The 57,671-nt window shown below is 58.9% G+C and carries 50 protein-coding genes and 1 other RNA gene (2 of these 51 running past the window's edge); 39 read left to right on the top strand and 12 right to left on the bottom strand.

Features of this window, described 5'->3' with window-relative positions:
* The 12 genes from GPL81_RS03040 to GPL81_RS02985 form a co-directional block, all read left to right on the top strand.
* On the top strand, nt 1-399 hold the 3' portion of the coding sequence (locus GPL81_RS03040; protein ID WP_160105143.1) for a type III secretion protein. The gene continues 57 nt to the left of window position 1, outside the view; only the last 399 of its 456 coding nucleotides appear in the window; its start codon lies beyond the left edge, outside the window; the stop codon is at nt 397-399.
* 341 nt (nt 400-740) lie between these two features.
* Nucleotides 741-1,256 (top strand): SpaN/EivJ family type III secretion system needle length determinant, encoded by a 516-nt coding sequence (locus GPL81_RS31320; protein ID WP_246218877.1) that lies wholly within the window; start codon nt 741-743, stop codon nt 1,254-1,256.
* The gene (locus GPL81_RS03030) at nt 1,253-2,170 is read left to right on the top strand and encodes a FliM/FliN family flagellar motor switch protein (RefSeq protein ID WP_160105141.1); all 918 of its coding nucleotides are present in this window, start codon (nt 1,253-1,255) and stop codon (nt 2,168-2,170) included. Before GPL81_RS31320 ends, GPL81_RS03030 begins: the two co-directional genes overlap by 4 nt.
* Entirely contained in the window at nt 2,163-2,822 is a 660-nt protein-coding gene (locus GPL81_RS03025; protein ID WP_160105140.1) for an EscR/YscR/HrcR family type III secretion system export apparatus protein, read from the top strand. Before GPL81_RS03030 ends, GPL81_RS03025 begins: the two co-directional genes overlap by 8 nt.
* A gap of 9 nt (nt 2,823-2,831) precedes the next feature.
* A complete protein-coding gene (locus tag GPL81_RS03020) occupies nt 2,832-3,086 on the top strand; it encodes an EscS/YscS/HrcS family type III secretion system export apparatus protein (RefSeq protein WP_059404610.1) in 255 nt (84 codons plus the stop codon).
* A 4-nt stretch (nt 3,087-3,090) separates the two neighbouring features.
* Complete coding sequence (sctT, locus tag GPL81_RS03015; protein ID WP_160105139.1) at nt 3,091-3,897, top strand: type III secretion system export apparatus subunit SctT; 807 nt, start codon at nt 3,091-3,093, stop codon at nt 3,895-3,897.
* Nucleotides 3,872-4,906, top strand: a complete 1,035-nt coding sequence (locus tag GPL81_RS03010; protein ID WP_160105138.1) for an EscU/YscU/HrcU family type III secretion system export apparatus switch protein — start codon at nt 3,872-3,874, stop codon at nt 4,904-4,906. The genes sctT and GPL81_RS03010 overlap by 26 nt, the downstream gene beginning before the upstream one ends.
* A gap of 237 nt (nt 4,907-5,143) precedes the next feature.
* Complete coding sequence (gene sicA / locus GPL81_RS03005) at nt 5,144-5,626, top strand: type III secretion system translocator chaperone SicA (protein WP_160105137.1); 483 nt, start codon at nt 5,144-5,146, stop codon at nt 5,624-5,626.
* Between the two features lie 2 nt (nt 5,627-5,628).
* The gene (gene sctE / locus GPL81_RS03000) at nt 5,629-7,323 is read left to right on the top strand and encodes a type III secretion system translocon subunit SseC family protein (RefSeq protein ID WP_160105136.1); all 1,695 of its coding nucleotides are present in this window, start codon (nt 5,629-5,631) and stop codon (nt 7,321-7,323) included.
* 24 nt (nt 7,324-7,347) lie between these two features.
* Complete coding sequence (locus GPL81_RS02995; RefSeq protein ID WP_160105135.1) at nt 7,348-8,448, top strand: cell invasion protein; 1,101 nt, start codon at nt 7,348-7,350, stop codon at nt 8,446-8,448.
* Between the two features lie 13 nt (nt 8,449-8,461).
* The gene (locus GPL81_RS02990; RefSeq protein WP_160105134.1) at nt 8,462-9,466 is read left to right on the top strand and encodes an IpaD/SipD/SspD family type III secretion system needle tip protein; all 1,005 of its coding nucleotides are present in this window, start codon (nt 8,462-8,464) and stop codon (nt 9,464-9,466) included.
* A gap of 107 nt (nt 9,467-9,573) precedes the next feature.
* Complete coding sequence (locus GPL81_RS02985; protein ID WP_160105133.1) at nt 9,574-9,840, top strand: phosphopantetheine-binding protein; 267 nt, start codon at nt 9,574-9,576, stop codon at nt 9,838-9,840.
* A 176-nt stretch (nt 9,841-10,016) separates the two neighbouring features.
* Here the strand turns inward: GPL81_RS02985 and GPL81_RS02980 are convergent, their stop codons facing one another.
* A complete protein-coding gene (locus tag GPL81_RS02980; protein WP_160105132.1) occupies nt 10,017-11,240 on the bottom strand; it encodes a hypothetical protein in 1,224 nt (407 codons plus the stop codon).
* Between the two features lie 298 nt (nt 11,241-11,538).
* Between GPL81_RS02980 and GPL81_RS02975 the strand changes: the two genes are divergently transcribed.
* The 11 genes from GPL81_RS02975 (at nt 11,539) to GPL81_RS02925 (ending at nt 20,582) form a co-directional block, all read left to right on the top strand.
* Nucleotides 11,539-13,188 (top strand): winged helix-turn-helix domain-containing protein, encoded by a 1,650-nt coding sequence (locus GPL81_RS02975; protein WP_343038516.1) that lies wholly within the window; start codon nt 11,539-11,541, stop codon nt 13,186-13,188.
* Nucleotides 13,185-13,631: a transglycosylase SLT domain-containing protein gene (locus GPL81_RS02970; protein WP_160105130.1), complete on the top strand. Its 447-nt coding sequence runs from the start codon at nt 13,185-13,187 to the stop codon at nt 13,629-13,631. The genes GPL81_RS02975 and GPL81_RS02970 overlap by 4 nt, the downstream gene beginning before the upstream one ends.
* A gap of 117 nt (nt 13,632-13,748) precedes the next feature.
* On the top strand, nt 13,749-14,921 hold the full coding sequence (locus tag GPL81_RS02965; protein ID WP_160105129.1) for a PrgH/EprH family type III secretion apparatus protein: 1,173 nt from the start codon (nt 13,749-13,751) through the stop codon (nt 14,919-14,921).
* Nucleotides 14,922-14,931: 10 nt separating this feature from the next.
* Nucleotides 14,932-15,201 (top strand): type III secretion system needle filament subunit SctF, encoded by a 270-nt coding sequence (gene sctF, locus GPL81_RS02960; protein ID WP_160105128.1) that lies wholly within the window; start codon nt 14,932-14,934, stop codon nt 15,199-15,201.
* Between the two features lie 59 nt (nt 15,202-15,260).
* Nucleotides 15,261-15,569 (top strand): type III secretion system inner rod subunit SctI, encoded by a 309-nt coding sequence (gene sctI, locus GPL81_RS02955; protein WP_160105127.1) that lies wholly within the window; start codon nt 15,261-15,263, stop codon nt 15,567-15,569.
* Nucleotides 15,566-16,288 carry an EscJ/YscJ/HrcJ family type III secretion inner membrane ring protein gene (locus tag GPL81_RS02950; protein WP_160105126.1) on the top strand — a complete coding sequence of 241 codons (723 nt, stop codon included), beginning with the start codon at nt 15,566-15,568 and terminating at the stop codon, nt 16,286-16,288. The genes sctI and GPL81_RS02950 overlap by 4 nt, the downstream gene beginning before the upstream one ends.
* Nucleotides 16,275-16,841: a secretion system protein gene (locus GPL81_RS02945; protein ID WP_160105125.1), complete on the top strand. Its 567-nt coding sequence runs from the start codon at nt 16,275-16,277 to the stop codon at nt 16,839-16,841. Before GPL81_RS02950 ends, GPL81_RS02945 begins: the two co-directional genes overlap by 14 nt.
* Nucleotides 16,813-17,523: an oxygen-regulated invasion protein OrgB gene (locus GPL81_RS02940; protein WP_160105124.1), complete on the top strand. Its 711-nt coding sequence runs from the start codon at nt 16,813-16,815 to the stop codon at nt 17,521-17,523. The genes GPL81_RS02945 and GPL81_RS02940 overlap by 29 nt, the downstream gene beginning before the upstream one ends.
* Nucleotides 17,513-17,950, top strand: coding sequence for a hypothetical protein (locus GPL81_RS02935; RefSeq protein ID WP_160105123.1), 438 nt, complete (start codon nt 17,513-17,515; stop codon nt 17,948-17,950). Before GPL81_RS02940 ends, GPL81_RS02935 begins: the two co-directional genes overlap by 11 nt.
* Nucleotides 17,951-18,001: 51 nt before the next feature.
* Nucleotides 18,002-19,399, top strand: a complete 1,398-nt coding sequence (locus tag GPL81_RS02930) for a hypothetical protein (RefSeq protein WP_160105122.1) — start codon at nt 18,002-18,004, stop codon at nt 19,397-19,399.
* Nucleotides 19,400-19,562: 163 nt separating this feature from the next.
* On the top strand, nt 19,563-20,582 hold the full coding sequence (locus GPL81_RS02925; RefSeq protein WP_160105121.1) for a quinone-dependent dihydroorotate dehydrogenase: 1,020 nt from the start codon (nt 19,563-19,565) through the stop codon (nt 20,580-20,582).
* A gap of 323 nt (nt 20,583-20,905) precedes the next feature.
* On the opposite strand, the gene rmf is transcribed toward GPL81_RS02925, so the two are convergent.
* Nucleotides 20,906-21,121: a ribosome modulation factor gene (gene rmf, locus GPL81_RS02920; protein ID WP_003223300.1), complete on the bottom strand. Its 216-nt coding sequence runs from the start codon at nt 21,119-21,121 to the stop codon at nt 20,906-20,908.
* A gap of 529 nt (nt 21,122-21,650) precedes the next feature.
* Here rmf and rlmKL point away from each other — a divergent pair.
* Nucleotides 21,651-23,921 (top strand): bifunctional 23S rRNA (guanine(2069)-N(7))-methyltransferase RlmK/23S rRNA (guanine(2445)-N(2))-methyltransferase RlmL, encoded by a 2,271-nt coding sequence (gene rlmKL / locus GPL81_RS02915; RefSeq protein ID WP_160105120.1) that lies wholly within the window; start codon nt 21,651-21,653, stop codon nt 23,919-23,921.
* 209 nt (nt 23,922-24,130) lie between these two features.
* On the top strand, nt 24,131-26,530 hold the full coding sequence (locus tag GPL81_RS02910; RefSeq protein ID WP_160105119.1) for a sensor domain-containing diguanylate cyclase: 2,400 nt from the start codon (nt 24,131-24,133) through the stop codon (nt 26,528-26,530).
* 111 nt (nt 26,531-26,641) lie between these two features.
* Here GPL81_RS02910 and dacB read toward each other — a convergent pair whose 3' ends face one another.
* Entirely contained in the window at nt 26,642-28,102 is a 1,461-nt protein-coding gene (dacB, locus tag GPL81_RS02905; RefSeq protein ID WP_160105118.1) for a D-alanyl-D-alanine carboxypeptidase/D-alanyl-D-alanine endopeptidase, read from the bottom strand.
* 233 nt (nt 28,103-28,335) lie between these two features.
* Between dacB and GPL81_RS02900 the strand changes: the two genes are divergently transcribed.
* Nucleotides 28,336-28,680 carry a YggL family protein gene (locus GPL81_RS02900; RefSeq protein WP_007971486.1) on the top strand — a complete coding sequence of 115 codons (345 nt, stop codon included), beginning with the start codon at nt 28,336-28,338 and terminating at the stop codon, nt 28,678-28,680.
* Nucleotides 28,681-28,811: 131 nt separating this feature from the next.
* On the opposite strand, the gene GPL81_RS02895 is transcribed toward GPL81_RS02900, so the two are convergent.
* A complete protein-coding gene (locus GPL81_RS02895; RefSeq protein ID WP_160105117.1) occupies nt 28,812-30,002 on the bottom strand; it encodes a benzoate/H(+) symporter BenE family transporter in 1,191 nt (396 codons plus the stop codon).
* A 342-nt stretch (nt 30,003-30,344) separates the two neighbouring features.
* On the opposite strand from GPL81_RS02895, the gene GPL81_RS02890 reads away from it, so the two are divergent.
* Complete coding sequence (locus GPL81_RS02890; RefSeq protein WP_096512714.1) at nt 30,345-31,109, top strand: GntR family transcriptional regulator; 765 nt, start codon at nt 30,345-30,347, stop codon at nt 31,107-31,109.
* 180 nt (nt 31,110-31,289) lie between these two features.
* On the opposite strand, the gene guaD is transcribed toward GPL81_RS02890, so the two are convergent.
* The 4 genes from guaD to xdhA form a co-directional block, all read right to left on the bottom strand.
* On the bottom strand, nt 31,290-32,594 hold the full coding sequence (guaD, locus tag GPL81_RS02885) for a guanine deaminase (RefSeq protein ID WP_160105116.1): 1,305 nt from the start codon (nt 32,592-32,594) through the stop codon (nt 31,290-31,292).
* A 23-nt stretch (nt 32,595-32,617) separates the two neighbouring features.
* The gene (xdhC, locus tag GPL81_RS02880) at nt 32,618-33,460 is read right to left on the bottom strand and encodes a xanthine dehydrogenase accessory protein XdhC (RefSeq protein ID WP_121103045.1); all 843 of its coding nucleotides are present in this window, start codon (nt 33,458-33,460) and stop codon (nt 32,618-32,620) included.
* Nucleotides 33,461-33,596: 136 nt separating this feature from the next.
* Complete coding sequence (gene xdhB / locus GPL81_RS02875; protein ID WP_160105115.1) at nt 33,597-35,996, bottom strand: xanthine dehydrogenase molybdopterin binding subunit; 2,400 nt, start codon at nt 35,994-35,996, stop codon at nt 33,597-33,599.
* Entirely contained in the window at nt 35,989-37,443 is a 1,455-nt protein-coding gene (gene xdhA / locus GPL81_RS02870; RefSeq protein ID WP_160105114.1) for a xanthine dehydrogenase small subunit, read from the bottom strand. The genes xdhB and xdhA overlap by 8 nt, the downstream gene beginning before the upstream one ends.
* A gap of 265 nt (nt 37,444-37,708) precedes the next feature.
* On the opposite strand from xdhA, the gene GPL81_RS02865 reads away from it, so the two are divergent.
* The 6 genes from GPL81_RS02865 (at nt 37,709) to ffs (ending at nt 47,097) form a co-directional block, all read left to right on the top strand.
* Nucleotides 37,709-38,368 carry a GntR family transcriptional regulator gene (locus tag GPL81_RS02865; RefSeq protein WP_160105113.1) on the top strand — a complete coding sequence of 220 codons (660 nt, stop codon included), beginning with the start codon at nt 37,709-37,711 and terminating at the stop codon, nt 38,366-38,368.
* A 2-nt stretch (nt 38,369-38,370) separates the two neighbouring features.
* Nucleotides 38,371-41,859 (top strand): chromosome segregation protein SMC, encoded by a 3,489-nt coding sequence (gene smc, locus GPL81_RS02860; protein ID WP_160105112.1) that lies wholly within the window; start codon nt 38,371-38,373, stop codon nt 41,857-41,859.
* Nucleotides 41,860-42,116: 257 nt separating this feature from the next.
* Nucleotides 42,117-42,968, top strand: a complete 852-nt coding sequence (gene zipA / locus GPL81_RS02855; RefSeq protein ID WP_160105111.1) for a cell division protein ZipA — start codon at nt 42,117-42,119, stop codon at nt 42,966-42,968.
* A gap of 138 nt (nt 42,969-43,106) precedes the next feature.
* Nucleotides 43,107-45,464, top strand: coding sequence for an NAD-dependent DNA ligase LigA (gene ligA / locus GPL81_RS02850; protein ID WP_160105110.1), 2,358 nt, complete (start codon nt 43,107-43,109; stop codon nt 45,462-45,464).
* A gap of 224 nt (nt 45,465-45,688) precedes the next feature.
* On the top strand, nt 45,689-46,813 hold the full coding sequence (locus GPL81_RS02845; protein WP_160105109.1) for a zinc-binding metallopeptidase family protein: 1,125 nt from the start codon (nt 45,689-45,691) through the stop codon (nt 46,811-46,813).
* 187 nt (nt 46,814-47,000) lie between these two features.
* Nucleotides 47,001-47,097: signal recognition particle sRNA small type (ffs, locus tag GPL81_RS02840), an RNA gene on the top strand.
* Nucleotides 47,098-47,271: 174 nt separating this feature from the next.
* Here the strand turns inward: ffs and GPL81_RS02835 are convergent.
* Nucleotides 47,272-47,586 carry a helix-turn-helix domain-containing protein gene (locus tag GPL81_RS02835; protein WP_096512704.1) on the bottom strand — a complete coding sequence of 105 codons (315 nt, stop codon included), beginning with the start codon at nt 47,584-47,586 and terminating at the stop codon, nt 47,272-47,274.
* Nucleotides 47,587-47,864: 278 nt separating this feature from the next.
* Between GPL81_RS02835 and GPL81_RS02830 the strand changes: the two genes are divergently transcribed.
* The gene (locus tag GPL81_RS02830) at nt 47,865-49,565 is read left to right on the top strand and encodes a putative bifunctional diguanylate cyclase/phosphodiesterase (RefSeq protein WP_160105108.1); all 1,701 of its coding nucleotides are present in this window, start codon (nt 47,865-47,867) and stop codon (nt 49,563-49,565) included.
* A 63-nt stretch (nt 49,566-49,628) separates the two neighbouring features.
* Here GPL81_RS02830 and GPL81_RS02825 read toward each other — a convergent pair whose 3' ends face one another.
* Nucleotides 49,629-50,369, bottom strand: a complete 741-nt coding sequence (locus tag GPL81_RS02825; RefSeq protein ID WP_160105107.1) for a substrate-binding periplasmic protein — start codon at nt 50,367-50,369, stop codon at nt 49,629-49,631.
* A 134-nt stretch (nt 50,370-50,503) separates the two neighbouring features.
* On the opposite strand from GPL81_RS02825, the gene dnaX reads away from it, so the two are divergent.
* The 5 genes from dnaX (at nt 50,504) to GPL81_RS02800 (ending at nt 56,324) form a co-directional block, all read left to right on the top strand.
* Nucleotides 50,504-52,588 (top strand): DNA polymerase III subunit gamma/tau, encoded by a 2,085-nt coding sequence (gene dnaX, locus GPL81_RS02820; protein WP_160105106.1) that lies wholly within the window; start codon nt 50,504-50,506, stop codon nt 52,586-52,588.
* A gap of 64 nt (nt 52,589-52,652) precedes the next feature.
* Nucleotides 52,653-52,991, top strand: coding sequence for a YbaB/EbfC family nucleoid-associated protein (locus GPL81_RS02815; RefSeq protein WP_096512700.1), 339 nt, complete (start codon nt 52,653-52,655; stop codon nt 52,989-52,991).
* Nucleotides 52,992-53,255: 264 nt separating this feature from the next.
* The gene (locus GPL81_RS02810; protein ID WP_160105105.1) at nt 53,256-54,290 is read left to right on the top strand and encodes an NADP-dependent oxidoreductase; all 1,035 of its coding nucleotides are present in this window, start codon (nt 53,256-53,258) and stop codon (nt 54,288-54,290) included.
* Between the two features lie 74 nt (nt 54,291-54,364).
* Entirely contained in the window at nt 54,365-54,967 is a 603-nt protein-coding gene (recR, locus tag GPL81_RS02805) for a recombination mediator RecR (RefSeq protein ID WP_160105104.1), read from the top strand.
* 208 nt (nt 54,968-55,175) lie between these two features.
* Nucleotides 55,176-56,324, top strand: coding sequence for an acyl-CoA dehydrogenase family protein (locus GPL81_RS02800; protein ID WP_160105103.1), 1,149 nt, complete (start codon nt 55,176-55,178; stop codon nt 56,322-56,324).
* A gap of 135 nt (nt 56,325-56,459) precedes the next feature.
* On the opposite strand, the gene GPL81_RS02795 is transcribed toward GPL81_RS02800, so the two are convergent.
* Nucleotides 56,460-57,008 carry an adenine phosphoribosyltransferase gene (locus tag GPL81_RS02795; protein WP_096512696.1) on the bottom strand — a complete coding sequence of 183 codons (549 nt, stop codon included), beginning with the start codon at nt 57,006-57,008 and terminating at the stop codon, nt 56,460-56,462.
* Between the two features lie 80 nt (nt 57,009-57,088).
* Nucleotides 57,089-57,671 carry the 3' portion of a fumarate/nitrate reduction transcriptional regulator Fnr gene (gene fnr / locus GPL81_RS02790; protein WP_096512695.1) on the bottom strand. 152 nt of this gene lie beyond the right edge of the window, so the window shows 583 of its 735 coding nt (coding positions 153-735); its start codon lies beyond the right edge, outside the window; the stop codon is at nt 57,089-57,091.

Below are 57,671 nucleotides of genomic sequence, written 5' to 3'. Positions count from 1 at the left end.
CGGGGCGAACAGGCCGTGCTGCGTACACAGCAGCAACTGCAACCGCTGTTGCAGGAACGGGCCGGATTCGAGGGGCAAGAAACAGCGCTGCAAAACCTGTTGGCCAGCCATCGCGCCAATGACTGCGTGCTGGATCACGGGCAACTGCTGGCGCTGTTGCGGCGGCAGGCGGTCATCCGTCGGCAGATCGATCTGTTGCGGGTCGAGCGTGATCGCGTCGACCAGCAGTTGCGACAGATCGAAAAAACGTTGCAAGAGCAGCGCGAGCAACTGCGTTTTCTGCAGTGCAAACATGACAAGTACGAGCAGTCTGTCCAGCAGTTGTTGCGTGCGCAACGGCTTGAACAGGTGCGTCGGGAAGAACGAGAGGTCGAAGAGATGAGCGGAGTTCGGCGATGAAAGAGGTATCTGTCATTTCACCTTTGCCGGTTCAGGCTCCGGACACCGTGTCCGAAGGTTCCCCGGATGAGCTGCGAGATACGTTTGTACCGGCGCAAGAGGATGAGCTGCCGCAAGGTGTGCTGGAGCTTGTGGCGAGTTTGATCCTGCGTCATCGGCCCGCGATGGGTTCCCCCCGGAGAACAGCCCATGTTGAACCCGAGGGAGTACAGGCTCCGACTCCGGTGACGATGTCTCATCCAAAACAGGACCCATTGCCCGGCAAGCCGATACACCGTCCGTTACCACAACCCATGGTTCCTGTTGCTGCCTTCATCGACAGGGTGACAGCGCCAACACCCATGAACCGGCTCCCTTCGATTGCAGATGAACCGGTGTTGTTTGAACGCCCAACGGTCGAACCACGGCAGGCCGTGCATGTCACCAATTCCAGTGCGCCGCAGGCATCCAACGTCGATGAGCCATTGCCCGAAGCCTTATTGAGCCTTCAAACACCGCGCCATGCGCCGGTGATTGCACAACCTGCTGCTCCTCTGTCTACACCGCAGCTACCGCCACCGGCGCTCGACGTAACGCTTGAAAACCTGCCGGGCCCGGACCGGGGCTTGCTGCAGGTGCCGTTCAACAAAGGCGCCGCCAACGGGCAAGTGACGATCAGTCGAGTGCCTGACGAGCTCAATCGAAACCTGCAACTCAGCCCTAGCAATGCTTTGGTATTCGAGCAACTGAAAGAACCTTTCGAGTCGGCCCGAGAGCCTGCCTGGCGACTGACTGACAGTGGCGGTGAACAGCAGCGTCAGGGCTCCCATCAGTCGCCGGATGACGAACAGGCGGAGCAATCCGAGCATCCGGCATGAGCACGCTGAAGTTGCGCCGGCTCAATGTTCAAGCACACGTCGGTGCGCAATGGGTTAAACGCTGGCAGCGCGCTGGCATTGATGCCGGCATGGGCAGTCCGCGAAGACGACCCGGCTACTTGCGTTTTCACGCACGAGGCGATGGCGCGGACTGGCAAGGGTTGATTGTCGCCCGCGACTGGTTGCATCTCTCGATTGCACAGTTGCAGTCGTTACTGGCGGTCGAGTGCCCGGTGGCCAGCATCGCCGGGTTGTTTCGGGCAGTGCCACGGCCCTTGCCGCTGGAGGTAGAGGCGTTGCACTACCGGGCGCTTACCGACGTCGAGCTCGTCGATCCGAAGGAATTGCCCGCCCACGACGTGCCGTGGCTCGACACGCCAGGGGGGCGAGTGTGGTTGACGCAGTTGCCCCCGGCACGCGCCGCTCACATAACCCTCGGTCCCGAGTGCTGGCTGAGCGATTTGCCGCTACGCCTGGAGCTAATGCTGGGCGTCAGTCACCTGAACCCTGCAAGTCTGATTCGGCTGAAAGAGGGCGATGTCCTGCGGATCATTCAACGCACTCACCAGTGTTGGCTGGCGGATCGATGCCTCGGCGTTTTCACGTTTCACGAAAAGGGAATACACATGCAATCGACCATGGTCGAAGCCAATCAACAGGACACGCCGGATCCCGGGATTGACCTTGGTTCTTTATCGGTGCGCCTGGAGTTCGTACTCGCCAGCCAGCAAATCGATCTGGCCTCGTTATCGCAGATCATCGAAGGGCAACTGATCCCGCTGGCTGACGATGCCGCCCATCACATCGAGATTCGCGCCAATGGCAAGTGTGTTGCCCGTGGAGAACTGGTGCAACTGGACGAGCAATTGGGCGTCGAGTTGCTAGAGGTCTACCGGAACATCCGCAATGAATGACGTCTCGCTGATCGCGCTGCTGGCGTTCGCGTCCTTGCTGCCGTTTTTGGTGGCGGCAGGCACCTGCTACATCAAGTTTTCCATTGTCTTCGTCATCGTGCGCAATGCCTTGGGGTTGCAGCAGGTGCCGTCGAACATGGCGCTGAATGCGATCGCCTTGATGCTGGCGATTTTCGTGATGACGCCGGTGATGAAACAGGGTTATGGCTATTACAAGTCTGAAGCGGTCGCCTTCACCGATATCGAGTCGGTAGTGAATTTCGCCGAGAACGGATTGGGCGGCTACAAGGACTATCTGCGCAAGTACACCGACCCTGAACTGGCGCTGTTTTTCGAGCATGCCCAAACGGTTCAGGATGAGTCCGAAGTCGGCCTGCCTGCCGATGAAGAACTCACGCCCTCGTTGTTTTCACTGCTGCCGGCCTATGCCCTGAGCGAAATCAAAAGCGCCTTCAAGATCGGCTTCTATCTGTATTTGCCCTTCGTGATCGTCGACCTGGTGATCTCCAGCATCCTGCTGGCGCTGGGCATGATGATGATGAGCCCGGTGATCATCTCCGTACCGATCAAGCTGGTGTTGTTCGTCGCGCTGGACGGCTGGGCGCTGCTGTCGACCGGGCTGGTCAAGCAATACCTGACCTTGCTGGCGTAGGGGGCGGTCATGAACGATCTGGTCTATGCCGGTAACAAAACCCTGTACCTGATTCTGCTGATGGTGGCCTGGCCGATCATTGTCGCCACGGTGGTCGGCCTGGTGGTCGGGTTGATCCAGACCGTGACCCAGTTGCAGGAGCAGACGCTGCCGTTCGGTTTCAAACTACTGTCGGTGGCGGCGTGCCTGTTTCTGCTATCGGGTTGGTATGGCGAAACCCTGCTCGATTTCAGTCGTGAAGTCATGCGCCTGGCGTTGAGTTAGGCCGATGTCGGTCACGTTGTTTTTCGATCTATACGCGTTGTTCGCCGCCGCGATCCTGGGCGTTGCACGGCTGGCGCCGATTTTTTTCATGCTGCCGTTTCTCAACAGCGGCGTGCTGACCGGTGCCGGGCGTCAAGCGGTCATCGTGCTGGTGGCGCTGGGGTTCTGGAGTTACATCGGTGTGCCGTTGCCGGCTCTCGACGGGTTGGCGTTCTTTGGCCTGCTGCTGCGCGAAGCCGGTATTGGCGTATTGCTGGGAGGCCTGCTGTGCTGGCCGTTCTGGGTGCTACACGCCATGGGCAACCTGATCGATAACCAGCGCGGGGCGATGCTCAGCAGCACGGTAGACCCGGCCAACGGCGTCGACACTTCAGAGCTGGCGAACTTTCTCCAGCTTTTCGCCGCCGCGGTGTATCTCGAAGGCGGCGGCATGTTGTTGATGCTCGAAACCGTCGGCCACAGTTACCGGATCTGTGCACCGGCGAACGGCTGCGAGGTGCATTTGCAACCGATCTTGAGTTTGTTGGATGCACTGGTGAGTAAGACACTCGTCATCAGCGCACCGGTGGTGGCCACGCTGTTGGTCAGCGAAGCGCTGCTGGGTTTGCTCTCGCGATACGCACCGCAGATGAATGCGTTTTCGGTATCGCTGACGGTCAAGAGCCTGGTGGCATTGGTGGTGTTGATGCTGTATTTCGGCGTGCATCTGCCGGACGAAGTCCTGCGCATGGGGATGAAGTCCCAGGCGTTGGAGCATTATCTGGGTGCCGATGGGGAGACGGTCGATGTCGTCCAGCGCCTCGAAGACTGAGAAACCCACAGCCAAGCGCCTGCGCGATGCTGCCCGCAAAGGGCAGACCTTCAAGGCCAAGGATCTGGTCATCACTTGCCTGACCCTGTGCGGTATCACCTACATGGTGTTCAACAGTTCGCTGATTGAAATCATGGAAGTCTATCGACGCATCATTGCCAGCGACTTCGATGCCGACCTGCAAAAGTACTCGGCGATGTTGGTGGTGGCGGGGCTTAAGGCACTGCTGCCGCTGTTGTTGGTGTGCGTCTTGACCAGCGCGTTGCCGGCGTTGCTGCAAAGCGGTTTTGCCCTGGCCAGCGAAGCTTTGAAGCTGAACCTCGGGGCGTTGAACCCGATCAATGGCTTCAAAAAACTGTTCAGCCTGCGCACGGTCAAGGACACCGTCAAAGCGTTGCTGTACCTGGGCAGTTTTGCCCTGGCGCTGTGGATCGTCTGGGTCACGCAGCGGCAATTGCTGTTTGCCCAACTGTTCGCCCAGGCACCGGATCTGTTTGCGATCTGGGGCCATTTGCTGCTGGTGCTGGTGTTGGCGTTTCTGCTCTGTGTCCTGTTGATCGTCGTGCTCGATGCGCTCAGCGAATACGCGTTGTTCATGAAAGATCAAATGATGGACAAGGATTCGGTCAAGCGCGAACACAAGGAGCAGGACGGGAACCCGGAAATCAAAAGCCGCCGCCGTGACTTGCACATGGAGCTGCTGTCGGAGCAGGTTAAATCCGACGTGCGCAGCTCGCGGATGATCATCGCCAATCCGACCCACATCGCTATCGGTGTGTATTTCCGCCCGGAAATTACCGTGCTGCCATTTATCTCCCTGATGGAAACCAACCAGCGCGCCCTGGCGGTTCGAGCCTATGCCAGAGAGGTCGGTGTACCGGTGATCAACGACATCGCCCTGGCCCGACGGATCTTCAAGACTCACCAGCGCTACAGCTTCCTCCAGATGCAGGAAGTCGAAGAAGTGCTGCGTCTGTTGATCTGGCTCGAACAGGTCGAACAAGCCTGATCCCAACCCTTGTCCTTGTAGGAGCGAGCCTGCTGGCGATGGTCGAGAAGGCGCCGCGTTCATTCAGGCAACCCGCGTCATCGTTAACGTCCATCGAGAGCAGGCTCGCTCCTACAGAAAGGACAGGGGCGTTATCCATTCCGGCGTTGGCATGAGCGCAATTTGGCAGCGCCCTCGCCAGCGCTTTGGCTCAATGCACACGTCAGCAGCGCTGGCGTTTTTTCAGGAGTGTGGCTGATGAGTCGCAACAACAAAGAAGACGAGCAGGTCGCCCTTGACGTCGTGGATGCGGTGCTCGCAGGAGCACCATTGAAAGATGTGAAAGGCATCAGCGATGAGCAGATGAACAGCTTGTATGCCTTCGCTTACCAGTTTTATGAACAGGGTCGGCTCGACGATGCCGAGAAGTTCTTTCACTTCCTGTGCATCTACGACTTTTACAACAGCCATTACTGGATGGGGTTGGCGGCGGTTCAGCAGCTCAAGCAGAACCACCAGAAGGCAATCGACCTGTATGCCATCGCCTTTACCCAAGGCAAGAACGACTGGCGGCCGATGTTTTACAGCGGTCAGTGTCAGCTCGCGCTGGGCAAGATCGCCAAGGCGCGGCTGTGTTTCGAGTATGTGCTTGAGCACGCTTCGGAAGAGGATCTGCGCAAGCAGGCTCATGTGTATCTCGACACCTTGAGTCAAATTGAAAAGGACTGTTCGGAGGACTGAAGATGACTGAAATCACAAACATGCCGCGTCCGATTTTTCGGGGAGGGCTCGACCGCTCCGAGGCTTTTGAAAAATATGGCAAGGCCGCCACCCAGGCCGCCAGAACGGCGGGCTTTCAGAAAGCCGGCCAGGAGGCGCTGGCGGGACTAATGTCGGTGAGTTACGAAAACGGTGAACAGCGTAAGCCAGCCGCAGGCTTGGGACGGCCGCAACTGCATCCGCCACCTGCTGATGGAAATAAACAGGAAGTCAACGGAGATCGGTTCACGCTGTTAATGGCATTGATCAGCGAAATGCTCGGCGAGGTCGATAACAACAAACTTAAAAATCGCCTGGCGATGCTGCAAAGCATGGCCAGCGCCAGGCAGCAAGGCCATGAAAAGCTGGCAGCTGAATATTCCGCCGCCGTCGAAGCACTGGCGGCAGCCGAAGAGGCCGTCGATGGCAGCCAGGAAAGACTCGAGAAATTGCGCGAGCGGGTTCAGCATTTTCAGGGGCTGCTGAAGGAAAGCGAGGCCCGTCTGGCCGGGCTTGATCCCGATTCACCAGAGTATGCGAGCGAGTTGGCGCGTCGTGACCAGCTCAAGGGGGAGTTGGCGGACCACACCCAGGCGTTTCAAAAAGCCACCGATGCGCACCTGAAACTGGTTGAAGTCGCCAATGCCTGTGCCAAAACCCTGGCCGTGGTGGCTGCGAAAGTGCAAGAGGCTGGTCTCGGCGGTTCCTCCATCAAGGAGTCCAATGAAAAGGCACTGAGCAGCAGCGCGCTGGCGCTGCTGAACCGATTGAAGATCATTGAACTGTTGGGCGACGCTGCGCAGAACAAGGAAGAACTCAATCAGGAGCTGTTCCTGGAGCTGCAGGCCAAGCTTCAGGAGCACATGAAACTTGAGTCGGAAAAATATCTGGAAGAAGTTCGCAAGGCCGAGGCTTTGCAGAAAACCATGGGTTGCATCGGTAAGATCATTAGCGCGGCGGTGCTCGTTTTCGCGGTTGTTTCCCTCAATCCGGTTCTGATTGGGGTCTCGGTGGGGCTCATGATTATCGGCCCGGACATCATGGCTGAAGTCATGAAACCCTTGATGGCAGTGATGCAGGAAGCCATCAAGCTGTTCTCCGATGTGTTCACCAAACTTTTTGGAGAGGATGTCGGGCAAATCCTGGGCATGATCACCGGGGTGTTGGCCACTGTCGCTGCCGTCGCCGCCGTGGCCATCGTCGGGGCTCAGTTGATCGGGTCAATCATCAGTGCCATTGCAACCAGACTGACTTCGATGTTGACGCAAATCGCGCCGCAAACGATGCAAACGCTCAATCAACTGGCGACATCGGTTGGCAACACGCTGACCCGGGCATTGGCGCAGGTACGCAGCTTCCTTTCCAACGGCGCCGATCCGGTTTCCCTGGCCCGTTTTACAGCCAGAGTCGAAACAGCTCAGACCCTCACCGAATTCAGTGGCGTAGCGGTGCAGGGCGGATTGCAGATAGCAAGCGGCACCCATCTGGCCCAGGCTGCCGAACACCTGGCGGACGTGCGAGTGCGCATGGCGATCAGCGAAGAAATCACTTCCTACCTCACTCGACTGGTGGAGGACTATGGCAGTGCGATGCAGAACAGAACCCGCCAGATCGAACAGGTGATGGCCGATCTGCAGCGCAGTCATTCCGTGAGCCTGTATATGGCTCGGCATGTTTGAACTTTTCGATAAAAGGAATTTGTGATGACCACGATTCACACGGCTGTCAGGGCCGCGCCTGCGGTATTGACTCATGATCCGGTCAGCGACATCGGCCTGAGCGAATTGATTGCTCAGGAGCAATTTTCAAAGGATCACAAAAGCAAGCTGGCGTCAGATTCGGCATCAATTGACCGGATCGTCGAAAAGCAGATACTGCGAAACGGTCAAACCAAAACGCCTACCGCTGCAGAGCTTGAAGGCGCAATCAACGCCTACCAACCCACCGAGTCCGACTGGCAAGACTTCGTTGCAGGCATGAGCTTGATTGATGATGAAGTCAGAAACGATCTGATTTTCGACCCCGGTGCTTGGGAGAAGCACGCGAACGTACTGGTTGCCGCCATCATCGCGCTGAACATCGCAAGGGTAGCCAACGCGCAACTGCGAGGGCATTTCAGTGTCATGGCCGCCGACGCCGCCAAGGCCCAGGGGGCTGCCATCGTCGAGTCGGGCAAGGCTGCGTTGAATAGCGCAATCACTACGGCGATAGGCTCCGGTGCAATCGCCGGCTTCGCTATGTTCCATACCTTGCAGGGGCAAGGAATGAAACATGCGGACATCAACCTGCATAAACGCAATTCCCTCGATGCCAGCAACCTCGAACGCGATCTCAAGCATGATCGCAACCGCGATGACTGGAACCCGCAAACCACCTACAAGATCAAGACCTTCGACGATTTCGGCCGCACCACGTCAGTGGATTTCAAACCCAAGGGCGCCACATTGACACCTCAGGAACAGGCCTGGTTCGACGGAGAAATCCTTAAGGCGCAGAAGGTCGGACAAACCTCCGATTGGCTGAGTCAGATGGGTGGCAAGGGCATTGAAAAGAAACTGGAAATCGGTCGGGCGCTCAATGCCATGTCGATGAGCATGAGCCAGGTGGTGTCGAACATAGTGCGCATGGCTGAGCACGCTGCACGGGAAAAAGAGGTGTTGCAGCAAAGCGCGCAGAGCTCCCAGAAGAGTTTGAGCGACGAGGTCGGGCAGAAAGATTCGGCAGATGCCGCGTTGTTGCAAAAGCTGATGGAGATGGTGATGCAGCTGTTTCAATCGCGTATTGAAGTCATTGGACGAGTCTGAATAGGGGAACAACATGAAAGTTAATGATTCCGTCCTTCCAACCGTTAGACCATTGGCAGACTTCAACGTTGTCGCTGATGCACCACCGCCCCCTGAAAAGGTGCCTGAGGTGCATGCCGCGTTTTCTCTGTCGCAATTGCTCGACCATTCGGTGAAAACGCTGGGTCACCACGTCGAAAACCTGCTTAAGTCTTCTCCGAATACGTCCGGGATAAGGTCGCAGATGTGGGCCCGGCAATTGGGGCAATTTGGCTCGGTGGCCACTTATTGCCTGCAAACACTACCTATGGAACAGCGTCAGAAACTGTTCGACGAACAGAAACGGATCGAGCGCAGCTTGAGCGCGATGAGCGTTCCGGCCGAGATCGCGGACGATTTAGACGCTGGTGTGAAATCGTCGAATGACTTCTTCGACAAGCTGCTCGAACTCATCGACCTGATCAAGAACGGCTACCTGGCCGGTTATGAACATATCATCGCGGCTTACTCGGAGTTTTTTAAGGACTTCAACGCGGAAATAACCGCGAAGATGAAGGACTGGATCGAAGGCGCCGATGAGGGAAAAGAGGTCAAGCTAAATGCCGGTGCATTGAGAAGGGCATTGGAAACGCTTCTTCAGAAATACAGTCACCCCAACCCTGCCTCGGTGTTGTTCCCGAAGCCGGGTCAGGGAGGCGCGAGCCGGGAAGAAGCGGAAAAATGGCGGGAAGCACTGGGCCTGCCCGCCAGTTGCCTGAAACAAAATGCCGACGGCACATGGTGCGTAGTCATCGATACCGGGCCGCTTTCGAAAATGGCGGAAGGCCTGCCGCTCTTTGGCACTGTGACCTGGGATACCGCCAAATTCCAGGCTTGGCAAACGGGTTTCAATGCCCAGGAGGAACGCATGAAGAACATGTTGCAGTCCTTCACGCAGAAGTATTCAAATGCAAATTCCTATCATGACAATTTCAACAAGACGTTGTCTTCGCATCTGAGTCAGTTTGCAGACATGCTTAAAGCGATGTTGAATTTTTGATATGGATGTAAAAACTTAAAGCAAGTAAATTTCATACATAAGGCAGGCCTATCGCTGATTCGTTTGAGTCGGAGTTACGCCTGCGTTTTACTGCATGGGGAATGTTAATGTCGAAGAAAATGGTGGCTGAGCTTGAAGTTGAATGCCAAGTAATAAAGGTGTTGTCAGATTATTTTCCGGCAGTTCGCTGGAAAATTGAGCTCGGATCGCGATTGGTGGAGGATTTGTGTGTGGATTCCATAAGTCTAGTTGAAATCGTGATGTCGCTGAATGATTCGTTCGGTATTGAACTGCCAGAGGTTGGAGTGGAGGAGTGGAGGAGTGTATTGGATATTTACGTTTCGGTGAAAGAGAGCGTTTCGCACATTGGATGAAAATTTAATTATTCATTTTTGTGCTGTGCAGGCTAGCTCGTTTTTCGTATCTGTTGTGTTCAGTGGGGCGGGCGAAGGCGTATAAGCTTTTACCAGGTGTGTTGTTGTGGAGTTATTTTTGTTTTCTGATGCAGATGACCTCCCGGTATGGGTGGTCATCTTTAAAGGATGGCTGATTAGGTTAGTGTAATTATTGGATTTGGGCGGTCATTCAGTTGTCTTGCCAGATCGGTGTCTACAATTTCAACACTCAACAGTTTGTCGAAGAGATCAAGCTGGTTGTTGGAGATCAACGCGTCCAAGGAGTCATAGTCAACTTCTGAAAGTTTGGCATCAATGAATTTTACGGTTTGTTCGGAAAATTCGCTGTGGATAATCCCGTTAATGGACTCCAACTGATACATGGCAAGCGCTGGAAGCAAGGAAGTTTCTACATAGTTGGGCTCGTGATAATCGTTAAGATGGTTCTCTTCCCTGGGGGTTAATGGCAGGTTAAGTCTGCGGGCTTCGGTCAGTTGAGTATTGAGTTCGGATTTTAGGTCGAGAATTTGAAGGAAGGTAATTTGGCTCTGCAAAATGTTCTCGAACTCTGCTTTGCTTTCTATTTTTATTTGAGGGATCTCTTTTATTTCATCATTTTTTTCGAAGGCGTAGGATTTGTCCGTTACTGATTTAGCAGTATGTGCAAGCGTCGTGGTTGTCCCCATCACTGAAGCGTGTGTTTCGACACTATGAGCAAGATTAATCGGGAAATGATTGGTTCCACCTTCGGCATAGAGTTCTTTGCTGACCGGTGTCATGGTGGCTTTAGATATGAAAGCAGTATGACGGCTGTCTTTGCTGCTTTGATTTTTTGATGCACTCAATTCATATTTGGAGTACTCGTGGTCTTTCGCATGGGGCTGATCGAGGCTGCCTTCTTCATAATTGACATTCAAATATCCGCCGGAGAGTACCTGGGAGGCCAGCGTCCATCTATGGTAGTGGGGACTATCCTCGCCACCCAAACCTCTGTCTTTTACACTAAAAGTATGCAGGCGCAAGTTCCAGCCTTGATCATTATTTGACATTAGATAAAGTTTCGTGAATAGAGGCGAGTTTGCCGAGCTTTTTTGGCATTGCTCGAACAAGGCAGGGTCTGATTTTATGTGTTTAAGTATCGAAATTATTTCTTTTTTTGTAATGCTATCAATGTCGCCAGTAATGCCTGGCTTGTGTTGGAAGCCAATTTCATTTTCTTGATTGAATACGGCGTACCGGTGACTGATTTCATTAAAGATGCGGGTATATGTTTGTTCGTTGCTTGTGTGTTCGGTGTGGTTTTCAGTCGGTGGTAGGGGGGCACCCGTTGGAGATAGTGAAGTGGTAAAAAAGTGAGGGGCTGACTGGCTGATTTGCATATTTATTACGCTATTGATTAATGAGATATTAATATTCTGTTTTTGGTGTTTTTTGGCGCTATTAAATAACGCTCCTCGATGATTTGTTTGGTGGTAAATATTGTTTTTGCTTATTTTTAATGTCTCGGAAAGTTTTGGATTTATGTAGTGAGATCCTACAATTTTTGTCGTATATTCTTACGAATATAAAGTTAATCTCCTACGGAATCCCCCCGCTCAACTTCCTATAGTCACGCCGCTTGTCATCTTGAGCCTGCCACCCACAGCCTCAATTGCGCTTCAGTAACTTTCTATAGAGATGTCTCAGAGTATGGACAGTGCAACTGATCAAATGCCGGCCACGTCATTCGTTTTTGACCACTGGCTACTGCAAAGCGATGGAACGCTGATGCGAGATGGACATGGAGTTCATGTCCCGCCCAAAGAATTGAACGTGTTGCGCCTGTTGCTGAAATCGGCAGGAACGGTGGTTAGCAAGGATCATTTGCTGGACCGGGTATGGCCCGAGACGGATGCGGCCGAGGAGTCGTTGACCCGTTGTATTTATGCCTTGCGCAAGCTGCTCAAGGAGAACAAGGATTTCATTGCGACGGTGTACGGCCAGGGTTATCGATTCACCTGTCCGGTTGTCGAACTCGACGTACCGAACCAGGTGAGGACAGTAGCGCCCTCGCTGGCTGTTCTGCCGTTTCGCGATCTGGGCGAGACTGCTGCGCTGGATCTGCAGGATGTGTTGATACGCCAATTGACCACGGCATTCGGCGAAGCGTTGCACATTATCCCCTCTGGATTGATGGCGGGTTGCGGACAACCGGTCCATCTGCGGTCGCTGGCGGGGCAGATGTCGGTGGACTACTGCTTGAGCGGGCGCTTTACGGGCACGCGTGAGCAATGTCGCTGGTCGGTGGAATTGATCCGTGGCAGTGATCACGCGCTGATGTATGGACAGACGCTGGATGCCACTGACCTTACAGAGGCGCTGGGCGCTTTGACTTGTATGGTTGCGCAGCGTGTTCCCAGGCTGCGTCCAGTCGGTGATGCCTGTGGGTCATATCCGGCCGCGGTGGCTTACCTCAATGGTTTGTGCCGCCTGCATCAGCACACTCCGCAGGGCCTGCGCGATGCCTTGGTGCAGTTTCGACAATGCCTCAAGCAAGATGCCGGATATGCACCGGCCTGGTGCGGGATGGCGGATGCCTGGCTGGGGCAGGCGATGATCGGCTTGTGTTATCAGGGGCGTGCGATTGAAGAGGCACAGACGGCAATATCCAATGCACTGACACTCGATTCCTCCAATCCTCTGGCACTGACTCGCCTCACTCTGCTCACCAGTCTGCGCGGTTGCGAGCAGGCAGCCCAGGTGCTGTTCCGCCGCTGTCTGCTGACTGCCGATCAGGCTGACGTACATTACTTTCATGCATGGCATCACTGGTTCTGGCGGCGCAATGAGCAGGCGGCACAGAGTATCGACAAGTGTCTGCAACATGATCCGGATTGTGTACGGGCGCAGGTCTTGCGCGTGCGTATCGCGCTTTCGCAAAGCCCCACAGAGGCAGTGCTCGTGGCTCGTCGGGTCTTGCAGCAAGGCGGTATGGGCAATCCTCTGTTGGTGATACTGCATGCCGTGGTATTGGCGTATTTCGGTCAACACACGGCGGCCTGGCATGAGCTTGAGCGAGCCGGTCTGGTTGAAAGCGCTCTCGGTGAGCAAGGGTTGGCTGCCTGGAATGTGCTATTCGGGGGCAACCCACTGATCGCCCGCAGTCAGTATGCAAACTGGTTGCGCCTGATGAAGTCTCCAGTCATTGGCAAAGGGCAGGGGGGAGCAGTCGTTGCGCCGCTCTGGCAATCGTTACAGCGTTCGACAGGTATTCGGCATCAGACGCCGATGCTGGGTTTTCCATTGCAGGACCCGCTGACGCTCGATGATGGACGGCGCCTGGCATGAATCCGCGCAAGGTCAAATGGCTGATCGTGCTGGTGTGTCTTGGCGCGGGTCAGGCGCAAGCCTGGTGCTGGAGTCGGGCAGGGGAGCTACATGCCATCGAGCCTGAATTGCTTCGGGCTATTGCCGATGTCGAATCGGGATTGCGGCCGGATGCAATCAACCAAAACAAGGACGGCACGCGAGATATCGGGTTGATGCAGATCAACAGCAGCCATCTGCCCCGATTAAGTGCCCAGGGTATTACCGAGCAGCGCCTGCTGGCAGAGCCTTGCCTGTCGGTTGAAGTCGGCGCGTCGGTGCTCGCGGATTTCATCGCTCGTTACGGCTACAACTGGACGGCGGTGGGCGCCTACAACGCCGGCAACTCACCTCATAGGCAAGCCGCGCGTCTTCGCTATGCACGCAAGGTCTGGCAGCGCTATCAAGTGGCCACGGCGCCATGAGCAGGCCGGCTGAAGATTCTGATCCTCTGCAAGGTGCTATCCGCAGAATTCGATCAGGAATCCCGCAGCCGGTCTTTCTAACATGGCCGCTCATTTCACAGCTCTGGAGCTTGAACGGTGACAGTTCTGACGGCCCCCACCTTGCAATCGTGCGTGCTACGGATACTCAATGGTCCGTTGCAAGGTTGTGAATTCCCCCTCGGCGAAACCACCACCCTGTTCGTGGTAGGGGCTGTTGATCTGCTGGGGGAGGGGGGCCTGACGGCCAGCGTCCCGGCGGATGCCATTTTTGTTCCTCTGGATGAGGGTGGCTGCAATTTTGAGGTGTTGGCCGATCAAGTCACGTCGGACGGCGTGCCGTTGCGAGTACTCAATGAGTCAGCCGAAATACGCGTCTACGCCTTTCAGACCCGGGAGCAGATCGGCGGCCTGTACATCGCCTTGCGTCGTGAAGACCAATCCTGGGCCCCCGAACTTCTGCGACAGCCCTGCAACGCTTCACCCGATGCAACCGCTGTTGTATGGAGGCGTGCGCCTTCGACCCGATGGGTCGCCTGCGGTCTGGCACTGGCTGCGCTGGTCGTGGCGGTTGGCATCCGGGCGGTGCCGGAACCGACACCGGAAACCGATATCCGCGCGTTGATCGCGGGCGTCAGTGCAGAGGTCGAGGTGCTGCGTGGTCGTGACCATCGGGTTTACGTATTTGTGTCTTCCGAGCGTGATGCCGGCTGGAGTCGACAGGTGCTGATGCGCGACAACACGCTGAACGGCAAGGTGCTGGTGATGGACCAGGAGCGTCGCCGTCTGGAGCAGTTGCTGATCGACCATGATCCGCAATTGGCCTGGCATTCCCTCGATCTCAAGGACCCGTCAGTACCGCGACTGCTGCTCAGCGCCCAGCGCAATCTGCTGACGCCACAGAAACAGACAAGGTTGCTGGAAATGCTGTTGGCGGCCGCTCCCTATGCCCGGGATATCGCGGTGCAATTACAAGATGACCACCTTCTGGCCAGCCTGGCTGAGGAGGGCTTGCAACGCCTTTCACTGAGCTTCAACCGGGTCGGGCAAGGAGACGGTGTCACGTTCGCGGTGACGGGCAATTTGCAGGATTCCGAACTGGCCGCCGCTCGCCAATTCGTCGACAGCTTTTACCGGCAGTGGGGTGATCGCTACGTGCATTTCACTGTCGAGCTCAAGGACGACGCGCTCAAGGACAAGTCGTTTCAAACCGGCCCGCAGGGCTACGTCAAGATGACCTCGTCATCCTGGCATTTTCCGACACAACACTGAAAGGTGACACATGGCTGATCCTGGTATTCCCGTCTTTCCAATCCAATTCCCGGATGATTTCCTCGGGCGTCAAGCCGAAGGGTTTGAGAACGGTGCAAAAACACTTAAGGAGGCGCTGGATGCAGCACTCGACGCACTGAAGGGCGATGCTTCCGACCCGGCAAAACTGGCGGCATACCAGACCGCATTTTCCTCCTACACAGTATTCCGTAACGCCCAGACCAACACGATCAAGGGCTTCAAGGATATCGACATGGCAATCATCCAAGCCGCTCGCTGAGGATTACGTTTCAACTGGCCATCGGTTCCTGACCATGGCCCTTTTCTTGAGTGCATCGCATGTTTATCGAAAACATCTCACTGGCTGATATTGAGCCGACAGCCTTCGCGCAATTGCGCGGCCCGCAGGAAGGTCCGATCGTTTCCCTTGAGTCGCGGTTGATCGATGCGTTTGCCGGTTCCGCGGTGAACAGCGAGCAGGACGTTGCAGCGATCAATCAGCTGATGCAACGCCCGGACATCACCAACCCCGAAGTACTGAGCCAATTGCAGGAGCGGACAGGGCAATACAACGTCGATATCAATTTGCTCAACGTGCTGGTGCGCAAAGCGGTGGGCACGGCCGAAACCTTGTTGCGTGCGTCATGAAGCCAGCGGTGTTGTTGATGCTGTTGTGCCTGGTGTTGTCCGGATGTCGCCAACCGAATCTGCTTGAAGGGCTGGACCAGCAACAGGCCAATGAAGTCCTTTCAGTGTTGCAGCGAAATAACATCGCGGCAGTGAAAGTCGACGCCGGCAAAACCGGCTATGCGGTGAAAGTCGATCAGGTCGATTTTTCCGCGGCCGTCGATTTGCTCAACCTCTATTCGCTGCCTTCCCGGCCTCGCCTGCAGGTGGCAGAGATGTTTCCCGCCGATTCTCTGGTGGCTTCGCCCCGCGCTGAAAAGGCCCGGCTCTACTCGGCGCTGGAGCAGCGCATCGAACAGTCACTGGGTGTGCTCGAAGGCGTGGTTTCAGCACGGGTACATGTCAGTTACGACCTGGATGCCGGTGAAGGCGGGCGCAAGTCGCCGCCCATTCACCTCTCGGCGGTGGCGATCCATGAGCGAGATGTCGAGCCGCAGTTGCTGATCACCGACATCAAGCGTTTTCTCAAGAACAGCTTTGCGGCAGTCGAGTACGAGAACATCTCGGTGGTGTTGTCGAAACGTTCGCCGACACAGCATGTCGCACCCTCCGTGGCTGCCACGCAGGGGCAATCGCATTGGATGGGGTTGTTGGCTGTAATGACCGGATTGCTGTTGGTCGGTGGTGCAGCCTGGGCATACCGCCGTTCGAACGCAGGGCAGCGCGATGTCTCACGCTGAATATTTACAGAGGATTCTCGCTGAGCCACTGAGTTATCTGCACCCGCAGCGCCTGACGGTACCGGCAGGTTTCGATGGGCCTGAAGCAAGGAACCTGCTCAATCGGATAGTGCTGGAAGGTATGGCGTTACAAGGTTCATGGCCTTCGACGCCGATGACCGTCGTGGCGAAACAATGGGTGTGCCACTGGCGGCAATTGCCCCATATCGCCAGGTTGATGGGTATTCATCGCCTGATGCCCGATCTGGCGCGAGGTGCGGCGCTACTCTGCCTGCCATTACCGGTTCGCCGGTTCGCCGGTTGCAGTGTGGGAGCCAGGCGCAGTCTGTCGATTGAATCCTTGCCTGTTTCACTGGAGCAGGTCGAAGCCGCCGGTCTCAATGCGCTATGGAGCTGGCACGAGCAAGTGCCTCCCATGTTGCTCGAACGCCTGATCCTGCAATTTTCCGAACCGGTGGTGCGCTTGCACAGGCAATGGCCGGTCACCGAACCCGATACAGCCCTTTACTTTCTGGCGGTGCAGCATGCTCGACGCTATCCGAACCCTGACTGAACTCCCCGAGTCGAGTGATGTGCATTTGTCCTGTGAGGACATGGCCGCCACGCGTCGACGCAGAAGCTTGCAGCAACAGGCCCGGCGCTGGGCTCGTGATTGTGTCGAGCAAGCTCGGCGTGATGCCACGGCGGTTCATGCCCAGGCTTTTCAGGAAGGCTACGCCGAGGGCATCTTGCGCGCGACCGGGCATTTGGCGAGCGGCTTGTTGGAGTCGCAGGCGCTCGGGTTGCAATTGCGCAAAGACCTGGCGCAGGCCGCCCACGGTTTGCTCGCACAAGCCTTGAGTCGTCCCGAATGGCTGGACGACATGCTGGAGCGCTGGCTGGCCGAGCAGCAGGGCGACTCGGGTACGGTGCTGCAAGTGCTGTTGCCAGCGCATTGTCGATTGCGTGGCGATGAACTGCGCGAACAATTGCGCAGGGTGTGGCCCGGCGAACTGGTTATCGACTATCACCCTCAGGAGCGCTATGTGGTGCGGCTCGCTGATCAGCTACTCGAATTCGATGTTGAAACGACCCGGCAACGAGTGGAGCCGCGGTTGTTGGCGTGTGTCGCAAATCTGCCGGAGTCGGTTCGTTCACTGGACCAGACCTCTATGCAGGCGCTCACGGACCTGTGTTCGACCTTCGTCGAGCGTTCGGGCGGCGCCACACAAATCGAGGTCCGTCATGAAGATTGAAGCCTTGAACAATTTTACCGCGCCTGAACGCAGTGGAGACCCATCGGTAGAGCCGCTGGAGTCGCGCCTGCTGGCGGTTAGCCGGGACCTGCCCGCTAGCAAGCGCCCGGACCCTGACTTCGAGCGCTTGTATCAACAACTGTTGGCAATGGAAGGGCAAGGTGAGAAGGCCATTTATGAGTTCCTCCGCGCGTTGCGGGGTGCCGATGGAGAATCCCCCGCCTATCCATCTGCCAAGGCGTTGATGGCGGTCACGCTACAGGTTCTGGTCCGGCTGAAAGACGAGGGTCTGGAAAAGTCGCGGATCTATAAGGAAGTCAGCGGCGCCAATGGTCTGGCGTTCAGCGTGGACCTCTTCGTCAAGGGCTTCATGCGGGAAGTGTTTCAGCCGATGGGGGATGAGGCGTGGGAGAAGAGTGAGTGGTGAGGCGGGCGAATGGTTTTGAAATCCGTTTATTAACAGACAGGGAAGATAACGATGCCGGGCGCGATTAGTAATTCGATGGGTAATTTGCGTGTTTCTTCAGACAGCGGCGTTTCATCTTCCATTGGACAGACGTCTGGCTCCTTATTTGAAGCGCTTGATCTAGCTGTGACGGATTCTCAACGAGACAATCTGGTTACGGTGGGGGTGTTGGGTTCGCCCAGGGCAATCAAAGCAGGGTGGGAGAAATTTGATCGCTCGATATCACTCCAATTGAAGCACTGCGTTGAGGAGTTAGGCGAGACAGACCTGAAAATGCGAGAGCAGATACAACACTTTGTTGAAAGTGGGCAGCAGCCCGATGCCACCTCCAATGATGATTTTGTCATTCGACTTGATGAGTTAAATGAATCGGATACCCAACAAACGCCGGTAAGTCGAATGCACTCGGTTATTGATGCGGCCTGTTGGGTGCTCGATAAAGCCAAGGACCACGGGGGCAATGTGGCCAACGTCGCGGCACGCACAGGGACGATTGTTACCGTGACCTCGTTGTTGCGCGATGCGGTGGCTTTTCTGGTGGCGAAAATGATCAGTGAAGACGAGCCGCCTGAGGCCGTCCGGGAAGGGCTCACTATCGCCTTAACCATGATTGGGCCTGCGCTGATCCTGATCGGAGCCTTACGCGATGAGTGTTCAGCAACAGCCACTCTGAAGTCACGGCTCGGACGAGTCCTGATGTCCTCCATTTTCATGGGGAGTTTTATTGCGGCTCAACTGACGGGCGCAACCTCTTCCATGTTGACCGCTGCAGCCAGGGTCACCGTTTACACTTTGAGCCGGGATATCATCAATGCGTTCGTTCCTTTGAACGACAACGCTGGTGCGCCAAGCAACACGGCAGTCGCAGTAAGCATGGCAGGCTATGGAGCAATGCAATTTGCATTGGCAGAGCTGGCGGACCGGATGCCGCTCCACGGTGCGGCGCGGCACGCGGCTGCATTGGATTACAGTTTTTTCGCGGATCTGCTGCACAGTGTTACTAATGGATTCGGAGCGGTTGCGGACGATTACCTCTTGCCGCTGTGCAAACATTGGTTTCCGATATCACGTTCGGTGGGTATTGAATCTCAGGTTAACGACCCGGAGTCATTACGTAAAAATGTGCTGGAAGTCACTGCCGGGCTACGGCTCGCCAATAGGCATCAGATCGGCAATTCATTTTTTTCTGTTACCGCAGCTCGAACAACAGCCTTTATGGCGATCATTGCTGTCGCGTTTGCAGCAGACTCCCTTTTAGCTGATTCCGAACTTGGGGAAGATACTCAAAGCCGTGTATTGAGAGTCATTGAAGCAGGAATGCTCATGCTGATTTACTTTCCATTCATCTTCATGTGCTCTCAACGGACTGTCGAGACACCTGTGCAATTGAGTGAAAACATCACCCCATAAACTCAATGATGTGCAGGTCAAGTGTTTTTCCGGAGGTCTATTCGACCTCCGGATGGCAGCGCTTCCCGCCCACTGGCACCCCATTCATGCAGTCTCTCGCGTGCAGCCCTCCACCCCGGCTATAATCCCCGCCACTTTTCGCCGCCCCGAGTCCAAGCCGCCCATGTACACCCTGGCCCGTCAGCTGTTGTTCAAACTTACCCCGGAAACCTCCCACGATCTGTCCCTGGACCTGATCGGCGCAGGGGGGCGTCTTGGGCTCAACGGTTTGCTGTGCAAGGCCCCGGCGAAGATGCCGGTCAGTGTCATGGGGCTCGACTTCCCGAACCCGGTGGGGCTGGCGGCGGGCCTGGACAAGAATGGCGCGGCCATCGACGGTTTTGCGCAGCTGGGCTTCGGTTTCGTCGAGATCGGCACCATTACCCCCCGTCCGCAACCGGGCAACCCGAAGCCACGGTTGTTCCGCCTGCCGGAAGCCGAGGCGATCATCAACCGCATGGGTTTCAACAACCTCGGTGTCGATCACCTGCTGGCCCGCGTGGCGGCCGCCAAGTACAAGGGCGTGCTCGGCATCAACATCGGCAAGAACTTCGATACCCCGGTCGAGCGTGCGGTCGACGACTACCTGATTTGCCTGGACAAGGTCTACGCCCACGCCAGCTATGTGACGGTCAACGTCAGCTCGCCGAACACCCCCGGCCTGCGCAGCCTGCAATTCGGTGATTCGCTCAAGCAGTTGCTGGCTGATCTGGCCGAGCGTCGTGCGGAACTGGCCTTGCGTCATGGCAAGCATGTACCGCTGGCAATCAAGATCGCCCCGGACATGAGCGACGAAGAAACCACGCAGGTTGCGCAAGCCTTGATCGAAACAGGCATGGACGCGGTCATCGCGACCAACACCACGCTGAGCCGCGTGGGCGTTGAAGGCATGGAGCATGGCGACGAGGCGGGCGGTCTGTCGGGCGCACCGGTTCGTGACAAGAGCACCCACACCGTGAAAGTGCTGGCGGCGGAGCTGGGCGGTCGCTTGCCGATCATCGCGGCGGGCGGCATCACCGAAGGCAAGCACGCGGCCGAGAAAATCACCGCGGGCGCGAGCCTGGTGCAGATCTACTCGGGCTTTATCTATAAAGGCCCGGCACTGATTCGTGAATCCGTAGACGCTATCGCTGCCTTGCGCTAAGGCAAGGGGCCTTTGTGGTGATGGGATTTATCTGTGGCGAGGGGATTTAACGAACCGTCGCACCGCCCCGTTCGGCGGCGAAGCCGTCGTAAATCCGGTGTCCGCGTTCTACCTGATTCACCGTGTTGTTTGTTTTTGGGGCCGCTTTGCGGCCCAACGGGGATAAATCCTCTCGCCACAAAGTCCATCCCTGACAGATTTTTTCCGGGCATAAAAAAGGGCTCCTTTAAAGGAGCCCCTGGGCCGGAGCCCGCCGTCCGGATGGGACGTGCGTGGTTAATTCGTTACGTAATCAGATTGTGTGTCGGAGTGTGTGCCCTGTGTTAGCCGACGGCGTGAAGTTCGTTGAGTCTGTGGATTCCCGCAGTGCCGGTCATACCGTCCCAGTTGTCGCCGCGTCCTTCTCGCCAGCCGTTGATCCAGGCTTGACGTACCGACGGTAGAGTAAATGGGCAAAGCTCACGGGATTTGCCACCAACGCCATATTGATATCCGCGCAAAAATGCTCTTTCCAACGGATCACGCTTAAGTCTTCTCATAGGGTGTAGCCCTCACTTGTTGACTGTTTTTATCGCGTCGACCTCTATTGAGGTCAGGCAGAAAAACTCTGCCGTTGGGGCTCGCTGCCGGCGTGGCGAGCCAAGGTGTTGACGTCATTGCGGCGCCAACCTGTATTGAGTTCTAACCAATGCGTCACATCGAGGGAATGATCGTTTTGTCATAAGGACGTAACTATTAATGTGCTATGGCCATAAGCAACACGATGTTTGTGCCGTATTTATTAGTCAAAGCCCTGTATGATCGGCCCCCCGCAGGATGAAGGGGTTAATCCTTTGGTGAGAATGCCTCGCGTTGCAGTGTGGCATTATTCGACGAAGGGTCGACTTATGACATTTTGTTGCATCAACTTTTTTATCTGTCCTTGCATCTAAGCTCATTTAACCCGAGCAGCAGGGGTGGAACGGCACACCTTCGTGCCACGCGGGCGCTCTTCGAGAAAAGCGCCTGATTGAAAACCGGGCCGGCAATGCGTTGCCGGTTCACTCAGCCAAAGGCGCAGAAATTCTCATGTCCGATCGTTTCGAACTCTTCCTCACTTGCCCAAAAGGCCTTGAAGGCCTGCTCATCGAGGAAGCCGTCGGGCTTGGCCTTGAGGAAGCACGTGAGCACACCTCTGCCGTGCGCGGCATGGCCACCATGGAAACCGCCTATCGCCTGTGCCTGTGGTCGCGCCTGGCCAACCGGGTGCTGCTGGTACTCAAGCGTTTCCCGATGAAAGATGCCGAAGATCTCTATCACGGCGTGCTCGACATCGAGTGGCAAGACCACATGCTGAATGATGGCACCCTGGCCGTCGAATTCAGCGGCCACGGCTCGGGCATCGACAACACCCACTTCGGCGCCCTGAAGGTCAAGGACGCCATCGTCGACAAGCTGCGCACCCCGCAGGGCGACCGTCCGTCCATCGACAAACTCAACCCGGACCTGCGCATCCACCTGCGCCTGGACCGTGGCGAAGCCATTCTTTCCCTCGACCTCTCGGGCCACAGCCTGCACCAGCGTGGTTATCGCTTGCAGCAAGGCGCGGCGCCGCTGAAGGAAAACCTCGCAGCGGCGATCCTGATCCGTTCCGGCTGGCCACGCATTGCGGCCGAAGGCGGCGCGCTGGCGGACCCGATGTGCGGTGTCGGTACATTCCTCGTCGAAGCGGCAATGATCGCCGCCGACATTGCGCCGAACCTGCGTCGCGAGCAATGGGGCTTCACCGCCTGGCTCGGCCACGTGCCGGCGCTGTGGAAAAAACTCCATGAAGAAGCGTCCGAACGCGCGGCAGCCGGCCTCGCCAAACCACCGCTGTGGATTCGCGGTTACGAAGCTGATCCGCGCCTGATTCAACCAGGCCGCAACAACGTCGAGCGTGCTGGCCTGAGCGAGTGGATCAAGATCTACCAGGGTGAAGTCGCGACCTTCGAGCCGCGTCCGGACCAGAACCAGAAGGGCCTGGTGATCTGCAACCCACCGTACGGCGAGCGTCTGGGTGACGAGGCGAGCCTGCTCTATCTCTACCAGAACCTTGGCGAGCGCCTGCGTCAGGCCTGCCTGAACTGGGAGGCGGCGGTATTCACCGGCGCGCCGGACCTGGGCAAGCGCATGGGCATCCGCAGCCACAAGCAGTATTCATTCTGGAACGGCGCCTTGCCGTGCAAGCTGTTGCTGATCAAGGTGCTGCCGGATCAATTCGTCACCGGCGAACGTCGTACGCCGGAGCAGCGCCAGGCCGAGCGTGAGCAGGCGGCTTACGATCAGGCCCCAAGCGAGCCGCAAGAGCGTCAGTACAACAAAAACGGTAACCCGATCAAACCGGCCCCGGCACCCGCGCCGGTGGTCGAACTGCCGCGCCTGAGCGAAGGCGGGCAGATGTTTGCCAACCGTCTGCAAAAAAATCTCAAGGCGCTGGGCAAATGGGTCAAGCGCGAAGGCATCGATTGCTACCGCGTCTACGATGCAGATATGCCCGAGTACTCCATGGCTATCGATCTGTATCAGGATTGGGTCCATGTCCAGGAATATGCCGCGCCAAAATCCATCGACCCGGCAAAAGCTTCTGCACGTATGTTTGATGCCCTGGCCGCGATTCCGCAGGCGTTGAACATCGACAAGAGCCGTGTGGTGGTCAAGCGTCGCGAGCGCCAGAGCGGCACCAAGCAGTACGAACGCCAGGCAGCGCAAGGCAAGTTCGTCGAAGTGAATGAAGGCGGCGTGAAGCTGTTGGTGAACCTCACTGATTACCTCGACACCGGCCTGTTCCTCGATCACCGGCCGATGCGTATGCGCATTCAGAAAGAAGCGGCGGGCAAGCGCTTCCTCAATCTGTTCTGCTATACCGCCACCGCCAGTGTTCACGCGGCCAAGGGTGGTGCGCGCAGCACCACCAGTGTCGACCTGTCGAAAACCTATCTGGATTGGGCGCGGCGCAACCTGTCGCTGAACGGTTTCTCCGACAAGAACCGCCTGGAGCAGGGCGATGTGATGGCGTGGCTTGAAGCCAGTCGTGACGAGTACGACCTGATCTTCATCGACCCGCCGACCTTCTCCAACTCCAAGCGCATGGAAGGCATCTTCGACGTGCAGCGTGACCAGGTGCAATTGATCGACCTGGCCATGGCGCGGCTGGCAGCCGGCGGGGTGTTGTACTTCTCCAACAACTTCCGCAAGTTCGAACTGGAGGCCAATCTTAGCGAGCGTTATGCCATCGAAGAGATTACCGCCCAGACCATCGATCCGGATTTTGCCCGTAATGCCAAGATCCACCGCGCCTGGAAAATCACGGCTCGTTGATGGTGGATCCTCTCCCGTAGGAGCGAGCTCTGCTCGCGATGTTCGACAACGATAACGCGTATCTTCTGGATGTACGCGGTGCCGCTGAGTCCATCGCGAGCAAGCTCGCTCCTGCAGGGTTTTCAGTGCTGGTCAAATTAGTGGCTAATAGCTATAACTCAACTCATGGCCAAAGGGCTTTCCCGCACCTGGCGTTTTGAGTTGCGTTTATGTCGTTGCACGCCGTGCGCCCAAAGATCCTGGGTTTTATCAGCGAAGACGTTTCGGCCTGGCTGGTCGCGCTTCTGGTATTGCTCGTCGGCGGGATTCTCACGGGATTGCTGGCCTGGTCGACGCTCAACCTGTTTCATCATCAATTGCGGCAACGTTTCCAACTGCTGGCCAGTGAACGCTACAGCCGTATCGAAGAACGTTTCGAAGACCAGGAGCAGCGCCTCGATGGCCTGCGCCGGTTCTTTGCCAATTCCGATTCGGTGACCCGAGAGGAATTCAACGGGTATACCCAACCTCTGCTGCACCGGACCCAGGCGTACTCGTACGCCGAACGGGTCAGGGGAGATCAGCGGGCGGCTTTCGAGCGCCGCGTGCGGGACGAGGGCCTGAGTGGTTTTACCCTGCGCGAACTCAATGCCGACGGCCAGCTGCAATTGGCCGCCGAACGGGATGAGTACGTGGTCGTGCTGTACAGCCAGACGCAAAGCAAACTTGGCTCGCCGCTGGGCTACGACCTGCTGGCTCAGCCGATGCGACGCGCCACCCTCGAGCGGGCCGACCAGCATGGGCGCATGGCGGTGTCGCAACCGATGTACCTGGTCAGCATCGAACCGGCCTATGCGCGGGGCGTGCTGCTGGTCGCGCCGGTCATGCTGCGCAATGACCCGGATGGCGCAACCGGCAAGCCATTTGGATATGTCATGGCGGTGATCAGCATGCGCCAACTGTTGGCCGACGACTTGCCGGAGGCGGGCCGTGATTATCTCGCGGTGCGCATTCTCGACTTATCCACCGAGGAACAACACGAAGTACTGTTCCAATCACCGAACCCTCCCGCCGTCAGTGAGTTGTCCGCGACCCGACTGTTGCGCCTGGCCGATCACGAATATCAAGTCGATATCCAGCCCAGCGAGGCGTTCCTGCAGGCCAACCATTCGTCGGTGACCACCCTGGTGGTGCTCGGAAGTTTGCTCAGCGTACTGCTCAGCGCCTTGCTCTACGTGCTGGTCAGCCAACGGCAACGGGCGCTGAAAATGGTCGAGCAGCGGACCCAGGAACTGCGCGCCCGCGAACAGGAACTGCGCGGCACCCACGGTCAGTTACGCGGAGTGCTGAATGCCGCCACCCAGGTGGCGATCATCGCCACGGACCTACGCGGAGTGATCACCACCTTCAATGCCGGTGCCGAGCAAATGCTCGGCTACACCGCCGCCGAAGTGGTGGGGCACATGACCCTGGAAAACCTGCACTTGCCCCGGGAGCTCGCCGCACGTTCCGCCGAATTGAGCGCGCGATTCGGCAAGCCGGTGCCGGCCTGCCACGCGATGCTGGTCGAAGGCAGCATCGAGGGTGGACACGAAGCGAGGGAGTGGACGCTGGTGCGGGGCGATGGCAGCCATTTAACGGTCAACATGCTGGCCACGCCGGTGCTCGACGAGCAAGGCTTGTGGGTCGGGCATCTGGCAGTGTGCATCGACATCACCGAACGCAAACGGGTGCATGAGGCGCTGGCTGCGCGGGACCTGCTGTTGAAGAAACTCAGCGCCCACCTGCCCGGCGGGATTTACCAGTTCAAAATGGAGTTCGACGGTCGCTTCAGCGTCATCTATGCCAGCGACGGTATTCGCGAGATCTACGAACTCGACCCGGACGTGCTACTGCTCAATGCCGAAGCGATCTTCACGCGGATTCATCCGCAGGACACGACGCGCGTGCGCGCGTCGATCCGGGCCTCGGCGGAAACCCTCAGCCCCTGGCGCGAGGAGTACCGCGTGCAATTGCCCCAGCGTGGTCTGCGCTGGGTCCGCGGCGAGGCAACGCCGGAGGAGCTTCCCGGTGGCGGCGTACTGTGGCATGGCTACATCTCGGACATTTCCGATTTGAAGCGGGTGGAGGAAGAACTGCGCGCGCTGTCGGTAACCGATTCCCTGACCGGTATCCACAATCGCCGCTACTTCCAGGAGCGCCTGACCAGCGAGATGGCCCGTGTGGAGCGTGGCGGCGGCGAGCTGTCGGTGATCATGCTCGACATCGACCACTTCAAACGCATCAATGACCAACACGGCCATGCCGTGGGCGATCGGGTGTTGCAGGCGGTGTGTGAGCGTATTGGTCAACGGTTGCGGCGCACGGATGTGTTCTGCCGCCTGGGGGGCGAAGAGTTCATGGTGTTGTGCCCGGACATCGGCGGCGAACAGGCCCATGTGCTGGCGCTGGAGCTGTGGCAAAGCTTGCGCGGTGCACCGATCGGCGAAGTGGGGGTCGTCACGGCCAGCTTCGGGATTGCCAGTTGGCGGGTCGGCGAGGGCGCGGATGCGCTGCTACTGCGGGCGGATTCGGGGGTTTATGCGGCGAAACAGGCGGGAAGGGATCGGGTACAGGGGGAGATGAGCTGAACCGGGTTGCACCCGAAACCTGTAGGAGCCGGCTTGCTGGCGAAGGCGTCGCCATTGTCGCTGCATGACTCACGGCCGCCTTCGCTGGCAAGCCAGCTCCTACAGAGATAGTTACAGCACCGATGCGGTCTGTGGCAGTTTCGGTTGGCGGTACAGGTCCAGCAGTACCTGATCGAGCACCGACGATGCGCCGAACGGTGCCTTGTCGTTGAGGATCGCCACCACTGCCCAGGTGTTGCCGTTGATATCGCGGCTGAAGCCGGCAATCGCGCGCACGGTGTTCAGGGTGCCGGTCTTGACGTGGGCTTCGCCGCGCATCGCGGTGGTCTTCAGCCGTTTGCGCATAGTGCCGTCGGTGCCGGCAATCGGCATCGAGCTGATGTACTCGGCGGCATAAGGGCTGTGCCAGGCGGCTTGCAGCATCGAGGCCATTTCCCGGGCACTGACGCGTTCGGCGCGGGAGAGGCCGGAACCGTTCTCCATCACCAGGTGCGGCGCGGTGATGCCTTTCTTCGCCAGCCACTGGCGCACCACGCGCTGTGCCGCTTTGGCATCGTCGGCGTCGGCGTCGGTGCGGAATTTCTGGCCGAGGCTCAGGAACAGCTGCTGGGCCATGGTGTTGTTACTGTATTTGTTGATGTCGCGGATGATCTCCGCCAGGTCCGGTGAGAACGCCCGCGCCAGCACCTTGGCATCTTTCGGGGTCGGCGCCAGAACATCCTTGCCCTGAATGCTGCCGCCCAGCTCCTTCCAGATCGCACGGACGGCGCCGGCGGTGTAGGTCGCATGGTCAAGCAGCGATAGGTAAGTCTGCGAGCTGCAGCCTTCGCCCAACTGACCGCCGACCGTGACGGTCACGCTGCCATCGGCCTGGGGTACGGGGTTGTAGCGAACGCCACCGGTGCATTGCTTGGAATTGATGGCCTTGACCTGGTTATCGATGCGGATGCTGGCGATTGGCGGCTCCACCGAAACCAGCACTTTGCCCGAGTCATTGCGCGCGACAAACCGCAGGGCCTTGAGATTGACCAGCAGCGCATCGGGCTTGACCAGGAACGGTTTGTTCTCGTCGTTACCGTCGTCATTGAACTCGGGCAACTGCGGTTGCACGAAGAAGTTCTTATCCAGTACCAGGTCGCCGGTGACTTGGGTCACGCCGTTGGCACGCAGGTCGCGCATCAGCAGCCAGAGTTTCTCCATGTTCAGCTTCGGATCGCCGCCGCCCTTGAGGAAAAGGTTGCCGTTGAGGATGCCGCCGCTGAGGGTGCCGTCGGTGTAGAACTCGGTTTTCCATTGGTGGTTGGGGCCGAGCATTTCCAGGGCCGCGTAAGTGGTGACCAGTTTCATGGTCGAAGCCGGGTTGACCGAGACATCAGCGTTGAAAACGGTGGCGGTGCCGGGGCCCGTGAGTGGAATCATCACCAGCGACAGGGCGTTGTCCTGCAACTTGCTGGCCTTGAGGGCTTTTTCGACGCTGGGCGACAAGGCGGTGTTGATCGGATCAGCGGAAACGGGGAGGGCCAGCGGGAAGAGAAGGCTGGCGAGCAGCAGTGGACGCAACGATTTGATCATGTGAAATAAGACCCTGCAGTCGAGGGGGAAAAGACGAGGGCACGAAAATGAAAACCCTCAGCGGTCACAAAAGTGTCGGCATTATGCCCCAAGGTGTCGTGGCTTGGGCCGTGCCTTGGTCTTGTTATCGGCAATTTTTTTACCGGCGGTAGGGCGCGCACCGTTCAGAGGCGGGCAATCGGCGGCTTAAACTGCTAAAGTGCCGGCCGTTATTACTTAAGAGGATTGTTCCAATGGCGACTAACCGTTCCCAGCGTCTGCGCAAAAAACTGTGCGTCGATGAATTTCAAGAGCTGGGTTTCGAATTGAACCTGGATTTCAAAGAAGATTTGGCTGATGAAGCCATTGATGCTTTCCTCGACGCGTTCCTTAAAGAAGCCATGGAAGCCAACGGCCTGGGCTATGTCGGCGGTGACGACTACGGTCTGGTTTGCCTGCAGAAGCGTGGCTCGGTCAGCGCTGAACAGCGCGCTGCCGTTGAAGCCTGGCTCAAGGGCCGCACCGAGCTGACCAGCGTTGAAGTCAGCCCGTTGCTGGACGTCTGGTACCCGGAAAAGCCGATCAATCCGGTAGCTTGATGTCATGAAGAACGGCGACCCAAGGGTCGCCGTTTTTTTATGCCTGCTTTTTGTGGGAGCAAAGCTTGCTCGCGATGGCGATTTCTAGGACGCCATCGCGAGCAAGCTTTGCTCCCACAGATAGTGGTGTTTCAGGCCCTACGCCAGTTCAGGATCACCAGCGTCAACACGCCTGCGACAATCCCCCAGAACGCCGAACCGATGGAAAACAGTGTCAGCCCCGATGCCGTGACCATAAAGGTGATCAGCGCCGCTTCACGTTCCTTCACTTCGCTCATGGCGATGCTCAAGCCATTGATGATCGAGCCGAACAACGCCAGTGCGGCAATCGACAGCACCAGCTCCTTGGGCAGCGCGGCAAACAGCGCCGCCAGCGTCGCCCCGAACACACCGGCGATCCCGTAGAAAATCCCGCACCAGACCGCTGCCGTATAGCGTTTGTTGCGATCCTCATGGGCGTGCGGCCCGGTGCAGATCGCCGCGCTGATGGCGGCAAGGTTGATCCCGTGGGAACCGAACGGCGCCAGCAGCAACGAAGCCATACCGGTGGTAGTGATCAGCGGCGAGGCCGGCACGCTGTAGCCGTCGGCGCGCAACACGGCGATGCCCGGCATGTTTTGCGACGTCATTGCGACCACGAACAGCGGGATGCCGATGCTGATCGTTGCAGCGAGGGAGAAGTGCGGGGTGGTCCAGACCGGCGTGGCCACTTCCAGATGAAAACCGCTGAAATCCAGCAGCCCCATGAACCCCGACAACGCAGTGCCGATCAACAACGCGGCCAATACCGCATAGCGTGGTGACAGGCGCTTGATCACCAGGTAGGTGAAAAACATGCCCAGCACCAACGCGGTCCGATGCTGGGCGGCGACGAAGATTTCGCTGCCGATCTTGAACAGAATCCCTGCCAGCAACGCCGCCGCCAGGGACGCGGGGATTTTTTTTACCAGCCGCTCGAAGCTGCCGGTCAGCCCACAAATCGTCACTAGCACCGCGCAGGTAATATAGGCGCCAATGGCTTCGCCATAGCTCACGCCGCCCAGGCTGGTGATCAACAACGCGGCGCCCGGGGTCGACCAGGCGATGGTGATGGGGGTGCGATAGCGCAACGACAGGCCGATCGAACACACCGCCATGCCAATGGAAATCGCCCAGATCCACGACGAAATCTGTCCACTGGTCAGGCCCGCCGCTTGTCCGGCCTGGAACATCAGCACCAGGGAGCTGGTGTAGCCGGTCATCATGGCGATGAAACCGGCGACGATGGCCGACGGCGAGGTGTCGGCCAATGGGCGGAGCTGGGTGTGCGTGGCGTCGTTCATGACGGCGAGTTCCTGGTTCTGATGATAAGTCCGCAGCACCGCCGAACCTTGTAGGAGCAAAGCTTGCTCGCGATAGCGGAGTGTCGGTCACATCTATGCTGGATGTGTCGCCGCCATCGCGAGCAAGCTTTGCTCCTACAGGGATCGAGTTGCGGGTTTAAGCCTAAACTCAAATGTAAGCAGGCATTGCCATACAGCAGAAGCGACAAACAGCCGTACAGTCGTGTTGCCACTAACCATTGTGTACAATCGCAGTGTTTTTTACGCGATACTTGCCAGCGACCCACTGTGCCGTATTACAGTCACGGTCAATTCGCCGCAGTTCTCCCGACTCGAGTGCCCATGAACGAACAGTTGCAACCCCTCAAAAAACAACCGCGAGCAGGCAAAGCCGGCCGCAGCGGTACCCAGGACGATATTGTCTACGCGCATATCTTCGAGGCCATCCTCGAACAGCGTCTGGCGCCCGGCACCAAGTTGAGTGAAGAAGCGCTGGGGGAAATTTTCGGGGTCAGCCGCACCATCATTCGCCGTGCGCTGTCGCGCCTGGCCCATGAAGGCGTGGTGCTGCTGCGGCCGAATCGCGGCGCCGTGGTCGCCAGTCCCAGCGTCGAAGAGGCGCGCCAGGTGTTCATGGCCCGGCGTCTGGTCGAGCGGGCGATCACTGAGCTGGCGGTGCAACACGCCACTGCCGAGCAGATTGCCGAGTTGCGACAAATGGTCAACGACGAGCGCGACAGCTTCTCCCGTGGCGATCGTGGTGCCGGCATCCGCCTGTCGGGCGAATTCCACCTGAAACTGGCCGAAGCCGCGAAAAACGCGCCATTGATCAGTTTCCAGCGCAGCCTGGTGTCCCAAACGTCGCTGATCATCGCCCAGTACGAAAGCGGCAACCGTTCCCACTGCTCCTACGACGAGCACACTCAACTGATCGATGCGATCGAAGCGCGCAACGCTGAGCTGGCGGTGGACCTGATGATGCATCACATGGATCACATCGACAGCAAACTCAACCTCGACGAAGAAAGTGCGTCGGATGATTTGCATGCGGTGTTCTCGCATTTGTTGCAGACCAAGAAGCCTGGGCGTTCGCCAGCGAAAATCTGATACACCGCGGCGCCCTTATCGCTGGCAAGCCAGCTCCCACAGGATATGCAGTGGAGCGCAAATTGTGTGAACTCCGCAAACCATTGTGGGAGCTGGCTTGCCAGCGATGACGGCGGAACAGACAATAAAAATCCCCCGGGGCTGAACACCACCGGGGGATTTTTTTATGCCTGTAAAAGCTTACCGCTGATGCACCAGATTCCCCGCCGCATAGGTCTGCAGCACTGTCCGGTCATCCCCCAGCGTCATCAACACAAACAACGTTTCGGCAATGTTGTTGGCCTGCTTCAGGCGATAGCCCAGCAACGGCGTGGCGTTGTAGTCCAGCACCAGGAAGTCGGCGTCGGTGCCCGGTTGCAGGTTGCCGATCTTGTCTTCCAGTCGCAACGCGCGGGCGCCGCCGAGGGTGGCCAGGTACAGCGACTTGAACGGGCTCAGGCGCGCACCTTGCAGCTGCATGACCTTGTACGCCTCGTTGAGGGTTTGCAGCAGCGAGAAACTGGTGCCGCCGCCGATGTCAGTACCCAGCCCCACATTCAGTTTGTGCTTTTCGGCCATCGGCAGGTTGAACAGGCCGCTGCCAAGGAAGAAGTTCGAGGTCGGGCAGAACGAGATCGCGGAGCCGGTTTCGGCCAGGCGCGCGCATTCGGCATCACACAGGTGCACGCCGTGGGCGAACACCGAGCGCTCGCCGAGCAACTGGTAGTGATCGTAGACGTCGAGGTAGCCTTTGCGCTCCGGGAACAGTTCCTTGACCCACTCGATTTCCTTGAGGTTTTCGCTGATGTGGGTCTGCATGTACAGATCCGGGTATTCAGTCAGCAACTGCCCGGCAAGGGTCAATTGTTCCGGGGTGCTGGTAGGCGCGAATCGCGGCGTGACCGCATAGTGCAAGCGACCCTTGCCGTGCCAGCGTTCAATCAGTGCCTTGCTTTCCACGTAGCTGGATTCGGCGGTGTCGGTCAGGTAGTCCGGAGCGTTGCGGTCCATCATCACCTTGCCGGCGATCATCCGCAGATCCAACTGTTGGGCGGCCTCGAAGAACGAGTTCACCGACTGCGGGTGCACGCTGCCGAACACCAGTGCGGTGGTGGTGCCGTTGCGCAGCAGTTCCTTGATGAAAATGTCCGCGACTTCGTCGGCATGGGCTTTATCGGCGAACTGGCTTTCGCACGGGAAAGTGTAAGTGTTGAGCCAGTCCAGCAATTGCTCGCCGTAGGCACCGACCATGCCGGTTTGCGGCAGATGGATGTGGGTGTCGATGAAGCCAGCAGTGATCAGCGCGTCCTGATACTGGGTGATTTCGAGGTCCGCCGGCAGGGTCGGCAGCAGTTCGCTGGCATGACCCAGGGCACTGATTTTGCCGTTATCGACCACCAGCAGGCCGTCTTCGAAATACTCGTAGGAGGCTTCGATACCCACTTCGGCAGGGTCGGCGATGCTGTGCAGGATGGCGGCGCGGTAGGCTTTACGAGTCAAAGGCATGGGATTCCCGGTTCTCAGTCTTATCAATTGGACGCTTGGCTGCGGCGTGAAGCGGGCAGCAGTTTGGCAATCGAGCCGGCGCTGGCGGTGTGCTGGCCGAAATTCGCGTTATAGGTGGCGATGATCTCGCCGGCGATGGAGATGGCGATTTCCACAGGCAACTTGCCTTTGACTTCGCCGATCCCCATCGGGCAGCGCATGCGTTGCACGACGCTATTGTCGAAACCGCGGTCGCGCAGGCGATGTTCGAACTTGACCCGCTTGGTCTTCGAACCGATCAGGCCGAAGTAGGCGAAGTCGTTGCGCTTGAGGATCGCGGCGGTGAGTTCGAGGTCGAGCTGATGGTTGTGGGTCATGACGATGCAGTAGCTGCCAGCGGGCAGGTCGTCGATTTCATCCACCGGTTCTTCGCTGACGATCTTGCGCACGCCGTGGGGGATCTGTTCGGGGAACTCTTCTTCCCGCGAATCGATCCAGCGTACCCGGCAGGGCAGGCTCGCGAGCAGTGGCACCAGTGCCCGGCCGACATGGCCGGCGCCGAACACGGCAATTTGCGCCTGGACCTGACCCATCGGTTCGAACAGCAATACTGTTGCGCCACCGCAGCACTGGCCGAGGCTGGCGCCAAGGCTGAAGCGCTCCAGATGGGTGTCTTGCTTGCCGCTGGCGAGCATCTCGCGGGCGATCTGCATGGCTTTGTATTCCAGATGCCCGCCACCGATGGTGTCGAAGGTCTGACGGGCACTGATAACCATTTTCGAGCCGGCATTGCGTGGCGTCGAGCCGAGCTCTTCGATGATGGTCACCAGCACGCAGGGCTCTCCCTGGTTTTGCAGGTCGGCGAGGGCGTCGATCCAGTTGTACATATCTCACCTCAACATCTCTGTTGTCTGTTCGGGCCTCATCGCTGGCAAGCCAGCTCCCACATTGGATCTGTACAGGTCCATAGATCCGTACATAAACCTGTGGGAGCTGGCTTGCCAGCGATGGCAGCACCTCGGTCTAGAGCGAAGCCAACTCGGTTTCGGTCTCAACGGTTTTCACCGCCTTCAACTGCCGCATCTGCTCACAGCCCCACAACACCCGCTCCGGTGTCGCCGGCGCATCGATTTTCGGTTGATGCCTGTAATCACCCAGGCTCGCCACCGCGTCCTTGATCGCGCACCACGAGGCGATGCCGAGCATGAACGGCGGCTCGCCCACGGCCTTGGAGTGGAACACCGTGTCTTCGGGGTTCTTGCGGTTCTCCACCAGCTTCACCCGCAGGTCCAGCGGCATGTCCGCCACGGCCGGGATCTTGTAGCTGGCCGGGCCGTTGGTCATCAGCTTGCCCTTGTTGTTCCACACCAGCTCTTCCATGGTCAGCCAGCCCATGCCCTGGATGAAACCACCCTCGACCTGACCGATGTCGATAGCCGGATTAAGCGAGGCGCCGACGTCGTGGAGGATGTCGGTGCGCAGCATTTTGTATTCGCCGGTCAGTGTATCGACGAGCACTTCGCAGCATGCCGCGCCGAAGGCGAAGTAGTAGAACGGACGACCACGGGACTGGCTGCGGTCGTAGTAGATTTTCGGGGTCTTGTAGAAGCCGGTGCTCGACAGCGACACCTGGGCGAAATACGCCTGCTGGATCAGCGCTTCGAACGTCAGGATGTGATCGCGAACCCGTACGTGACCGTTGTGGAATTCCACATCTTCTTCGCTGACCTTGTATTGCCGCGCAGCGAATTCGATCAGGCGTTTCTTGATAGTTTCAGCAGCGTTCTGCGCGGCTTTACCGTTCAAGTCAGCGCCGCTGGAGGCCGCGGTCGGCGAGGTGTTCGGCACTTTGTCGGTATTGGTCGCGGTGATCTGCACGCGGTCCATTTCCACCTGGAACACTTCGGCCACGACCTGCGCGACCTTGGTATTCAGGCCCTGGCCCATTTCGGTGCCGCCGTGGTTCAGGTGGATGCTGCCGTCGGTGTAGACGTGCACCAAGGCGCCTGCCTGGTTGAGGAAGCTGGCAGTGAAGGAAATGCCGAATTTCACCGGGGTCAGCGCCAGGCCTTTTTTCAGGATCGGGCTGTTGGCGTTGTATCGGCGAATCGCTTCGCGGCGCTCGGCGTACTGGCAGCTTTCTTCCAGTTCGGCGGTCATTTCCTCGAGCATGTTGTGCTCGACGGTCTGGTAATAGTGGGTGACGTTGCGCTCGGTCTTGCCATAGTAGTTGGCCTTGCGCACGGCCAGCGGATCAAGGGCCAAATGGCGGGCAATAGCGTCCATCACTTCTTCGATGGCGACCATGCCTTGCGGGCCGCCGAAACCACGGTAGGCGGTGTTCGACGCCGTGTTGGTCTTGCAGCGGTGACCGTTGATGGTCGCGTCGCCCAGATAGTATGAGTTGTCCGAGTGGAACATCGCCCGGTCGACAATCGAGTTTGACAAATCCGGCGAGCAGCCGCAGTTACCCGCCAGTTCCAGCTGGATGCCGTGCAGGCGCCCGCTGTCGTCAAAGCCCACGTCGTATTCGACATAGAAGGGGTGGCGCTTGCCGGTCATCAACATGTCTTCGACCCGTGGCAGACGCATCTTGGTCGGTTGACCGGTCAGGTGCGCGATCACCGCGCACAGGCAGGCCGGGCTCGCCGCCTGGGTTTCCTTGCCGCCGAAACCACCGCCCATGCGACGCATGTCGACGACGATCTTGTTCATCGACACGTCCAGCACTTCGGCCACCAGTTTCTGTACTTCGGTGGGGTTCTGCGTGGAGCAGTAGACGATCATGCCGCCGTCTTCGGTGGGCATGACCGAAGAGATCTGGGTTTCGAGGTAGAAGTGTTCCTGGCCGCCGATGTGCAACGTGCCCTGGATACGATTTTTCGCGGTCGCCAACGCGCCCGCCGAATCACCGCGTTGATGGGTGTGGCTGTCCAGCACGAAATGCTTGTTGCGAAAGGCCTCGACCACGTCCAGCACCGGTTCGAGGTCTTCGTATTCGATCACCGCGGCCATGGCGGCCTTGCGCGCGGTCTCCAGGTCATGGGCGGCAACGGCCATGACTACCTGGCCGACGAACTGCACCGTGTCGATGGCCAGCAACGGGTCACCGGGCATCAACGGGCCAATGTCTTTCAGGCCAGGAACATCCTCGTGGGTAATGGCGATGCGTACACCTTCGAAGGCGTAGCACGGCGAAGTGTCGATGCTGATGACTTTGGCGTGGGCGCGGTCCGACAGCCGTGCGTAGACGTGCAGCTGATTGGGGAATTCCAGGCGGTCGTCGATGTACTGCGCTTCACCGGACACATGCTTGGCGGCGCTGTCGTGCTTGACGCTGCGGCCGACACCGGTGGTCAGGTCCTTGGCGAACAGTTCAGCCAGTTCGGCCTGGGTCTTCTCTACGGCGTGATGGTTAGACATAAGCGGTCACCCGAGTCTCGATGTGCGGTGTTTGCAGTTCGATGAAGTATTTGCGCAGCAGGTTCTGCGCGCTGAGCAGGCGATATTCCTTGCTGGCGCGGAAGTCCGACAGCGGAGTGAAATCCTCAGCCAGTGCAGCACAGGCGCGTTCGAGGGTGGCGCTGTTGAAGGGTGCATTGCGCAGCACGGTTTCGCAGGCATTGGCGCGTTTCGGGATCGCCGCCATGCCACCGAAAGCCACGCGGGCGTCGGCAATTACGCCGTTTTCAAGGCGAATATTGAACGCGGCGCAAACGGCCGAGATGTCATCGTCCAGGCGCTTGGACACCTTGTAGGCGCGGAACAGTTGTTCGGCGCTGGCGCGGGGCACGATGATCTTCTCGATGAACTCGCTCTCCTGACGCGCAGTGACGCGGTAGTCGATGAAGTAATCCTCCAGCGCCATGGTGCGGCGGGTTTCGCCCTTGCACAGGACGATCTGCGCGCCCAATGCGATCAATAGAGGAGGCGAGTCACCGATGGGCGAAGCGTTGCCGATGTTGCCGCCCAGGGTGCCCTGGTTGCGAATCTGCAGGGACGCGAAACGCTGCAGCAGTTCGCCGAAGTCCGGGTATTCGGCTTTCAAGGCGTCGTAGCAGTCGGAGAGGGCGGTGGCAGCACCGATTTCCAGGCGGTCGTCGAAGCGTTCGATGCGCTTCATCTCGGCGACATTGCCGACATAGATCATCACCGGCAGGGTTCGGTGGAACTGCGTCACTTCCAGCGCCAGGTCCGTGCCGCCGGCCAGCAGGCGGGCTTGTGGATAAGCGTCGTAGAGGTCGGCCAGATCGGCGACAGTCAGCGGTACCAGGCAGCGTTTGTCGCCACTGTTGAGTTCGCCGATGTCGGTGGGCGCGATGGCCTTGAGGCGAGCGATGGTTTCGGTTTCACGGGCATCGAACTGGTCTGGTTGCTTGCCGCAGCAGGACTGCTCGGCCGCTTCCAGGATCGGCCGATAGCCGGTGCAGCGGCAGAGGTTACCGGCCAGGGCTTCGTGGGCCTTGTGATGATCGGGCGCCTCACTGTTCTTTTGCAGGGCGAACAGCGACATGACGAAGCCGGGGGTGCAGAAGCCGCATTGTGAGCCATGGCACTCGACCATGGCTTTCTGCACGCTATGCAGTTCGCCTTTGTGCTTGAGGTCTTCAACGCTGATCAGTTGTTTGCCGTGCAGAGACGAAACAAAGGTCAGGCAGGAATTGAGGCTGCGATAGCGAATGTGTTCGCGGCCCGCGTCATCCACCTGCAACTCGCCAACCACCACGGTGCACGCGCCACAGTCACCGCTGGCGCAGCCTTCTTTGGTGCCGGGCTTGCCTACATGGTCGCGCAGATAATTGAGCACGGTCAGGTTCGGGTCCAGGGCATGCTCGCTACGGAGTTCCTGGTTTAGTAAAAACTGGATCACGGAAGGCCTCGCAGACTCATTATTGTTGTTAACCGATGTGACCGAATTTAGCAGGTCTGACTTTTCGGTCAATGATTTTCTGACTTAAAGGTCAGGAAAGTGCATTTCGTCGATCAACGACTCGTTCCTACAGTATTGACCCTCGCGGGATAGGCTGCTTTTTGCTTGAATCGTGCCAAATTCCGCCGGTTGGGCCCTGCGCCATGACGTATCAATTGCGCTACACTGCGCCGCTTGTGCAGATCGAAGAGTTTGAAGGACAACCATGACGTTCAAGGCGCCGGACAGCCTCGCCGAGCAAATCGCTCACCACCTCGCCGAACGCATCATTCGCGGTGAAATGAAGCCCGGGGAGCGCATCCAGGAGCAGAAGGTCACGCAGGCCCTCGACGTCAGCCGTGGCTCGGTCCGCGAGGCCTTGCTGATTCTCGAGCGTCGCCACCTGATCGCGATCCTGCCGCGCCGTGGCGCCCATGTGACCGAGCTCACCGCGCACAAGGTGCAGAGCCTGTGCACGCTGATGGGCGAGATGTACATCCTGCTGGCCAACGCCGTGGCCACTGGCTGGCAAGTCCAGGCCGACCTGGCGCCGTTCGTGCAGATCCAGCAGCGCCTGGCCGCCAGCTACGAACGCCAGGACATCCATACCTTCGTCGACGACAGTTTCAATGTGATGCGCGCTACGTATCCATTCGCCAACAATCCTTATCTGCAGGAAACCGTCGAGAATCTGCAGCCGGCCATGAGCCGGGCCTACTTCCTTGCCCTGGATCAGCGCAAGGCTTCGATGAGCGAGTACCTGGAGCTGTTCGAACGCCTGCTCGCCGCCGTGATCGCCCGTGACTTTCCACAGATTCGCCAAGTGCTGACGGCTTATGGCCAGCGCAGTTGCGATCTGGTGATTTCCGCCCTGACGGACGCCTAAGCGTGCGGCTCAAGTGCATCAAGCTGGCAGGGTTCAAATCCTTCGTTGATCCGACCACGGTGAACTTCCCCAGTAACATGGCGGCGGTGGTGGGGCCCAATGGTTGCGGCAAGTCGAACATCATCGACGCCGTGCGTTGGGTGATGGGCGAGAGCTCGGCCAAGAACTTGCGCGGCGAGTCGATGACCGACGTCATCTTCAATGGCTCGACCAGCCGCAAACCCGTCAGCCAGGCGAGCATCGAACTGGTGTTCGATAACTCCGACGGCACATTGCTCGGTGAATACGCGGCCTATGCGGAAATTTCCATTCGCCGCAAAGTGACCCGCGACAGCCAGACCACCTATTACCTCAACGGCACCAAGTGCCGTCGCCGTGATATCACCGACATTTTCCTCGGCACTGGCCTGGGCCCGCGCAGCTACTCGATCATTGAACAGGGAATGATCTCCAAGCTGATCGAGTCCAAGCCTGAAGACCTGCGCAACTTCATCGAAGAAGCGGCGGGCATCTCCAAATACAAGGAGCGCCGACGCGAAACCGAAAACCGCATCCGCCGCACTCACGAAAACCTCGCGCGCCTGACCGACCTGCGCGAAGAGCTCGAACGTCAGCTCGAGCGCTTGCACCGCCAGGCCGAGGCTGCCAAGAAGTATCAGGAGCTCAAGGCCGAAGAACGTCAGCTCAAGGCACAACTGTCGGCCCTGCGTTGGCAGGATCTGAACGATCAGGTCGGCCAGCGTGAGTCGATCATCGGCACCCAGGAAGTCAGTTTCGAGGCGCTGGTGGCCGAGCAGCGCAACGCCGACGCCAGCATCGAACGCTTGCGTGACGGGCACCACGACCTCTCCGAGCGCTTCAATCTGGTGCAGGGTCGCTTCTATTCGGTCGGTGGCGACATCGCCCGGGTCGAGCAAAGTATCCAGCATGGTCAGCAACGCCTGCGTCAGCTGCAGGATGACTTGAAGGAAGCCGAGCGCGCACGCCTGGAAACCGAGTCGCACCTGGGCCATGACCGCACCTTGATGCTGACCCTCGGCGAAGAGCTGGACATGCTCACCCCCGAGCAGGAAGTCACCAGCGCCGCCGCCGAAGAGGCCGCCGCCGCGCTGGAAGAATCCGAAACCACCATGCATGGCTGGCAGGAGCAGTGGGACACGTTCAACCTGACCGCCGCCGAGCCGCGACGCCAGTCCGAAGTTCAACAGTCGCGAATCCAGCAGCTGGAAACCAGCCTGGAGCGCCTGGCCGATCGCCAGAAGCGCTTGAGCGAAGAGCGCGCCTTGCTGTCGGCGGACCCGGAAGACCTGGCGATCATGGAACTCAGTGAGCAACTCGCTGAGTCCGAGGCGACCCTGGAGGATTTGCAGACCAGTGAAGAAGCTCAGGTCGAAAAGCTTGAGCAACTGCGCCAGCAATTGCAGCAGGCACTATCCGCGCAGCAGCAGGCCCAGGGCGAACTGCAACGGCTCAATGGCCGCTTGGCCTCGCTGGAAGCCTTGCAGCAAGCCGCGCTCGATCCGGGCACCGGTACTGCCGAATGGCTGCGCGAACAGCATCTGGCCGATCGCCCGCGCCTGGCCGAGGGCCTGAAAGTTGAAGCCGGTTGGGAACTGGCGGTGGAAACCGTGCTGGGTGCGGATCTGCAAGCCGTGCTGGTGGACGATTTCAGCGATTTCGATCTGTCCGGGTTTGCCCAGGGCGACCTGCGCTTGCTCAGCCCGGCCAGTGATGGCGTGCGTGTGCCGGGCAGCTTGCTCGACAAGGTCGAGGCGCACGTCGATCTGTCGCCGTGGCTGGGCCAGGTCAAACCGGTCGAAAGCCTTGAGCAGGCTCTGAGCTTGCGCAGTCAGCTGGCCGCCGGGCAGAGTCTGATCAGCCGCGACGGTTACTGGGTCGGTCGACATTTTCTACGGGTGCGCCGAGCCAGCGAAGCGGAAAGTGGCATGCTGGCCCGCGGTCAGGAAATCCAGCAACTGGGCCTTGATCGCGAAGCGCTTGAAGCCACCGTCGAAACCCTGGAAAGCCAACTACAAAATCTGCGGGCGCAACAGCGTCAACAGGAAAATGGCCGCGAACATTTGCGTCGCTTGTTGCAAGACGAAGCCCGTCAGCAAGGCGAATTGAAAGCCCAGTTGTCGGCCGGCAAAGCCAAGGCTGAGCAGTTGACCTTGCGTCGCACCCGCCTCGACGAAGAGATCGCCGAGTTGGCCGAACAGCGCGCGCTGGAGCACGAAAGCATCGGCGAAGCGCGCCTGCAACTGCAGGAAGCCCTCGACAGCATGGCGCTCGACACCGAGCAGCGCGAATTGCTGCTGGCCCAACGCGACAGCTTGCGTGAGCGGCTTGACCGGGTGCGCCAGGAAGCGCGGCAGCACAAGGATCATGCCCATCAACTGGCGGTGCGCCTGGGTTCGCTCAAGGCGCAGCACGATTCGACGCGCCAGGCGCTGGAGCGTCTGGAAATGCAGTCCGAACGTCTCACCGAAAAGCGTGAGCAATTGAGCCTCAATCTGGAGGAGGGTGAAGCGCCGCTGGAAGAGCTGCGGCTGAAACTCGAAGAGTTGCTCGACAAGCGCATGACCGTCGACGAAGAACTCAAGACCGCGCAAATCGCCCTGGAAGATGCCGACCGCGAATTGCGCGACGCCGAGAAACGCCGCAGCCAGGCCGAGCAGCAATCGCAGTTGATCCGCAGCCAGCTCGAACAGCAGCGCATGGAATGGCAGGCACTGACCGTACGGCGCAAGGCCTTGCAGGACCAGTTGATCGAAGACGGTTACGACCTGCATGGCGTGCTCGCCACACTGACCGCCGAGGCCAGCGAAAAAGCCGCCGAGGAAGAACTTGAGCGCATCGCCGCGCGTATACAACGCCTGGGTGCGATCAACCTCGCAGCCATCGACGAATACCAGCAACAATCCGAGCGTAAACGTTATCTGGATGCGCAGGACGCCGATCTGGTGGAAGCGCTCGAGACGCTGGAAAACGTGATTCGCAAGATCGACAAGGAAACCCGCAACCGCTTCAAGGATACCTTTGATCAGATCAATGGCGGTTTACAGGCCCTTTTCCCAAAAGTTTTCGGTGGAGGTCGCGCGTATTTGGAACTGACGGGCGAAGATCTACTCGATACAGGGGTGACGATCATGGCGCAGCCGCCCGGAAAGAAGAACAGCACCATCCATTTGCTCTCCGGCGGCGAAAAAGCCCTGACGGCATTGGCCTTGGTTTTTGCGATCTTCAAGTTGAACCCGGCGCCGTTCTGCATGCTCGATGAGGTTGACGCGCCATTGGACGACGCTAACGTGGGACGCTATGCACGACTGGTCAAAGAGATGTCGCAGACGGTGCAGTTCATCTATATCACCCACAACAAGATCGCCATGGAAATGGCCGAGCAACTGATGGGGGTGACGATGCACGAGCCGGGGTGCTCACGTCTGGTGGCAGTGGATGTCGAGGAGGCGATGGCGATGGTGGAGGCCTGAGTAGTCTCTGTAGGATAGGTACTACTGGCTTATAGGACTTTTTTACTTGTCCTGAGTTGCTGGCCAATCGACATATTCGCTGAAGCCTATGTGACAGACGGTGTAAAGTTACCTTTGGTCGTGCTAGTTTAATGTCAATTTTTCGTATACGTGGGCAAAACGCCTGTCAGAACATAGAGTTGGCGCCACGTTTTAAAGGTGTTTACAGGTTGTAAACCCCTTATTTTTCAGCATTTTTTATAGAGGCACGGGATTACATGGAAATCGGTCTGCGCGAGTGGCTGATCGTCATCGGCATTATTGTCATTGCCGGTATTCTTTTCGATGGCTGGCGCCGTATGCGCGGCGGCAAGGGAAAACTGAAATTCCGTCTTGACCGAAGTCTGTCCAACCTGCCGGACGAGGACACCAGCGCCGAGCTGTTGGGCCCGTCCCGCGTGCTGGACGACCATAAGGAGCCGCATCTGGACGAGCAGGACCTGCCGTCGGTGAGCATGCCGGCGCGCGAACCCCGTGAGTCGGGTTCCAAGCGTGGCAAGCGTGGTGGCGAACCGACCCAGGGCGATATGAATCTCAGTCTCGACCTGGACGGCGGCCCGAGCTTCAACAGCCGCGACGACGACTTTGTCGAAGACACCAAGGCTTCGGCTGCGGTCAGCGAAAAAGATCAGCCGCAAGCCGAAGAAGTGCTGGTGATCAGCGTGATTTGCCGCGACGCCGCCGGCTTCAAAGGCCCGGCGTTGTTGCAGAACATTCTGGAAAGCGGTCTGCGTTTTGGCGAAATGGACATCTTCCATCGTCACGAAAGCATGGCCGGCAATGGCGAAGTTCTGTTCTCCATGGCCAATGCGGTCAAGCCAGGCGTTTTCGATCTGGATGACATCGACCACTTCAGTACCCCGGCGGTGAGCTTCTTCCTGGGGTTGCCAGGCCCGCGTCATCCGAAGCAAGCCTTCGACGTGATGGTGGCTGCAGCGCGCAAACTGTCCCAGGAGCTGAATGGCGAATTGAAAGACGATCAGCGCAGCGTGCTGACCGCCCAGACGATCGAACACTACCGTCAGCGCATCGTTGAATTCGAGCGTCGCGCCCTGACCCAGAAACGTTGATTTGTAGGAGCACGGCTTGCCGGCGATGGCGTCCGTGAGATCGCCATCGCGAGCAAGCTTTGCTCCTACAATTAGCTTTTCGCCGCATCAATAGATTGAGCAGCCTCGGCTGCTCTTTTGCTTTATGAGAGAACACCGATGACTGCCGCCAAAAACCGCATTCTAGAGCTGCGTGCCGAGCTGGATCTGCACAATTACCGCTATCACGTGCTGGACGAGCCGAGCATTCCGGACGCCGAGTACGATCGGTTGTTCAACGAGCTCAAGGCGCTTGAAGCCGCCAATCCCGAACTGATCACCAGCGACTCGCCCACCCAGCGAGTGGGCAGCGCGGCGTTGTCGGCATTCACTCAGGTGCGCCACGAAGTGCCGATGCTCAGTCTCGGCAATGCCTTCGAAGAAACCGACATGCGCGAGTTTGATCGTCGGGTGACCGAGGGGCTGGACTTGCCGGCCGGTGATCTGTTCGGTGGTGGCGCTGCGGTGGAATACAGCTGCGAGCCCAAGCTTGATGGTCTGGCGGTCAGTCTGTTGTATCAGGATGGCGTTCTGGTGCGCGGCGCCACGCGCGGCGACGGCACCACCGGCGAAGACATCAGTGTCAATGTGCGCACCGTGCGTAACATCCCGCTCAAACTGCACGGCACCGGTTGGCCAGCGACCCTGGAAGTGCGCGGCGAAGTGTTCATGTCCAAGGCCGGATTCGAGCGGCTCAATGCCACGCAACTGGAGGTCGGCGGCAAGACGTTCGCCAACCCGCGCAATGCGGCGGCGGGTAGCTTGCGGCAACTGGATTCGAAGATCACCGCCAACCGGCCATTGGAATTCTGCTGCTACGGCATCGGTCAGGTGTCCGCGGATATTGCCGACACGCACATTGGCAATCTGCAGCAGCTCAAGGCCTGGGGCATGCCGATCAGTCATGAGCTGAAACTGGCGCACGGTATCGATGAGTGCCTGGATTACTTCCGCGACATTGGCGAGCGGCGCAATGCGTTGCCCTATGAAATCGATGGCGTGGTGTTTAAGGTCAACAGCATTGCCTCTCAGCGCGAGCTGGGTTTCCGTGCCCGCGAGCCGCGCTGGGCCATCGCCCACAAATTTCCGGCCATGGAAGAACTCACCGAGTTGCTCGATGTGGAGTTCCAGGTTGGCCGCACCGGCGCCGTCACGCCAGTGGCGCGCCTGAAACCGGTCAAGGTGGCGGGTGTCACCGTGGCGAATGCGACGCTGCACAACATGGATGAAGTGGCGCGACTGGGGCTGATGATCGGCGACACAGTGATCATCCGCCGCGCCGGCGATGTGATTCCACAAGTGGTGCAAGTGGTCACCGAGCGGCGTCCGGACAACGCGCGGCCGGTGCAGATCCCGGAGCAGTGCCCGGTCTGCGGTTCCCATGTCGAGCGCACGCAACTGGTCAAGCGCAGCAAGGGGCGCGAGACCGTCAGCGAAGGTGCGGTGTATCGCTGTGTCGGTCGACTGGCCTGCGGCGCGCAACTCAAGCAGGCGATCATTCACTTCGTTTCCCGTCGGGCGATGGACATCGAAGGCCTGGGCGACAAGAGCGTCGAACAATTGGTGGATGAAGGTCTGGTGAGTTCGCCCGCGGATCTCTACGCCTTGAAGTTCGAGGACATTGTCGACCTCGAAGGCTTTGCCGAACTGTCGAGCAGGAAGTTGCTCGGCGCCATCGAAGACAGCAAGAAACCGGGCCTGGCGCGCTTCATCTATGCCCTCGGGATTCCCGATGTCGGCGAAGAGACGGCCAAGGTGCTGGCGCGCTCCCTGGGCTCGTTGGCGCGGGTGCAGCAAGCGCTGCCGCAAGTGCTGACGTACTTGCCGGATGTCGGCCTGGAAGTGGCTCACGAGATTCACAGCTTCTTTGAGGATGCGCATAACCAGCAGGTTATCGCCGATCTGCTCAAGCACGGGTTGCAGATTCAGGATCAGGGCGAGCTGGGCGCCGAATTTGCCGCCAGCACGACACTCGGTGGTTTCCTCGACAAGCTGCACATTCCTTCGGTCGGGCCGGGCGGGGCGCAGAAGCTCGCGGACAAATTCGGCTCGCTGCAAGGGGTGATCGACGCCGACTGGCTGGACATGCGTCAGGCGCTGCCGGAGAAGCAGGCCAATTCGGTTCGTGAGTTTTTTGCAGTCGAGGACAATCGCCTGCTGGCCGCGGCGGCCGAAACGCAATTGGCCGAATTCGGCATGCACTGGCACAGCGAAAAGAAAGTCGTCGAAGGTTTGCCGTTGGCTGGCCAGACCTGGGTGCTGACCGGTTCGCTGGAGTTGATGAGCCGCGATGTGGCCAAGGAGAAACTTGAAAGCCTCGGTGCCAAGGTTGCCGGCTCGGTGTCGGCCAAGACCCATTGCGTGGTGGCGGGGCCGGGGGCGGGGTCGAAGTTGACCAAGGCCAATGAGCTGGGGCTGAAGGTGCTGGATGAAGAGGCGTTTGTCGGGTTTCTGAGTACGCACGGCCTATCCGTGTGATGCCATTCGCTGGCAAGCCAGCTCCTACAGGGCTTACGCGATCCTTGAACGATGCGGTGTGTCAGGCATGCCGCCTTCGCTCGCAAGCCAGCTCCTACAGGGTTTACGCGATCTTTGTAGGAGCTGGCTTGCCAGCGAAAGCGATCTCAGCCCGCTCACAAATATCGGGAACGATCGTCGATCAGGAATGATCTAGTCTTGGCAAGCCCCAGGGAGAGATCGCCATGTACCGTTTCTTCGAACAGCTCAGCTCGCGCATCGCCGCGCCGTTCATGGGTGAAAGTGCGCGCAACAGCAAGGTCTGGCCCTGTCGTTGCGGGCAGTCGCTGTTCTTTCGTAATAGCCAGTGCCTGGCCTGTTCTGCGGCGTTGGGCTATCAGCCGGAGCAGAGTCGCTTGTCCTCGCTGCAACCGGGGGCGCAAACGGGCACCTGGCTCCTTGATGCCGATCCCGGCGCAGGCCCGTTTCACCGTTGCGCCAACCTCGATTCCCCGGCCGCCTGCAATTGGTTGCTACCTGCCCATGATCAGGGCGCCTTGTGCATCGCCTGTAGCCTGAATCGCACCATTCCCGATCTGTCGATACCCGAGAACCACGAACGCTGGCGCAAGGTGGAAACCGCCAAGCGGCGTCTGGTGGCGCAATTGGTCAGTTTGGGTTTGCAGGTGACTCCCAAGACTGTCGATGAAGAGTCCGGCCTGGCCTTCGATTTCATAGGCGTCGACCTTGAAGGCAAGCCACCCACCACCGGCCACGCGAATGGCCTGATCACCCTTGATATCAAAGAAGCCGATGATGCCCATCGCGAACAGGTGCGGGTGCAGATGCACGAACCTTATCGCACCTTGCTCGGGCACTTTCGTCATGAAGTCGGGCACTACTACTGGGACCGTTTGATCGCTGGCAGTGATTGGCTGGAACCGTTCCGGGGTTTGTTCGGCGATGAGCGCACCAGCTACGCCGAGGCGCTGGATCGGCATTATCAACAAGGTGCCCCCCTTGATTGGCAGCAGCACTACGTCAGCGCCTACGCCACCATGCACCCGTGGGAGGATTGGGCTGAAACCTGGGCGCACTACCTGCACATGATGGACGCGGTGGATACGGCGCTGGGGTTCGGCATGAGCGCCCGGGAAATGGACTTCGACTATCAGCCATTTCTGCTGGATACCCTCTACGATCCGCAACATCCGGGCGGCGCGGCGTTCCTGTCGTTCGTCAACGCCTGGATCGAACTGGCCGGCATGCTCAATGAGCTGTCGCGCAGCATGGGGCAACCGGATTTTTATCCCTTCGTGCTGCCGCCGGCGGTGATCGCCAAGCTGCACTTCATTCATCTGGTCATCTAGCGCGTGGGCGGCAGGGCGGACGAGGTCTTGCAGGACCTGTAGGGACTGCCGGACGCCGCGATCTTTCGGGCGTTCTGCATGTCATTGAAGCAGCTATATTTTTTAATCCACCCGAACGGTTGTAACTTCGTCTCAGATAGGTACAATGGCGCGGCTCGCCGTCAGGTGAGCGTCGTTATGGTGACCCCATCGGTCCCCCCGCAACGATCAGCCGTGAACCCGGTCAGGCCTGGAAGGGAGCAGCCGCAGCGGTGACATTGTGTGCCGGGGTGTGGCTGGTGGGGTCGCCACCTTAACGCCGCGCGAACCCTCTTCGCGTTTCTATGTGAAATTACTTTTATTGCGCTGCCATGGACCCGTCCATAGCGGTTTTTTGTCGTCTCCGATTCAGGCTACGACATAAAAAGGAGGTCGACCTGTCAGCATGACAAGTCGGTCTCCTTTTTTCTTTTCTGGCACTAAGGCTTGGACAAGGCCTGGTCAACCGCTGCGATCAGCTTTCCCAGATCCTTCGGGGTGGCTTTATGTACGACATCGAACAGATACGCCCGCTGTTCATCTTCTTCGCCCAGATCGGCGAAAAAGGCTTTCAGCTTCACGCCCAGCACATTGGCAAGCAGGAACAGTACGTCCACGCTGGGGGTATAGGTGCCGGTTTCGAAGCGGCTGATGGTTTTGGGGTCAAAACCGGTTTTTTCGCCAAGTTCAGCCTGAGTAAGCCCCGCGACCTTGCGGTAGCGCCGAATGGCTGGACCCAAACTTGAAATTTGCATCGCTCAATTCCCATTTAGAATCAAGAACTTAACGATAGATTTTTGCATTATACAACTGCATGATCCATCACCTTGCTTTGCAAAATGTGATGCGTTTCGTAGAATCGCCGCCCTGAAGGCGCGTTGGGTGACCTGTTCCCGGAAGTTGGAACGCAGTGAATGAATCACTATCGCGCGCACTCGCAGGATTGCGAGAGCCCAGGTTCGACAAAAATATTACCAGTATTGGTGTTGCTGCCTTAAACGGGTTCCACCGCCAGTGACAGCGAGTCTGACTCATGGATGAGAAGTACCGCAGGGCCGTGGATGCCGCCGCCATTTTTTCCGAGACCGATCTGACCGGCCGGATTACCCACGTCAACGATCAATTCTGCGCGATCTCCGGCTACAGCCGTGAGGCGTTGCTTGGACAAAACCATCGCATGCTCAATTCCGGCGTGCACTCGGCGGAGTTTTTCGCCGGGATGTGGCGCACCATTGCCTCAGGCAATGTCTGGAAGGGCGAAATTTGCAACCGCGCGAAAGATGGCAGCCTGTATTGGGTCGAAAGCACCATGGTGCCGGTACTCGATAAAACCACCGGGTGCATCGAGCGCTATTTGTCGATTCGGTTCGATATCAGCGAAAAGCGTCAGTTGCTGCACTCCCTGCAATGGCGGGTCGGGCATGACGTGTTGACCGGGCTGCCCAATCGCGCGTTTCTATCGGATTTGCTGGATCAGGCGCTGGAGTTTTCGCGGCAGGAAGGCATCCCGCTGGCCGTGTGCATGCTTGACCTCGACGGCTTCAAGGCGGTCAACGATGGCTACGGGCATGCCAGCGGTGATCTTTTATTGGTGGAAGTAGCCAAACGATTGCGCGGTATCGTACGTGGCGAAGATGTGGTGGCGCGGTTGGCCGGGGACGAGTTCGTGCTGGTCCTGCGTTATGTGCGCGACTTGCCGGAATTGCGCGCGGCGCTGAACCGGGTGCTGGAGGCGATTTCCGCGCCGTACTCGCTCAGTGGCAAGCACATCAATGTGTTTGCCAGCATTGGCGTGACGCTGTTCCCCCATGACAATGAAGATGCCGAAACCCTGTTGCGCCATGCCGATCAGGCGATGTATGTGGCCAAGCAGAGCGGCCGCAAGCGCTTTCATCTATTCGACGTATCCCGGGATCGGGAGGTCAAGGCCACTCACCAGACGGTCGAACGGGTGCGCCAGGCGCTGGCCGCCGATGAATTGCGCGTGCATTACCAGCCCAAGGTCAACATGCGCCATGGCGAGGTCGTCGGGTTCGAGGCGTTGCTGCGCTGGGAGCATCCGCAACAGGGCATCGTGCCGGCCCGGGCGTTCTTGCCGCTGGTGGAAGAAACCGACCTGATTATCGACATAGGCGAGTGGGTGATGGACCAGGTGCTGACGCAACTGGATCAGTGGCAGCAGGCCGGCCATGACTGGCCGGTGAGCATTAATATCGCGGCACGGCATTTTCAGCGGGCGGATTTTTTCGAAAGGCTTAAAAAAGTGCTGGCACGCCATGCCAGGGTCGCGCCGCAGCAGCTTGACTTGGAAATCGTCGAGTCGGTCGCCATTGAAAATATCCAGCACGTCAGCGATTGCTTGCAGGCCTGCCAGGCGCTGGGGGTACAGTTTTCATTGGGGGATTTCGGCACGGGTTATTCGTCCCTGAGCTACCTCAAGCGCCTGCGCACCCAAACCATCAAGATCGATAAATCCTTTGTGCGCGACATTCTGCAAGACGGCGACGATCTTGCCCTGACCACCGCGATCATCGGCCTGGCCCGGGCGTTTGGCCGACAGGTGATTGCCGAAGGGCTGGAAAGCGTCGAGCACGGTGAGTTGCTGATGCGGTTGGGCTGCGACGTGGCCCAAGGCTATTTCATTGCCCGCCCGATGCCGCCGGCAGAGGTGCCGGGGTGGGTCACAGGTTTTGTCGTGCCGCTGCAATGGCGGGTCTGGGATCAAACGGCCTGATCTTCTTCGCCGGGCTGATGAAAATCCAATGTGGGAGCGAGCAGCCTCGCTCCCACAAGGGGTTTATGGTTTGCCGCCGATGTAGAGCCCGATGATGTCATCGATCTCCCCGGACATTTTCATCTGCACCAACGTACGCAGAATCCGTTGCCCCGGCACCTTTGGATCATTGCGCACGTAGCACCCGACGTTTTGCTCCTGTAGCACCGCCACGCCTTGCAGTTGCCGATCCGGCAACAGGCGCTGGTTGAACCAGTCCAGCGTCCATTGATTGCTGACCGCATAGCGATTGCGCCCGGCGTAGAGTTTTTCCAGCACCTGCTCCTGATTGCGGGCATCGTCGCGGTGCAATTGATTGGCGTCGAACAGCGGCTGCAAGGTCGGATAGCTGTAGCCGAGCACCGTGCCGATGGACTGTGGCGGCAGGTTCGCCGCAATTACCGAAGTCTGCAGGGCAGGGCGGCTGACCAGTAAATCAGCTTGAGTGAAGAGCGGGATGCTCCAGAGGTAGTCGCCGGACGGGTTCGGAAGCCAGGACTGCGCAACATAGCAGCGGATATCAACCTCGCCCTGCTCCATGGCACTTTGCACACGCCCTCTGGGCAGTACATGGAATTCCGCCGGTACGCCGATTTGGGTCGCCAGGCTGAGCATCACGTCATACAGGATGCCCTGGGTCGGCCGGCCATTTTCCAGCTGCACCATCGGCATCGCCCAACTGTCGGGCACCACGAAGCGCAACGGCGCTTGCGCGGCGGTGCCGTCCAGGCTGATCAACAGCAGTGCCCCCAAGGCCAGCCGCATAAACGCTCCGCTATCTTTGAATCAAAAAGCCCCCAAACAGCAGCTTAGCCAGATTAGACGAGCGCACCGGATGCAATTTTGGCCTTGCTCCGCTAGCATTAGCCGCTTCTGCTTCCCAGTGGTGATGGTTTTCGATGAGTTATCAGGTTCTTGCACGTAAATGGCGTCCGCGCTCGTTCCGCGAAATGGTCGGCCAGACCCATGTGCTCAAGGCTCTGATCAATGCCTTGGACAGCCAGCGGCTGCACCACGCCTACCTGTTTACCGGTACGCGCGGGGTCGGCAAGACCACCATCGCGCGAATCATCGCCAAATGCCTGAATTGTGAAACAGGTATCACTTCCACGCCCTGTGGCGAGTGTTCGGTATGCCGCGAGATCGATGAAGGCCGATTCGTCGACCTGATCGAAATCGACGCCGCCAGCCGCACCAAGGTCGAGGATACCCGCGAGCTGCTCGACAACGTGCAGTACGCGCCGAGCCGCGGGCGCTTCAAGGTCTACCTGATCGACGAAGTGCACATGCTCTCCAGCCATTCCTTCAATGCGCTGCTAAAAACCCTCGAAGAGCCGCCACCCTACGTAAAATTCATCCTGGCCACCACCGATCCGCAGAAACTTCCTGCAACGATTCTTTCGCGGTGCCTGCAGTTCTCCCTGAAGAACATGACCCCTGAGCGTGTGGTCGAGCATTTGACCCACGTGCTGGGCGTCGAAAACGTGCCGTTCGAAGACGATGCACTGTGGTTGCTGGGCCGCGCTGCCGATGGTTCGATGCGCGATGCCATGAGCCTCACCGACCAGGCGATTGCCTTCGGTGAAGGCAAGGTCATGGCCGCCGACGTGCGGGCGATGCTCGGCACCCTCGATCACGGTCAGGTCTATGACGTGCTGCATGCGCTGATCGAAGGCGATGCCAAGGCGTTGCTCGAAGCCGTCCGTCATCTGGCCGAGCAAGGCCCGGACTGGAATGGCGTGCTCTCGGAAATTCTCAACGTGCTGCACCGTGTTGCCATCGCCCAGGCCTTGCCCGAAGGCGTCGACAACGGTCACGGCGACCGTGACCGGGTGCTGGCGCTGGCCCAGGCCCTGCCGGCCGAAGATGTGCAGTTCTATTACCAGATGGGCCTGATCGGTCGCCGCGATTTGCCGCTGGCGCCGGACCCGCGAGGCGGCTTCGAAATGGTGCTGCTGCGGATGCTCGCCTTCCGGCCCGCCGACACCGCGGATGCCCCGAGGCAATCGCTAAAGCCAGTGGGGATCAGCCAGGCCACAGTTGATTCCGCCAAACCAGTGGCTGCCGCGCCGGTGGTTGCGCCGGTAGTCGCTGCGGCCGTTGCCCCCGTGGTCCCTGCGCCAGTTGTTGCGCCGGCGCCGGTGCCGGCTCCCGCGCCTGAACCGGTTGCCCCTGTGATGTTGCCAGAGCCCGTGGTCGAGGCGGACGTGGTCGAAGAGGTTGTCGACCTGCCGTGGAATGACCCGGTCGAGCCGGCCACTGTCCAGCAACCCGCGGTGGAACCGGTACTGGAAACCGCCAGCGAACAACCCGAATTGCCACCGATGCCGTTGCCGACGCCTGACAGCGTGGTGCCGGACGCTCCGGAGTGGGCCGCTGCGCCAATCCCGGAGCCGTCCGTGGCCGACGTCGATGCCGCCACACCGGGCATGGACCTGGACGACGAGCCGCCGCTGGACGAGGACTACATCGAACCGGACATGGACTCGGCCTACAGCTACCTCGATGATCTGGCGAGCGAACACGCCGCCGAGCCAGCGCCGGAGCCCGAGCCGGAACCCGCCGCCGCGCCGGCCACGGGGTTGGCCCTGCAATGGCTGGAACTGTTCCCGAAATTGCCGATCTCCGGCATGACCGGCAGCATCGCCGCCAACTGCACCTTGATCGCCGTCGATGGCGACAATTGGCTGTTGCACCTGGACCCGGCCCACAGCGCCTTGTTCAACGCCACACAGCAGCGTCGCCTCAACGATGCATTGAACCAATATCATGGGCGTACCCTGACCCTGACCATGGAGCTGATCAAGCCCGAGCAGGAAACCCCGGCCCAGGCTGCGTCCCGCCGTCGTGCCGACCGTCAGCGCGAGGCCGAGGAGTCGATCCACGGCGATCCGTTCATCCAGCAAATGATGCAGCAGTTCGGTGCAGTGATCCGTAACGATACTATTGAACCTGTCGAAGCCCTGGTCAGTCAGGGCTCATAACTGAAGGTGGTCGGCGGCAAGCGCCGGGCGCTGTTTTGATCCAAGTACTTTTGAGGTGATTACCATGATGAAAGGTGGCATGGCCGGCCTGATGAAGCAGGCGCAGCAGATGCAGGAAAAAATGGCCAAGATGCAGGAAGAGCTGGCCAACGCCGAAGTCACCGGTAAGGCCGGTGGCGATATGGTCACCGTGGTGATGACCGGTCGTCATGACGTCAAGAGCGTGAGCATCGACCCAAGCCTGCTCGAAGGCATGAGCGAAGACGACAAGGAAATGCTGGAAGCGGTGGTCGCTGCCGCCGTCAACGACGCCGTGCGCAAGATCGAAGCCAACAGCCAGGAAAAAATGGGCAGCATGACCGCTGGCATGCAACTGCCGCCGGGCATGAAACTGCCATTCTGATTCGCTAAAGCGCGTCGGATGGGCTACATAAAAATGCCAGGCATTGAGCCTGGCATTTTTGTTTCTGCCTGTTGGGCCTGAGGCGTCTGTCCCGACGCCATCGCGGGCAAGCCCGGCTCCCACAGGGATCACCTCAATCCTGTGGGAGCGTGGCTTGCCCGCGATGAAGTCGACTCGGTATGACTGACGAATCATCGAACGCACCACCGCCACAAAGGTCTGCTCCCTATACCCCCGAACTCATCGATCAAAGGAGACGCCGCCATGTCCGACCCCATGACCCTCAACCAACGCATCGTCCTGGCCTCGCGCCCGGTCGGCGCGCCGACGCCGGAGAATTTCCGCCTGGAGCGCGTCCCGCTGCCCGATCTGAGCGATGGCGAGGTGCTGCTCAAGACCCTTTACCTGTCGCTGGACCCCTACATGCGCGGTCGCATGAGTGACGCGCCGTCCTACGCAGCCCCGGTGCAAATCGGCGAGGTGATGACCGGCGGCGCAGTCAGCCGGGTCGAGCGCTCGCTCAATCCAAAATTTCAGGAAGGCGATCTGGTGGTAGGCGCCACGGGGTGGCAAAGCCACAGCATCAACGATGGCCGCAGCATCATGCCTATCCCGTCATCGCTGCCAAGCCCATCGATGGCCCTGGGCGTATTGGGCATGCCGGGCATGACCGCCTACATGGGGTTGATGGACATCGGCCAGCCGAAATCCGGCGAAACCCTGGTGGTTGCCGCTGCATCCGGTGCCGTGGGATCGGTGGTCGGGCAGGTGGCGAAGATCAAGGGGTTGCGTGTGGTTGGCGTAGCAGGTGGCGCGGACAAGTGTCGCTACGTGATTGAAGAGCTGGGTTTTGACGCCTGCATCGACCACAGAAGCCCGGATTTCGCCGATGAACTGGCCCGGGCGTGCCCCAAGGGCATCGACATCTATTACGAAAACGTCGGTGGCAAGGTGTTCGACGCCGTGGTGCCGCTGCTCAATCCCAAGGCGCGGATTCCGCTGTGTGGCCTGATTGCGTCCTACAACGCCAGCGAAGCGCCAAGTGGGCCGGATCGCCTGCCGCAATTGCAGCGCACGCTGCTGACCAAACGCGTGCGGATCCAGGGCTTCATCGTGTTCGACGACTACGGCGACCGTCAGCCGGAATTCGCCAGCGCCATGGCACCGTGGGTGCGTGACGGCAAGGTGAAATTCCGCGAAGACGTGGTCAATGGTCTGGAGAATGCGCCCCAGGCGTTTATCGGTCTGCTGGAAGGACGCAACTTCGGCAAACTGGTGATTAAGGTCGCCCAGGGCTAATTGCCGCTGCAATTTGACGCTAACCAGAGGCGCGGGTATAAACCGCGTCTCGTTGTTTTGTCGGATTTTTCCCCATGAGCTTCAGCCCTTTGATTCGCCAACTGATCGATGCCCTGCGCGTTTTGCCGGGTGTGGGTCAGAAAACCGCCCAGCGCATGGCGTTGCAGTTGCTCGAGCGCGATCGCAGCGGCGGCTCGCGACTGGCCCAGGCCTTGAGCCAGGCCATGGAAGGGGTCGGTCACTGCCGTTTGTGCCGCACCCTGACCGAAGATGACCTCTGCCCGCAATGCGCCGATACCCGACGCGACGATACGCTGCTCTGCGTGGTGGAAGGGCCGATGGATGTCTACGCCGTGGAGCAGACCGGTTACCGCGGTCGCTATTTCGTGCTCAAGGGCCACCTGTCGCCACTCGATGGCCTGGGGCCGGAAGCGATTGGCATTCCACAACTGATGGCACGAATCGAAGAGGCAGGCACGTTCACTGAAGTGATCCTCGCCACCAACCCGACCGTGGAAGGGGAAGCCACGGCGCATTACATCGCCCAATTGCTCAGCAGCAAAGGCCTGATCGCTTCGCGCATCGCCCATGGCGTGCCGCTGGGGGGCGAGCTGGAGTTGGTGGATGGCGGGACGTTGGCGCATTCGTTTGCCGGGCGCAAGCCGATTTCTCTCTAGTCCTGTAGCGTCTTTAAGAACGCCATCGCGAGCAAGCTTTGCTCCTACAGGTTTTGGGTTTGACGCCAATTTCCGGCACAACGCGCAACTGTAGGAGCAAAGCTTGCTCGCGATGCAGGCGCCGCGGTCTCCCTGGTACACACAATCCTGTTGAAAACCAAGCAAGCGCTCGGTTAACGTCGGCGAACCCCTTTTGTGGAGTTCGCCGATGCCTGCCTTTCAGGAATACTTCGACCCCAGCCACCAATTGATCCGCGACAGCGTCAGACGTTTCGTCGAGCGCGAGATTCTTCCGGACATTGACGAGTGGGAAGAAGCCGAAAGCTTTCCCCGTGAGCTCTACCTCAAGGCCGGCGCGGCGGGGATTCTGGGTATCGGCTACCCGGAAGCGCTCGGCGGGAGCCACGAAGGCGATCTGTTCGCCAAGATCGCCGCCAGCGAAGAGTTGATGCGTTGTGGTTCGGGTGGTCTGGTGGCAGGGCTCGGGTCGTTGGACATCGGTCTGCCGCCGATTCTTAAATGGGCCAGGCCTGAAGTCCGTGAGCGGGTCGTGCCGCAGGTGTTGTCGGGCGAAAAAATCAGCGCCCTGGCCGTCACCGAACCCGGCGGCGGTTCCGACGTCGCCAACCTGCAAACCCGCGCCGTGCGTGATGGCGAATTTTACCGGGTCAGCGGCAGCAAAACCTTCATCACCAGTGGCGTGCGCGCGGACTACTATACGGTCGCGGTACGCACCGGTGAGCCGGGTTTCGCGGATGTCAGCCTGTTGTTGATCGAGAAGGGCACCCCCGGTTTCACCGTCGGGCGGCAACTGAAGAAAATGGGTTGGTGGGCGTCCGATACCGCTGAACTGTTCTTCGATGACTGCCGGGTGCCTGTAGGCAATCTGATTGGCGGCGAGAACATGGGCTTCGCCTGCATCATGGGCAACTTCCAGAGCGAACGCCTGGCATTGGCCCTGATGGCCAATATGACAGCGCAGCTCGCCCTGGAGGAAAGCCTGAAATGGGCGCGAGCGCGTGAAGCGTTCGGCAAACCCATCGGCAAGTTCCAGGTGATCAAGCACCGCCTCGCCGAAATGGCCACCGAACTGGAAGTCTCAAGGGAATTCACCTACCGGCAGGCGGCGAAAATGGCCGCGGGCCAGAGTGTGATCAAGGAAATTTCCATGGCCAAGAATTTTGCCACCGACACGGCGGACAGGATTACCACGGATGCCGTGCAGATACTGGGTGGCTTGGGTTACATGAGGGACAGCCTGGTAGAGCGGCTGTACCGCGATAACCGGATTCTGTCGATCGGAGGCGGGACGCGGGAAGTGATGAACGAGATCATCAGCAAGCAGATGGGGCTTTGAGTTCTGTGGTGTAGCTGCTGACGCTATCGCTGGCAAGCCAGCTCCCACAGTGTTCTCTGCTGTGCACAAAATTTGTGCACGCCGCAGATCCTGTGGGAGCTGGCTTGCCAGCGAAGGCGTCAGTACAGACGCTACTTACATATCGGTCAGCGCAAACTGCGTCAGGCAAAACGTCGGAATGCCCATGTCTTCCAGCCGCTGCGATCCGCCCAATTCCGGCAAGTCGATGATCGCCGCCGCTTCATGAACCCGGGCGCCCATGCGTCGAATCAGGTTCGCCGCGGCAATCAGGGTACCGCCCGTGGCGATCAGGTCATCGAACATCACCACCGAATCGCCTTCGCACAGGCTGTCGGCGTGTACTTCGAGGAAAGCTTCGCCGTACTCGGTCGCATAGCCTTCGGCCAGGACATCGGCCGGCAGCTTGCCTTGCTTGCGAAACAGCACCAGCGGTTTATTCAATTGATAAGCCAGCACCGAACCGATCAGGAAGCCACGGGCATCCATGGCGCCGATGTGGGTGAAGTCGGCTTCGACATAACGATGGGCGAAGCTGTCCATCACCAGGCGCAGGGCCGTGGGCGACTGGAACAACGGAGTGATGTCGCGAAAAATCACGCCCGGCTTGGGAAAGTCGATCACGGGGCGGATGAGGGATTTGATGTCGAAGGAGTCGAAGACCATCGTCGGGGTGTCCTGGCAGGGCTGCAAACGACGCATTATAACGGCGGCTGAACCGTTTCGCTCAGCCGCAATCGCTTGAATCAGCCTTCGATGGAACCGCCGGCCAGCGCACACAGCTGGATCGGGTCAAGGATGCGGATTTCCTTGCCTTCGGCGGCAATCAGTTCGTTCTGCTGGAAGCGCGTGAACACCCGCGACACGGTTTCCACCGCCAGACCCAGGTAGTTGCCGATTTCGTTGCGCGACATGCTCAGGCGGAATTGATTGGCCGAGAAACCCCGGGCGCGGAAACGTGCCGACAGGTTAACCAGGAAAGTGGCGATGCGCTCGTCGGCCGTTTTTTTCGACAGCAACAACATCATCTGTTGATCGTCACGAATCTCACGGCTCATCACCCGCATCAACTGACGGCGCAGCTGCGGCAATTGCAGGGCCAGTTCGTCGAGGCGTTCGAAGGGGATTTCACACACCGACGTGGTTTCCAGCGCTTGTGCCGACACCGGATGTTTTTCGGTGTCCATGCCCGACAACCCGACCAGTTCGCTTGGCAGATGGAAACCGGTGAGCTGTTCTTCGCCGGCATCGCTCAGGTTGAAGGTCTTGAGTGCGCCGGAGCGTACCGCGTAAACGGAGTCGAACGTGTCACCCTGACGGAACAGAAAC

It is taken from the genome of Pseudomonas izuensis (assembly GCF_009861505.1).
GTDB classification, from domain to species: Bacteria; Pseudomonadota; Gammaproteobacteria; order Pseudomonadales; family Pseudomonadaceae; genus Aquipseudomonas; species Aquipseudomonas izuensis.
Note: the sequence above shows the minus strand (reverse complement) of the source record. Positions and strands in the feature narration are given on the sequence as shown.

Coding starts and splice junctions, on each gene's coding strand:
- sctT (WP_160105139.1), top strand. CDS start 3,091: ATGTCGGTCACGTTGTTTTTCGATCTATACGCGTTGTTCGCCGCCGCG.
- rlmKL (WP_160105120.1), top strand. CDS start 21,651: ATGTCCGATCGTTTCGAACTCTTCCTCACTTGCCCAAAAGGCCTTGAA.
- GPL81_RS02800 (WP_160105103.1), top strand. CDS start 55,176: ATGCCTGCCTTTCAGGAATACTTCGACCCCAGCCACCAATTGATCCGC.
- GPL81_RS02985 (WP_160105133.1), top strand. CDS start 9,574: ATGTCGAAGAAAATGGTGGCTGAGCTTGAAGTTGAATGCCAAGTAATA.
- xdhC (WP_121103045.1), bottom strand. CDS start 33,460: ATGTACAACTGGATCGACGCCCTCGCCGACCTGCAAAACCAGGGAGAG.
- rmf (WP_003223300.1), bottom strand. CDS start 21,121: ATGAGAAGACTTAAGCGTGATCCGTTGGAAAGAGCATTTTTGCGCGGA.
- guaD (WP_160105116.1), bottom strand. CDS start 32,594: ATGCCTTTGACTCGTAAAGCCTACCGCGCCGCCATCCTGCACAGCATC.
- GPL81_RS02825 (WP_160105107.1), bottom strand. CDS start 50,369: ATGCGGCTGGCCTTGGGGGCACTGCTGTTGATCAGCCTGGACGGCACC.
- GPL81_RS02830 (WP_160105108.1), top strand. CDS start 47,865: ATGGATGAGAAGTACCGCAGGGCCGTGGATGCCGCCGCCATTTTTTCC.
- GPL81_RS03020 (WP_059404610.1), top strand. CDS start 2,832: ATGAACGATCTGGTCTATGCCGGTAACAAAACCCTGTACCTGATTCTG.
- GPL81_RS02835 (WP_096512704.1), bottom strand. CDS start 47,586: ATGCAAATTTCAAGTTTGGGTCCAGCCATTCGGCGCTACCGCAAGGTC.
- sctI (WP_160105127.1), top strand. CDS start 15,261: ATGTTTATCGAAAACATCTCACTGGCTGATATTGAGCCGACAGCCTTC.
- GPL81_RS02995 (WP_160105135.1), top strand. CDS start 7,348: ATGACCACGATTCACACGGCTGTCAGGGCCGCGCCTGCGGTATTGACT.
- GPL81_RS02990 (WP_160105134.1), top strand. CDS start 8,462: ATGAAAGTTAATGATTCCGTCCTTCCAACCGTTAGACCATTGGCAGAC.
- sicA (WP_160105137.1), top strand. CDS start 5,144: ATGAGTCGCAACAACAAAGAAGACGAGCAGGTCGCCCTTGACGTCGTG.
- GPL81_RS02890 (WP_096512714.1), top strand. CDS start 30,345: ATGAACGAACAGTTGCAACCCCTCAAAAAACAACCGCGAGCAGGCAAA.
- GPL81_RS02950 (WP_160105126.1), top strand. CDS start 15,566: ATGAAGCCAGCGGTGTTGTTGATGCTGTTGTGCCTGGTGTTGTCCGGA.
- GPL81_RS02810 (WP_160105105.1), top strand. CDS start 53,256: ATGTCCGACCCCATGACCCTCAACCAACGCATCGTCCTGGCCTCGCGC.
- sctF (WP_160105128.1), top strand. CDS start 14,932: ATGGCTGATCCTGGTATTCCCGTCTTTCCAATCCAATTCCCGGATGAT.
- dnaX (WP_160105106.1), top strand. CDS start 50,504: ATGAGTTATCAGGTTCTTGCACGTAAATGGCGTCCGCGCTCGTTCCGC.
- GPL81_RS02795 (WP_096512696.1), bottom strand. CDS start 57,008: ATGGTCTTCGACTCCTTCGACATCAAATCCCTCATCCGCCCCGTGATC.
- GPL81_RS02900 (WP_007971486.1), top strand. CDS start 28,336: ATGGCGACTAACCGTTCCCAGCGTCTGCGCAAAAAACTGTGCGTCGAT.
- GPL81_RS02895 (WP_160105117.1), bottom strand. CDS start 30,002: ATGAACGACGCCACGCACACCCAGCTCCGCCCATTGGCCGACACCTCG.
- recR (WP_160105104.1), top strand. CDS start 54,365: ATGAGCTTCAGCCCTTTGATTCGCCAACTGATCGATGCCCTGCGCGTT.
- GPL81_RS03025 (WP_160105140.1), top strand. CDS start 2,163: ATGAATGACGTCTCGCTGATCGCGCTGCTGGCGTTCGCGTCCTTGCTG.
- GPL81_RS02910 (WP_160105119.1), top strand. CDS start 24,131: ATGTCGTTGCACGCCGTGCGCCCAAAGATCCTGGGTTTTATCAGCGAA.
- zipA (WP_160105111.1), top strand. CDS start 42,117: ATGGAAATCGGTCTGCGCGAGTGGCTGATCGTCATCGGCATTATTGTC.
- GPL81_RS31320 (WP_246218877.1), top strand. CDS start 741: ATGAACCGGCTCCCTTCGATTGCAGATGAACCGGTGTTGTTTGAACGC.
- GPL81_RS02930 (WP_160105122.1), top strand. CDS start 18,002: ATGCCGGGCGCGATTAGTAATTCGATGGGTAATTTGCGTGTTTCTTCA.
- GPL81_RS03030 (WP_160105141.1), top strand. CDS start 1,253: ATGAGCACGCTGAAGTTGCGCCGGCTCAATGTTCAAGCACACGTCGGT.
- GPL81_RS02865 (WP_160105113.1), top strand. CDS start 37,709: ATGACGTTCAAGGCGCCGGACAGCCTCGCCGAGCAAATCGCTCACCAC.
- GPL81_RS02945 (WP_160105125.1), top strand. CDS start 16,275: ATGTCTCACGCTGAATATTTACAGAGGATTCTCGCTGAGCCACTGAGT.
- GPL81_RS02925 (WP_160105121.1), top strand. CDS start 19,563: ATGTACACCCTGGCCCGTCAGCTGTTGTTCAAACTTACCCCGGAAACC.
- GPL81_RS02975 (WP_343038516.1), top strand. CDS start 11,539: ATGTCTCAGAGTATGGACAGTGCAACTGATCAAATGCCGGCCACGTCA.
- GPL81_RS02970 (WP_160105130.1), top strand. CDS start 13,185: ATGAATCCGCGCAAGGTCAAATGGCTGATCGTGCTGGTGTGTCTTGGC.
- GPL81_RS02845 (WP_160105109.1), top strand. CDS start 45,689: ATGTACCGTTTCTTCGAACAGCTCAGCTCGCGCATCGCCGCGCCGTTC.
- sctE (WP_160105136.1), top strand. CDS start 5,629: ATGACTGAAATCACAAACATGCCGCGTCCGATTTTTCGGGGAGGGCTC.
- GPL81_RS02815 (WP_096512700.1), top strand. CDS start 52,653: ATGATGAAAGGTGGCATGGCCGGCCTGATGAAGCAGGCGCAGCAGATG.
- xdhB (WP_160105115.1), bottom strand. CDS start 35,996: ATGTCTAACCATCACGCCGTAGAGAAGACCCAGGCCGAACTGGCTGAA.
- GPL81_RS02935 (WP_160105123.1), top strand. CDS start 17,513: ATGAAGATTGAAGCCTTGAACAATTTTACCGCGCCTGAACGCAGTGGA.
- ligA (WP_160105110.1), top strand. CDS start 43,107: ATGACTGCCGCCAAAAACCGCATTCTAGAGCTGCGTGCCGAGCTGGAT.
- GPL81_RS03010 (WP_160105138.1), top strand. CDS start 3,872: ATGTCGTCCAGCGCCTCGAAGACTGAGAAACCCACAGCCAAGCGCCTG.
- dacB (WP_160105118.1), bottom strand. CDS start 28,102: ATGATCAAATCGTTGCGTCCACTGCTGCTCGCCAGCCTTCTCTTCCCG.
- GPL81_RS02980 (WP_160105132.1), bottom strand. CDS start 11,240: ATGCAAATCAGCCAGTCAGCCCCTCACTTTTTTACCACTTCACTATCT.
- GPL81_RS02940 (WP_160105124.1), top strand. CDS start 16,813: ATGCTCGACGCTATCCGAACCCTGACTGAACTCCCCGAGTCGAGTGAT.